The 57,671-nt window shown below is 57.9% G+C and carries 47 protein-coding genes (1 of these 47 running past the window's edge); 35 read left to right on the forward strand and 12 right to left on the reverse strand.

What is annotated here, in order from left to right; all coding sequences use genetic code 11:
- Positions 1–370: 370 nt before the first annotated feature.
- The 4 genes from HBR94_RS18960 to HBR94_RS18975 form a co-directional block, all read right to left on the reverse strand.
- Positions 371–1,111 carry a YciK family oxidoreductase gene (locus tag HBR94_RS18960; protein WP_169961298.1) on the reverse strand — a complete coding sequence of 247 codons (741 nt, stop codon included), beginning with the start codon at positions 1,109–1,111 and terminating at the stop codon, positions 371–373.
- Between the two features lie 137 nt (positions 1,112–1,248).
- Positions 1,249–1,920, reverse strand: a complete 672-nt coding sequence (gene mupP, locus HBR94_RS18965; protein WP_057439225.1) for an N-acetylmuramic acid 6-phosphate phosphatase MupP — start codon at positions 1,918–1,920, stop codon at positions 1,249–1,251.
- A 4-nt stretch (positions 1,921–1,924) separates the two neighbouring features.
- The gene (ubiG, locus tag HBR94_RS18970) at positions 1,925–2,623 is read right to left on the reverse strand and encodes a bifunctional 2-polyprenyl-6-hydroxyphenol methylase/3-demethylubiquinol 3-O-methyltransferase UbiG (RefSeq protein WP_003172645.1); all 699 of its coding nucleotides are present in this window, start codon (positions 2,621–2,623) and stop codon (positions 1,925–1,927) included.
- A gap of 63 nt (positions 2,624–2,686) precedes the next feature.
- Positions 2,687–4,018, reverse strand: coding sequence for a TRZ/ATZ family hydrolase (locus tag HBR94_RS18975; protein ID WP_057958895.1), 1,332 nt, complete (start codon positions 4,016–4,018; stop codon positions 2,687–2,689).
- 109 nt (positions 4,019–4,127) lie between these two features.
- Here HBR94_RS18975 and mtnA point away from each other — a divergent pair, with 109 nt between their 5' ends.
- From mtnA to HBR94_RS19100, 25 genes are all read left to right on the forward strand, one after another.
- Positions 4,128–5,204, forward strand: a complete 1,077-nt coding sequence (mtnA, locus tag HBR94_RS18980) for an S-methyl-5-thioribose-1-phosphate isomerase (protein WP_057439224.1) — start codon at positions 4,128–4,130, stop codon at positions 5,202–5,204.
- A gap of 149 nt (positions 5,205–5,353) precedes the next feature.
- Positions 5,354–10,285 carry a membrane-targeted effector domain-containing toxin gene (locus HBR94_RS18985; RefSeq protein WP_170045379.1) on the forward strand — a complete coding sequence of 1,644 codons (4,932 nt, stop codon included), beginning with the start codon at positions 5,354–5,356 and terminating at the stop codon, positions 10,283–10,285.
- Between the two features lie 332 nt (positions 10,286–10,617).
- Entirely contained in the window at positions 10,618–13,272 is a 2,655-nt protein-coding gene (gene gyrA / locus HBR94_RS18990; RefSeq protein ID WP_057439222.1) for a DNA gyrase subunit A, read from the forward strand.
- Between the two features lie 227 nt (positions 13,273–13,499).
- Positions 13,500–14,585, forward strand: coding sequence for a 3-phosphoserine/phosphohydroxythreonine transaminase (gene serC, locus HBR94_RS18995; RefSeq protein WP_057439234.1), 1,086 nt, complete (start codon positions 13,500–13,502; stop codon positions 14,583–14,585).
- Positions 14,585–15,679, forward strand: coding sequence for a prephenate dehydratase (pheA, locus tag HBR94_RS19000; protein ID WP_025113086.1), 1,095 nt, complete (start codon positions 14,585–14,587; stop codon positions 15,677–15,679). The genes serC and pheA overlap by 1 nt, the downstream gene beginning before the upstream one ends.
- Positions 15,680–15,688: 9 nt before the next feature.
- Positions 15,689–16,801 carry a histidinol-phosphate transaminase gene (gene hisC / locus HBR94_RS19005; protein ID WP_057439221.1) on the forward strand — a complete coding sequence of 371 codons (1,113 nt, stop codon included), beginning with the start codon at positions 15,689–15,691 and terminating at the stop codon, positions 16,799–16,801.
- 28 nt (positions 16,802–16,829) lie between these two features.
- The gene (locus tag HBR94_RS19010; RefSeq protein WP_170045411.1) at positions 16,830–19,040 is read left to right on the forward strand and encodes a bifunctional prephenate dehydrogenase/3-phosphoshikimate 1-carboxyvinyltransferase; all 2,211 of its coding nucleotides are present in this window, start codon (positions 16,830–16,832) and stop codon (positions 19,038–19,040) included.
- Positions 19,037–19,726 (forward strand): (d)CMP kinase, encoded by a 690-nt coding sequence (cmk, locus tag HBR94_RS19015; protein WP_057439220.1) that lies wholly within the window; start codon positions 19,037–19,039, stop codon positions 19,724–19,726. The genes HBR94_RS19010 and cmk overlap by 4 nt, the downstream gene beginning before the upstream one ends.
- 121 nt (positions 19,727–19,847) lie before the next feature.
- Positions 19,848–21,542, forward strand: coding sequence for a 30S ribosomal protein S1 (gene rpsA, locus HBR94_RS19020; protein ID WP_029298694.1), 1,695 nt, complete (start codon positions 19,848–19,850; stop codon positions 21,540–21,542).
- Between the two features lie 329 nt (positions 21,543–21,871).
- Positions 21,872–22,168, forward strand: coding sequence for an integration host factor subunit beta (gene ihfB, locus HBR94_RS19025; RefSeq protein ID WP_032888918.1), 297 nt, complete (start codon positions 21,872–21,874; stop codon positions 22,166–22,168).
- 25 nt (positions 22,169–22,193) lie between these two features.
- The gene (locus HBR94_RS19030; protein WP_057439219.1) at positions 22,194–22,427 is read left to right on the forward strand and encodes a lipopolysaccharide assembly protein LapA domain-containing protein; all 234 of its coding nucleotides are present in this window, start codon (positions 22,194–22,196) and stop codon (positions 22,425–22,427) included.
- 345 nt (positions 22,428–22,772) lie between these two features.
- Positions 22,773–24,125, forward strand: a complete 1,353-nt coding sequence (locus HBR94_RS19035; protein ID WP_170045380.1) for a Wzz/FepE/Etk N-terminal domain-containing protein — start codon at positions 22,773–22,775, stop codon at positions 24,123–24,125.
- A 478-nt stretch (positions 24,126–24,603) separates the two neighbouring features.
- A complete protein-coding gene (rfbA, locus tag HBR94_RS19040) occupies positions 24,604–25,497 on the forward strand; it encodes a glucose-1-phosphate thymidylyltransferase RfbA (protein ID WP_057439218.1) in 894 nt (297 codons plus the stop codon).
- On the forward strand, positions 25,494–26,060 hold the full coding sequence (gene rfbC, locus HBR94_RS19045; RefSeq protein ID WP_057439217.1) for a dTDP-4-dehydrorhamnose 3,5-epimerase: 567 nt from the start codon (positions 25,494–25,496) through the stop codon (positions 26,058–26,060). Before rfbA ends, rfbC begins: the two co-directional genes overlap by 4 nt.
- On the forward strand, positions 26,057–26,461 hold the full coding sequence (locus HBR94_RS19050; RefSeq protein WP_057439216.1) for an FdtA/QdtA family cupin domain-containing protein: 405 nt from the start codon (positions 26,057–26,059) through the stop codon (positions 26,459–26,461). The genes rfbC and HBR94_RS19050 overlap by 4 nt, the downstream gene beginning before the upstream one ends.
- A gap of 101 nt (positions 26,462–26,562) precedes the next feature.
- Positions 26,563–27,690, forward strand: a complete 1,128-nt coding sequence (locus HBR94_RS19055; RefSeq protein ID WP_057439215.1) for a DegT/DnrJ/EryC1/StrS family aminotransferase — start codon at positions 26,563–26,565, stop codon at positions 27,688–27,690.
- Positions 27,687–28,964: an O-antigen translocase gene (locus tag HBR94_RS19060; RefSeq protein ID WP_057958903.1), complete on the forward strand. Its 1,278-nt coding sequence runs from the start codon at positions 27,687–27,689 to the stop codon at positions 28,962–28,964. The genes HBR94_RS19055 and HBR94_RS19060 overlap by 4 nt, the downstream gene beginning before the upstream one ends.
- On the forward strand, positions 28,961–30,388 hold the full coding sequence (locus HBR94_RS19065) for a group 1 glycosyl transferase (RefSeq protein WP_170045381.1): 1,428 nt from the start codon (positions 28,961–28,963) through the stop codon (positions 30,386–30,388). Before HBR94_RS19060 ends, HBR94_RS19065 begins: the two co-directional genes overlap by 4 nt.
- A gap of 33 nt (positions 30,389–30,421) precedes the next feature.
- Positions 30,422–31,576 (forward strand): hypothetical protein, encoded by a 1,155-nt coding sequence (locus tag HBR94_RS19070; RefSeq protein ID WP_057958905.1) that lies wholly within the window; start codon positions 30,422–30,424, stop codon positions 31,574–31,576.
- Position 31,577: 1 nt separating this feature from the next.
- Entirely contained in the window at positions 31,578–32,483 is a 906-nt protein-coding gene (locus tag HBR94_RS19075; protein WP_057439213.1) for a glycosyltransferase family 2 protein, read from the forward strand.
- A 65-nt stretch (positions 32,484–32,548) separates the two neighbouring features.
- Positions 32,549–33,460, forward strand: coding sequence for a glycosyltransferase (locus HBR94_RS19080; RefSeq protein WP_057439212.1), 912 nt, complete (start codon positions 32,549–32,551; stop codon positions 33,458–33,460).
- Positions 33,457–34,425, forward strand: coding sequence for an SDR family oxidoreductase (locus HBR94_RS19085; RefSeq protein ID WP_170045382.1), 969 nt, complete (start codon positions 33,457–33,459; stop codon positions 34,423–34,425). Before HBR94_RS19080 ends, HBR94_RS19085 begins: the two co-directional genes overlap by 4 nt.
- The gene (locus HBR94_RS19090) at positions 34,422–35,432 is read left to right on the forward strand and encodes a glycosyltransferase family 4 protein (RefSeq protein ID WP_057439211.1); all 1,011 of its coding nucleotides are present in this window, start codon (positions 34,422–34,424) and stop codon (positions 35,430–35,432) included. The genes HBR94_RS19085 and HBR94_RS19090 overlap by 4 nt, the downstream gene beginning before the upstream one ends.
- Positions 35,433–35,519: 87 nt before the next feature.
- On the forward strand, positions 35,520–37,577 hold the full coding sequence (locus HBR94_RS19095) for an acyltransferase family protein (RefSeq protein ID WP_170045383.1): 2,058 nt from the start codon (positions 35,520–35,522) through the stop codon (positions 37,575–37,577).
- 183 nt (positions 37,578–37,760) lie between these two features.
- The gene (locus HBR94_RS19100; RefSeq protein ID WP_057439209.1) at positions 37,761–39,755 is read left to right on the forward strand and encodes a nucleoside-diphosphate sugar epimerase/dehydratase; all 1,995 of its coding nucleotides are present in this window, start codon (positions 37,761–37,763) and stop codon (positions 39,753–39,755) included.
- Between the two features lie 65 nt (positions 39,756–39,820).
- Here the strand turns inward: HBR94_RS19100 and HBR94_RS19105 are convergent, their stop codons facing one another.
- Together HBR94_RS19105 and HBR94_RS19110 are read right to left on the reverse strand one after the other, a co-directional pair.
- Positions 39,821–40,561 (reverse strand): N-acetyltransferase, encoded by a 741-nt coding sequence (locus tag HBR94_RS19105; RefSeq protein WP_057439208.1) that lies wholly within the window; start codon positions 40,559–40,561, stop codon positions 39,821–39,823.
- A gap of 47 nt (positions 40,562–40,608) precedes the next feature.
- The gene (locus HBR94_RS19110) at positions 40,609–41,469 is read right to left on the reverse strand and encodes a 3-hydroxyacyl-CoA dehydrogenase NAD-binding domain-containing protein (protein WP_115129375.1); all 861 of its coding nucleotides are present in this window, start codon (positions 41,467–41,469) and stop codon (positions 40,609–40,611) included.
- 304 nt (positions 41,470–41,773) lie between these two features.
- On the opposite strand from HBR94_RS19110, the gene HBR94_RS19115 reads away from it, so the two are divergent.
- Positions 41,774–42,109 carry a helix-hairpin-helix domain-containing protein gene (locus HBR94_RS19115; RefSeq protein ID WP_169961266.1) on the forward strand — a complete coding sequence of 112 codons (336 nt, stop codon included), beginning with the start codon at positions 41,774–41,776 and terminating at the stop codon, positions 42,107–42,109.
- A gap of 17 nt (positions 42,110–42,126) precedes the next feature.
- On the opposite strand, the gene HBR94_RS19120 is transcribed toward HBR94_RS19115, so the two are convergent.
- From HBR94_RS19120 to eat, 3 genes are all read right to left on the reverse strand, one after another.
- Positions 42,127–42,717: a TetR/AcrR family transcriptional regulator gene (locus tag HBR94_RS19120; protein ID WP_057439206.1), complete on the reverse strand. Its 591-nt coding sequence runs from the start codon at positions 42,715–42,717 to the stop codon at positions 42,127–42,129.
- 134 nt (positions 42,718–42,851) lie between these two features.
- Complete coding sequence (locus tag HBR94_RS19125; RefSeq protein ID WP_081044204.1) at positions 42,852–43,019, reverse strand: DUF2897 family protein; 168 nt, start codon at positions 43,017–43,019, stop codon at positions 42,852–42,854.
- Positions 43,020–43,130: 111 nt separating this feature from the next.
- Positions 43,131–44,495, reverse strand: a complete 1,365-nt coding sequence (eat, locus tag HBR94_RS19130; RefSeq protein ID WP_057439205.1) for an ethanolamine permease — start codon at positions 44,493–44,495, stop codon at positions 43,131–43,133.
- A 400-nt stretch (positions 44,496–44,895) separates the two neighbouring features.
- Between eat and kdpF the strand changes: the two genes are divergently transcribed.
- The 6 genes from kdpF (at position 44,896) to HBR94_RS19160 (ending at position 52,884) form a co-directional block, all read left to right on the forward strand.
- Positions 44,896–44,985, forward strand: a complete 90-nt coding sequence (gene kdpF / locus HBR94_RS19135; RefSeq protein ID WP_032863112.1) for a K(+)-transporting ATPase subunit F — start codon at positions 44,896–44,898, stop codon at positions 44,983–44,985.
- Positions 44,986–44,993: 8 nt separating this feature from the next.
- Entirely contained in the window at positions 44,994–46,688 is a 1,695-nt protein-coding gene (gene kdpA / locus HBR94_RS19140; RefSeq protein WP_170045384.1) for a potassium-transporting ATPase subunit KdpA, read from the forward strand.
- 5 nt (positions 46,689–46,693) lie between these two features.
- Positions 46,694–48,757, forward strand: coding sequence for a potassium-transporting ATPase subunit KdpB (kdpB, locus tag HBR94_RS19145; protein ID WP_170045385.1), 2,064 nt, complete (start codon positions 46,694–46,696; stop codon positions 48,755–48,757).
- Positions 48,758–48,812: 55 nt separating this feature from the next.
- Positions 48,813–49,358, forward strand: a complete 546-nt coding sequence (kdpC, locus tag HBR94_RS19150) for a potassium-transporting ATPase subunit KdpC (protein WP_057439203.1) — start codon at positions 48,813–48,815, stop codon at positions 49,356–49,358.
- Positions 49,359–49,484: 126 nt separating this feature from the next.
- Positions 49,485–52,136 (forward strand): sensor histidine kinase KdpD, encoded by a 2,652-nt coding sequence (locus tag HBR94_RS19155; protein WP_057439202.1) that lies wholly within the window; start codon positions 49,485–49,487, stop codon positions 52,134–52,136.
- A 49-nt stretch (positions 52,137–52,185) separates the two neighbouring features.
- Complete coding sequence (locus HBR94_RS19160) at positions 52,186–52,884, forward strand: response regulator (protein WP_057439201.1); 699 nt, start codon at positions 52,186–52,188, stop codon at positions 52,882–52,884.
- A gap of 849 nt (positions 52,885–53,733) precedes the next feature.
- Here the strand turns inward: HBR94_RS19160 and HBR94_RS19165 are convergent.
- On the reverse strand, positions 53,734–54,771 hold the full coding sequence (locus tag HBR94_RS19165) for a patatin-like phospholipase family protein (protein ID WP_057439200.1): 1,038 nt from the start codon (positions 54,769–54,771) through the stop codon (positions 53,734–53,736).
- A 216-nt stretch (positions 54,772–54,987) separates the two neighbouring features.
- Between HBR94_RS19165 and HBR94_RS19170 the strand changes: the two genes are divergently transcribed.
- The 3 genes from HBR94_RS19170 to HBR94_RS19180 all read left to right on the forward strand — a co-directional run bounded on the left by HBR94_RS19170 (position 54,988) and on the right by HBR94_RS19180 (position 57,022).
- Complete coding sequence (locus tag HBR94_RS19170; RefSeq protein WP_029300795.1) at positions 54,988–55,266, forward strand: hypothetical protein; 279 nt, start codon at positions 54,988–54,990, stop codon at positions 55,264–55,266.
- A 95-nt stretch (positions 55,267–55,361) separates the two neighbouring features.
- Positions 55,362–56,123, forward strand: coding sequence for a CHAD domain-containing protein (locus tag HBR94_RS19175; RefSeq protein WP_057958917.1), 762 nt, complete (start codon positions 55,362–55,364; stop codon positions 56,121–56,123).
- A 101-nt stretch (positions 56,124–56,224) separates the two neighbouring features.
- Positions 56,225–57,022: a thioesterase family protein gene (locus HBR94_RS19180; RefSeq protein WP_170045386.1), complete on the forward strand. Its 798-nt coding sequence runs from the start codon at positions 56,225–56,227 to the stop codon at positions 57,020–57,022.
- A 7-nt stretch (positions 57,023–57,029) separates the two neighbouring features.
- Here HBR94_RS19180 and HBR94_RS19185 read toward each other — a convergent pair whose 3' ends face one another.
- Positions 57,030–57,392 carry an Mpo1-like protein gene (locus tag HBR94_RS19185; protein ID WP_104911974.1) on the reverse strand — a complete coding sequence of 121 codons (363 nt, stop codon included), beginning with the start codon at positions 57,390–57,392 and terminating at the stop codon, positions 57,030–57,032.
- 144 nt (positions 57,393–57,536) lie between these two features.
- On the reverse strand, positions 57,537–57,671 hold the 3' end of the coding sequence (locus tag HBR94_RS19190; RefSeq protein ID WP_169960734.1) for a methyl-accepting chemotaxis protein. Its footprint extends 1,347 nt past the window's final position; only the last 135 of its 1,482 coding nucleotides appear in the window; the start codon falls outside the window, past its right edge; it ends in the stop codon at positions 57,537–57,539.

Genomic DNA, 57,671 nt, shown 5'->3' on the forward strand with positions numbered 1-57,671 from the left:
AGGCGCCCCGTTAAACCACGCTGGCCGTCATCCGATATTGATTTGGGGGGTAACCCGGCAGGACGCCGGGTTAGCCGCGCTGGGCCATGGATGGCCCATCGCGGCGGCCCCCCAAATCAATGTCGGATGACGGGCACACCGAGCCTAGGCGAGGTGCCGAGTGGTGGGGCAGGAGCCCTTTTGGTTACTTTTGGGGCTCTTTTCCAAAAGTGACCCGCCGTAAGGGCGGAACCAATAGCCGCCATGACCGCAGCAACGGATATGTACACAACCCCAAGAACCACGAAAGAGTTGTATAGATGCCTAAGGCCATCGCGGGCAAGCCCACTCCCACACAAGCCCCACAATGGCGTAATGTCATGTCCGAAGATTATTGCGCGTCGAACGCCTGCCCATTGATCCCCGAGCTATCCGGGCCCATCAGGTACAGGTACACCGGCATGATCTCTTCCGGCAGCGGGTTGTTGGTCGGGTTTTCCCCTGGGTAAGCCTGGGCACGCATGCTGGTCCGGGTAGCGCCGGGGTTGATGCTGTTGGCGCGCACTGCCGCCACGGTGTCGAGTTCGTCGGCCAGGGTCTGCATCAGGCCTTCGGTGGCGAACTTCGACACGCCATAGGCGCCCCAGTAGGCCCGGCCCTTGCGCCCGACGCTGCTGGAGGTGAACACCACCGAAGCATCCTGGGACAGCTTGAGCAGGGGCAGCAGGGTGGCGGTCAGCATAAACATGGCGTTGACGTTGATATGCATGACGCGCATGAAGTTCTCGCCCGACAGCTGTTCGATCGGCGTGCGCGGACCAATGATCGAGGCGTTGTGCAGCAGCCCGTCGAGATGGCCGAATTCTTTTTCGATCATCGCCGCCAGCTCGTCGTATTGATGGGGCAGGGCGGTTTCCAGGTTGAACGGGATCACCACCGGCTGCGGGTGGCCGGCGGCTTCGATTTCATCGTAGACCTGGGCCAGGTTGGCCTCGGTCTTGCCCAGCAACAGCACGGTGGCACCGTGGGCGGCGTAGGTCTTGGCCGCCGCTGCACCAATCCCGCGGCCGGCGCCGGTGACCAGGATGACCCGATCCTTGAGCAATTCTGGGCGTGCGGAGTAATCAAACATAATCGACCTCAACAAAAATTCAGTCTGAATGTGGGGCGGGCTTGCTCGCGATAGCGCAGTGTCAGTCAATAAAGCGGCAGCTGATTCACCGCTATCGCTGGCAAGCCAGCTCCCACATTGATCTCAGTGTTTCAGTGTCAGCAGCTGCAGAGTGCGCTATCGAGCACCTTGCGCAGCTCCAGCGGGTGATCGACCACAACGTCGGCGCCCCAGTTGCGGGCGTTGTCGTCGGGGTGGATATAACCATAGGTGACGGCGGCGGTGCGGGTCCCGGCGTCGCGGCCCGATTCGATATCCCGCAGGTCGTCACCCACGAACAGCACGCTGGCCGGGTCCAGGTCGAGCATCTTGCAGGCCAGGATCAGCGGCTCCGGGTCGGGTTTGCTGTTTTTTACGTGGTCCGGGCAGATCAGCAGCGCCGAGCGCTGGGCCAGGCCCAGTTGCTCCATGATCGGCTCGGCAAAGCGCAGGGGCTTGTTGGTCACCACGCCCCAGATCAGCTTGGAGCGCTCGATGTCTTCCAGCAGTTCGGCCATGCCATCAAACAGCTTGCTATGGATCGCGCAGCCCTTGACGTAGCGTTCGAGGAACTCCAGGCGCAGCTCTTCAAAGCCTGGGGACTCCGGGTCCATGGAAAACGTCACGGCGACCATGGCCCGGGCGCCGCCGGAAATTTCATCGCGGATATGCTGGTCGTTGATCGGTGCAAGCCCGCGCTCGGTGCGCATGGCCTGGCAGATGGCGATAAAGTCCGGCGCGGTATCGAGCAGCGTACCGTCCATGTCGAAAAGAACCGCTTTCAACTTCACAGGCTTATTCCTCTCGCAGGGTCTGGATCATGTAGTTGACGTCGACGTCGCTGGCCAGCTTGTAGTGCTTGGTCAGGGGGTTGTAGGTCAGGCCGATGATGTCCTTGACGGTCAGCCCGGCCTGGCGGCTCCAGGCGCCCAGCTCGGAAGGACGGATAAACTTCTTGAAGTCATGGGTGCCGCGCGGCAGCAGCTTCATGATGTATTCGGCGCCGATGATCGCGAACAGGTAGGCCTTCGGGTTGCGGTTGATGGTGGAGAAAAACACCTGGCCGCCGGGCTTGACCATACGGAAGCAGGCACGGATCACCGACGATGGGTCGGGCACGTGCTCCAGCATCTCCAGGCAGGTCACCACGTCGAACTGCTCGGGCATTTCTTCGGCCAGGGCTTCGGCGGTGATCTGCCGGTATTCGACGCTCACGCCCGACTCCAGTTGATGCAGTTGGGCCACGGCCAGGGGCGCTTCGCCCATGTCGATACCCATCACCGTGGCACCGCGCTGGGCCATGGCTTCGCTGAGAATGCCGCCACCGCAGCCCACGTCGAGGACTTTCTTGCCGGCCAGGTTGACCCGCTCGTCGATCCAGTTGACCCGCAGCGGGTTGATGTCGTGCAGGGGCTTGAACTCGCTTTCGCGGTCCCACCAGCGATGGGCCAGGGCTTCGAATTTGGCGATTTCGGCGTGGTCGACGTTACTCATGGGTAGTCCTCTAAATCCGATAAAACGTTTTGCCTGGCCAGGAATTTCGATCCGGGGCCGGCGTTATTCGTGGTGTCCGCTGATGCGCCGGCCCCAGGCAATGGCCGTGGCGCTCAGCTGTTGTTCATCCATGCGCGTCAGTTGCCGGTCGTCGAGCAGTTGCTTGCCGCCGACCCAAAGGTGTTTCACACAATCGCGCCCAGTGGCATATATAAGCTGTGACACCGGATCGTAGATCGGTTGCTGGGCCAGGCCCGAGAGGTCGAAGGCCACGATATCTGCAGCCTTGCCCACTTCCAGCGAGCCGATTTCCGTTTCCAGGCCCATGGCCCGTGCGCCGTTGAGGGTGGCCATGCGCAGCGCGCGATGGGCATCCAGGGCGCTGGCCGAGCCGGCGACGGCCTTGGCCAGTAGCGCGGCGGTGCGGGTTTCGCCCAGCAGGTCGAGGTCATTGTTGCTTGCCGCGCCGTCGGTGCCTACTGCCACATTGACGCCGGCCTGCCACAGGCGTTCCACCGGGCAGAAGCCACTGGCCAGTTTCAGGTTGGATTCCGGGCAATGGATCACACTGCTGTTGCTTTCTACCAGCAACGCCAGGTCTTCTTCGCTGATTTGGGTCATATGAACGGCCTGCAAGCGCGGGCCGAGCAAGCCCAGGCGTGCAAGGCGGGCCAGGGGCCGCTCGCCGTACTGTTCGACGGACTGCTGCACTTCACCGGCGGTTTCGTGGACGTGCATATGAATCGCGGCGTCCAGTTCCTCGGCGATGACCCGGACTTTTTCCAGGTTTGCATCGCTGACGGTGTAGGGCGCATGGGGGCCAAAGGCGATTTTGATCCGCGGGTGATGCTTGAGGTCGCCAAACAACTCCACGCCCTGGCGGATTGCCTCGTCGGCAGTGGCCGCGCCGGGGATCGGGAAGTCGAGGATCGGAATCGCAATCTGCGCACGCATGCCGCTGTTATGCACGCGCTCGCTGGCGACCTTGGGGAAGAAGTACATGTCCGAGAAGCAACTGATGCCGCCTTTGATTTGCTCGGCAATTGCCAGGTCGGTGCCGTCGCGCACGAAGGCCTCGTCGACCCACTTGGCTTCGGCCGGCCAGATATGCTGTTGCAGCCAGGTCATCAGCGGCAGGTCGTCGGCCAGGCCGCGAAACAGGCTCATGGCCGCGTGGCCGTGGGCATTCACCAGGCCCGGGCTCAGTAGCACCCCCGGCAGCTCGCGCACTTCATGGGCCGCCAGCTTCAGCGCCTGGTCGCGCGGGCCGATAAACGCGATGCGCCCATCGCGAATGCCCAGGCCATGTGCCTTGAGCACCACGCCCGCAGGTTCGACCGGTACCAGCCAGCTTGGCAGCAGCAATAAGTCGAGCGGGGCGGCGGGTGGTGTCATAGCGAGCATCGTCCGGGGCGGTCATATAAAGAGGGCGAAGTATACCTGAGCGCCCTGGCGGGCGGATCGCTATAATCGGCGGCTTTTGTTGATGAGTACGGGGTGATGGATGCGCGATCGACTGTTGGCAGCAGAGAAAGTGAAGGCCATAGAGTGGCGTGATGGCGCACTGCACCTGCTCGATCAGCGTGCGCTGCCATCCCGGGAAAGCTGGGTGACATGCGCGACGGTCGACGAGGTGGCTGCAGCCATTCGCGCGATGGTGGTGCGCGGCGCGCCGGCGATCGGCATCAGTGCCGCCTACGGCCTGGTGCTCGCCGCCCGTGAGCGCATCGCCGAGGGCGGTGACTGGCAGGCGTCGTGGGAAGAAGACTACGCGCTGCTGGCCGACTCCCGGCCCACCGCCTCGAACCTGTTCTGGGCTCTCAAGCGCATGCGCGACCGCCTCGACCGCCTCAAGAACCACGCCGACCCATTGGCGGTGCTGGAGGCCGAAGCCATCGCGATCCATGAAAGTGACCGCGAAGCCAACCTGACCATGGCGCAACTGGGCGTCGAGTTGATCCGCAAGCACCAGGGCAATGCCCAGGCCATCCTGACCCATGGCAACGCGGGGGCATTGGCCACCGGCGGTGTTGGTACTGCGCTCGGGGTGATCCGTGCGGCGTTTCTGGAAGGCATGGTCGAGCAGGTCTATGCCAACGAAACTCGCCCCTGGCTGCAAGGCTCGCGGCTGACCGCCTGGGAATTGGCGGGCGAGGGTATCCCGGTCACGGTGAATGCCGACTCGGCCGGCGCACATATCCTCAAGACCAAGGGCGTGACCTGGGTGATTGTCGGCGCCGACTGCATCGCGGCCAATGGCGACGTGATCAGCAAGATCGGCACCTACCAGTTGGCGGTGTGTGCCATGCACCACGGCGTGCGCTTTATGGTGGTGGCATCCAGCTCTACCCTGGACTTGATGATGGCTACTGGCGATGACGTCGCCCTCGAAGAGCGGGATGCCGGCGAGTTGCTGGAAGTCGCCGGGCAGCGCTTTGCCGCCGATGTAGCGGCTTTTAACCCGGTATTTGACGTGACCCCGGCCGACTTGATTGACGTGATCGTGACTGAAAAAGGCATCGTCGAGCGCCCGGATACGGCCAAATTGGCAAAGTTGATGTGCCGCAAGCGTCTGCATTGAGGCGGTCAGTAGTACAAGTGTAAGGCCGTCTGGGCGAGGGGTTCTCGCAGGATGGTGATCAATGTCACGGCATTTCTGAGTGTGGGCGTCAGCGCCCGCGAGCATGACGATGTGGCCGTGGCCTATGATCACCTTCGGGGCACCTATTCATGTCTACCGTTACATCTGCTTCCATGCCTGACCCGCTCATTGACGACCGTGAGTTGATGGGCGTCCTTCCAGTGCCCAGCCGGGCCTGGCATCTGCAACAGCTGCAAGCCGAGAGTGCATTTTGCGAACGCCTGGTGCGGCACCAGCCGTCGCTGGCGCGCATCAGTGGCGAAGCGTTCCAACAGGCGCTTGATCGCCAATTTCCCGAGCTGGAAATCGACCCTGATACGGTGTGGCTGCTGGAGGAGCTGCCATCCGGTGTCACGCCGCGTTCAATGACCCAGGCGATGCAGGAGGCCCTGGTGTCAGGCGCGGCCCCGCTCGACTCATCCATAAACGGTTTTTCTGCGATTAACCCTGCAACGGGCCACCAGAGCCTGCTCGATATTGATCCTGAAACGTTCGTCGAGGTGCTCAATCAGAACCTTCAGGGGCTGTTCGAGCATTTCCGCCAGCACCTGGACCGGTTCTGGTACAACCCTGTTCGCCAAGGCAATGAGTTGACCTCGCGTGACACCTGGCTGCGTTATCGCCAGGGTGAACTGGCGGCAGAAGCGGCGTTACGCAGGGCCGATAACCTGGCGGATCCGACGGTTGGGCTCACGGCCGATGGCTGGGCCCTGGCGCGCAGCCTGCTTGCCGAGCAGTCCCAACCCGCGAGCGACCCGCCCAAGGTGGCAATGTTTCGCCTGGTGCTCAGAGGCGCGGGCCAGGATATCAATCTGTCGACTGCGTTTGTGTTGGCGTGGCGGGGAGGGCTGACCAAAAGTCGGCCGGTGCTGCTTTATACCCCGCAGCGCGGCCTGGAGGAGTTTGCCAGCGACTCTGCAATATTGGCCGCTCTCAGCTTGCGGCAGGCAATCGCTGGGGAGCGCGATGAAATCCTCGTAAACGTTGCGCAGCCTGAGCGCGAGCAAGTGCTTGCCTTGCGCCGGGAGCGGCGCGCGTATTGGGGGCTGGTGGGGATGCTCCCGGATGCCCGGGGTTCTCTGTTGGGGCAGGTCCTGGACGAGCAACTGGCCCAGCAACGGGTCAATGCGCGCGCCGCTTTTTTGCCCGTCCGGTCGGGGATTGATACCCGGGTTGCGCAGGTGCTGGCGCTGCCCACAGGCTTGCCGGGGGACCTGCTCCGGCGCCCGCTTCGCCCTGATACGTTGCCGGTGGTGCCCTCTGCTGGCATTGCCGTGGGCGACCAGCAACAGAACCTGATACGGCAGATAAACAAGCTAAACCGTTTGACGGGGCAATTGCTTGCGGGCGCGCCCGGGTTTGATGGGTTTTTCCAACAGCAGTTGAAAACACTGTTCCCCAGCTTCAGCGGGAAGATCAGCCCCTTGCAGATCTATTTCACCCGTTCTCGAACCGATGGGCGGCCATATGCGTCCCAGACGCTGGAATCGCTGCTCGATACGCTATGGGAGGGCGGTGGTACTGACGACTATGCGGACGGCGCGTTTTACGTAGAACCCAATACCCTGGATGAAGGTTACAGGCTGCAGCAGGTCGGCACGCCGAGCAGCCTGGTGATGACGCTGAAACAACAATTTGCCGGGCTGCTGGGCGAATTTTGGAGTACGGCTCAGCGCGACCAGGGCGCGCCCGTCGATTTGCTGACGCGGGTGCGCAAGCAAATACTGGCGACCGAATCGGCCTTGCGCACGATGGATGGCACTTTGACCTCGTCCCATCGGCAACTGATCGACGAGGTATTGAAATACCCCACTGCTGTCGCCCGCGAGCTGGCGTTTCCCCTTGCGCAACGCCCCCGGATCTACAGTCTGACTTTGACCGGCGGGGAGCGATTTGCCACGGCGTTTATGCTTAGCCCGGACAGTGTCAGCCCGCCCAGCGGGCCGCTGGTGTTGTGGACGGTTGCCCAGGGATTTGAGGCGTTTTCGAGCCTGGCCTGCCTTAATGCCGAGGTGGGGCGGCGCCTTGACGAGGGTGCGCCCGAAGGTCTCCTGTTGGCCGGCGGCCTGCCAGCCGATGTGCGTGGCCAGCAAACCGGCCGTTGGACGGGGCGGCTTGCGCTCGTCCCGGAGGTAATAGAAGGCGATTTTGTCGCCCACGGGGTTGAAGCCTTGCTGAGCAAACAGCAGCGAGATCTGCGCCTGGTGCTTGAGGCTGATAATCGCCTGCGCCCTGGAACGGTGGACAGAGTCATTGACCTGGCACCCCAGTTGGATACGGCGCCAGCTTTTGTAGTGCGTAACCAGTTGTTGGAAGAACAGGCCGCGCCGGGTTGGCAAAAGGCGTTGGCGGCAACGGATCGGGAGCGCTTGCAGGAGGCGGCGCTGGCCGCGCAGGAAAAAAACCAGGCTCTGGCAGCGTTGCTTGAGGGCCTTGAGTCGTTGCACGGATATGCCAGGCAGAAGCTCAGAGGCAGGCTGCGAGATTTTTTGGAGGCGCGTGGTTTGCCCGGTTCTGCAGTGGAGCAGATCGATCCGGACAAGATCATCGTCGTGCGCACCGAGGCTGTTCGGGTTACCTATGTATCCCAGCCGGGCGTGACGCCGCCTGTTGAAAGCGTGTACGTCGAACGTATGGGCTTGACTGAGCTGACCCTCAAGAACCTCAAACCGTGGGAAGGGAGCATCGCCTGGACGTCGAGGGTCAATATCGAGGCGTCCCTGACGTATGCCGACGGGCGACGTGTGTTCGACGTGCGTGGCGAGGCGCTTAAGCTGTCGCGCGAGACGATTGAGCGCTGGGTAAAAGAAATCGATGCCGGTCATCATTATTGCGAGGATGTTCTAAAGAAAACATTCGCGCCGCCTGCCACCTCGGCGGCGGCCGAGCGGCTGGCACAGGCATGGATGGCGGGCCAGGCTGCCACGTTGGAGTATGCAGCCCAGTCGGCGCGGCTCAATCCAGCCATCTATAAAACGGTATTAACGGCTGACCCTGCGAAAAAACGTGCGCAGCAATGGGTGGAGGCGGTGCTGGCGGCATGGGCACCCGCTGCTCGGCCTCGGGTGGAGGGGCGGGCGGTCGTGGCAAATATCCTGATGTTAGGGGTGCCTGATGCCGAGCCTGAGCGCGGGGGGAGCCAGTGGGTGCAGGGGTTGGTCGTGATCTCGACCGCAGAAGATGCCGAGCGGGTGCTTTATGCACCCAATGCGCCCGACGGCTTGGACTTGCGGGAGTTGGCCGGAGATAGCGAGCTGATAGCATTGCTCGGCAGGCCTCAGTGGCGGGCCTATCTCCTGGAGCGACTGTGCGTAAAGTCCCAGCAAGTGATTGAAAGCCTGGTCTCGTCGGGTTTGAAATATCAGCTTTTCGCCGAGGGCCTGGCGACTTTTTTCCTCAGTGGCGTGAAGCCACTGGAGCGTCTGCCGCCCTTGAATGTGCAGTTGGTGCCTTGTCGATCGTCCCTGCTGCAAGCCCTGTACTACTTGCAGGTTTTTCGCTTGGTAGAGCTTGCGCAGCGCGGTGCCAATACGAATGCGCAAGTCAGTCGTCAATCGACCTTCAATAAGTTGATGTTTGGAGTCGAGGTGGCAGGGATGCTGCTGGATATGCTGCCCTGGGGGCTTCATTGGGGCTCTTCGATCCCGCGGCTCTGGAGCCGGTTGGCGCACTCTGCGGTGGGTAATTTTCGGGCGCGCGGTCAGGCTATTCCGGGGTTGGTCCTGCGTGATGGGCCTGGTGGATGGCGTCTGAGTATGGATGCTGTAATTGAGGGGGGCGAGGTGCTCGGTGTCAGGCCCCTGGCGATCCGCAGTCCGTTTTTCAGCCCGCCGGCAGTGCCTGCGCGGTCCCTTCTACAGGCGTCGCGCCCGCCAACGCCAGCCTCGCTCATCCCCGAGGCGTGGAAGGCCAGTGCCGTGCCTCGCGACGAAGCGGTCGTGTTGCTCCGAGGTCTGGAACCTAATGCCAAGGGTATTTACCGCACCCAGGCGGGTGAGTATTTGATTCGCCCGGTGGATAGGCAGGGCAATGCAGTGGTATTGCGCATAAAAAGCGATTTCAAGCTCTACGGCGAAGGCGGTTTGACCGTACAGGTCATTGATGCCCAGCGGCGCACCGAGGTGGGTTTTCTGCGCTCCGGCAGGTCTGGGCACTGGCACTCGATCGGGGTCAGGGGCGCGGGGAAATCCGGCTCGAAACTCTCGATGGAATTGCCTGTGGAGGAGTATCTGACAACAGATCAATACAGATTCAACAGCCACGGTTTCCACGGTTTACCTGCTTCAACGGTCGATTACTATGACGCCTGGTTTGTTCGGGATCGTCGGCGATTCTTCGAGACGGTGCAGATACCTCCTCGGCCCGAGGCGCTTTCTCTGGGGGCGTCGGCCACGGTGGATGATCTGATTCGCGGGTGGCCGGAATCGGTGCAAGGTTTGGTGCTGGGGGAAAACCATGCGGAAAAAGCCAGTGTCACGTTTCTGACCGATAAGATGCAGGCGCTTTATGATCGCGGCTTTCGCACGCTGTACATCGAGGGTAGCCATGCCACCGGGTCGCCCATGCTATTGGTTTCGCCCGGTTCGGTGAGTGCGCGCAGCGTGGTGTCAAGGAGGGCCCAGGCCTGTGGCCTGAGGGTCCGTGGGCTGGATGATGACTATTTGACGCTGCGCAGGGATCGCTACACCGGCAGGCCTTCGATTGATATGTCGAGCCGGATTGAAGACATGAATTACTTCGCTGTTCGTCAGATTCAGGCTTATCACCCAGAAGACGGCGGCAGATGGATCGCGTGGGTGGGAGCCGCCCACATGAATACCACCGACGGCGTGCCGGGAATTGCCGAGCTTACCGGGGGGGTTGGCGTGCGCATCAGCGACGCCAGGGCCGGGCAGCCCACGGTTCTCAGGGCGCCGGGCAGGCGCGGATGGTTTTCAGGGGCGGCTGCGCCGGATGTGGAAATTGAGTTGGATGTCACCCATTCTCCTGCGCGTCGGCCTGAAGGGCCTGACAATTTATAGGCCTATTGGCGTTTGCGCGGCGAAATACAGCCAATTGCGGGCTCAATTGCGAGGCCGTTGGGTCTCTGAGCGCCTCTCGGCTCCATTCAGCCTGTCACTGGTCAACTAACTACACTCCATGCGCATCAGGGGGATAGGTGCGTGGCGGCGATTGTGATAACATTCGGCGGTTTCCAGGGTCGCCCCGAGGGGCTACCTATAACGTGCAGATCCGTGTCATAACTCGTTGATTTGTCGTAAGTCGTTGTCAGGCACTTTGCCGGCAGCGGCGAGCTTCGTTCGTCTCATATGGACGCGACGAGGTTTCACCCGAAAAAGGAATCAGGCTTCTCATGGGCGAACTGGCCAAAGAAATCCTCCCGGTCAATATCGAAGACGAGCTGAAACAGTCCTACCTCGACTACGCAATGAGCGTAATTGTCGGGCGGGCACTGCCTGATGCGCGCGATGGCTTGAAGCCCGTGCACCGGCGTGTGCTGTTCGCGATGAGCGAGCTGGGTAACGACTGGAACAAGCCGTACAAGAAATCTGCCCGTGTTGTCGGTGACGTGATCGGTAAGTATCACCCTCACGGCGACACTGCGGTGTACGACACCATCGTACGGATGGCCCAGCCATTCTCCCTGCGCTACCTGCTGGTAGACGGCCAGGGCAACTTCGGTTCGGTGGACGGCGACAACGCCGCAGCCATGCGATACACCGAAGTACGCATGACCAAGCTGGCGCACGAGCTGCTGGCCGACCTGCATAAAGAAACCGTGGACTGGGTGCCGAACTACGACGGCACCGAAATGATCCCGGCGGTCATGCCGACCCGTATTCCCAACCTGTTGGTCAACGGCTCCAGCGGTATCGCCGTGGGCATGGCCACCAACATCCCGCCACACAACCTCGGTGAAGTCATCGACGGTTGCCTGGCGCTTATCGACAACCCTGAGCTGACCGTCGATGAGCTGATGCAGTACATCCCCGGCCCGGACTTCCCGACCGCCGCAATTATCAACGGTCGCGCCGGCATCATCGAAGCCTATCGTACCGGTCGTGGCCGCATCTATATGCGCGCCCGTTCGATGATCGAAGACATCGACAAGGTCGGTGGCCGCCAGCAGATCGTCATCACCGAGCTGCCTTACCAGTTGAACAAGGCGCGTCTGATCGAGAAGATCGCCGAGCTGGTTAAAGAGAAGAAACTCGAAGGCATCACTGAACTGCGCGACGAGTCTGACAAAGACGGTATGCGCGTGGTGATCGAGCTGCGTCGTGGCGAAGTGCCTGAGGTGATCCTCAACAACCTCTACGCCCAGACCCAGCTGCAAAGCGTGTTTGGTATCAACGTCGTGGCCCTGATCGACGGTCGCCCGCGCATCCTGAACCTCAAGGATCTGCTGGAAGCCTTCGTCCGTCACCGTCGCGAAGTGGTTACTCGCCGTACCGTGTTCGAACTGCGCAAGGCCCGTGAGCGTGGTCACATCCTGGAAGGCCAGGCGGTTGCGCTGTCGAACATCGACCCGGTCATCGCCCTGATCAAGGCTTCGCCGACGCCGTCGGAAGCCAAGGAAGCACTGATCAAGATGCCTTGGGAATCCAGCGCGGTAGTAGCGATGGTTGAACGTGCCGGTGCCGACTCGTGCCGTCCGGAGACCCTGGACCCGCAATACGGCCTGCGCGATGGCAAGTACTTCCTGTCGCCGGAACAGGCCCAGGCTATCCTGGAACTGCGCCTGCACCGCCTGACCGGCCTCGAGCACGAAAAGCTGCTGGCCGAGTACCAGGAAATCCTCAACCAGATCGGCGAGCTGATCCGCATCCTCAACAGCGCCGTGCGCCTGATGGAAGTGATCCGCGAAGAGCTGGAAGTGATCCGCGCCGAATACGGCGACGTGCGCCGCACTGAAATCCTTGATGCGCGCCTCGACCTGACCCTGGGTGACATGATCCCGGAAGAAGAGCGCGTGGTGACCATTTCCCACGGTGGCTACGCCAAGACCCAGCCGTTGGCTGCATACCAGGCCCAGCGTCGTGGTGGTAAAGGCAAGTCGGCGACGGGCGTCAAGGATGAGGACTACATCGCTCACCTGCTGGTAGCCAACAGCCACACCACGCTGCTGCTGTTCTCCAGCAAGGGCAAGGTGTACTGGCTCAAGACCTACGAGATCCCGGAAGCGTCCCGCGCCGCCCGTGGTCGTCCGCTGGTCAACCTGTTGCCGCTGGACACTGATGAATACATCACCACCATGCTGCCGGTCGAGGAATACACCGAAGGTCACTTCATCTTCATGGCCACCGCCAAGGGCACTGTGAAGAAGACCCCGCTGGAATCCTTCAGCCGCCAGCGCAGCGTGGGCCTGATCGCCCTGGAGCTGGACGAAGGCGACGTACTGATTTCCGCAGCCATTACCGATGGCGAGCGTGAAGTCATGCTGTTCTCCGACGGCGGCAAGGTGACACGCTTCAAGGAATCCGACGTGCGTGCCATGGGCCGTACCGCCCGTGGTGTGCGCGGCATGCGTCTGCCGGAAGGGCAGAAGCTGATTTCCATGCTGATCCCGGAAGAAGGCAGCCAGATCCTCACCGCTTCGGCCCGTGGTTATGGCAAGCGTACCGCCATCGGCGAGTTCCCCGAGTACAAGCGTGGCGGCCAGGGTGTTATCGCCATGGTCAGCAACGATCGCAACGGCCGCCTGGTCGGCGCGGTCCAGGTGCTCGATGGCGAGGAAATCATGCTGATTTCCGACCAGGGCACCCTGGTACGTACCCGTGTTGATGAAGTGTCGAGCCTGGGCCGTAACACCCAGGGCGTGACCTTGATCAAGCTGGCCAGCGACGAGACCCTGGTGGGTCTGGAGCGTGTCCAGGAGCCATCGGAAGTCGAAGGCGAGGAGCTGGAAGGCGAGGAATTCGATGGCGAGGTGATCGCAGCCGGCGATGACAGCGTCGACGAGCCAACCCTCGATGCTGCCGCAGACGAAGAAGAACCGCAGGAATAAGCGGGCAACCAAGGGGGCGGATGAAGATTCGCCCCCTTGTTATTTGTCCCCTTTGAAAATTTGCAATACTGCGCATTCCCTTGTGGGAGCGGGCTTGCTCGCGAAGGCGGTGTATCAGTCAGCGCATGTGTGGCCTGACACGCCGCCTTCGCTAGCACGCCCGCTCCCACATGGGGTTATGTGTCGAACACGAATTATGTGACCACCAGATCAGAGCGAGATTGGATGTGAGCAAGAGAGCCTATAACTTCTGTGCTGGTCCCGCGGCACTTCCTGAAGCAGTCCTGCAGCGTGCGCAGGGTGAACTCCTCGACTGGCATGGCAAAGGCCTCTCGGTCATGGAAATGAGCCATCGCAGCGATGAGTTCGTGTCCATTGCCACCAAGGCCGAGCAGGATCTGCGTGACCTGCTGGACATTCCGTCGGACTACAAGGTGCTGTTCCTGCAGGGCGGCGCCAGCCAGCAATTTGCCCAATTGCCGCTGAACCTGTTGCCCGAAGACGGGACTGCCGACTATATCGACACCGGTATCTGGTCGCAGAAGGCCATTGAAGAAGCCTCGCGCTACGGCAATATCAACGTGGCCGGTACGGCCAAGCCTTACGATTATTTCGCTATTCCAGGCCAGAACGAGTGGAAGCTGTCCAAGGACGCGTCCTACGTTCACTACGTGCAGAACGAAACCATCGGCGGCCTGGAATTCGACTGGGTGCCTGAAGTGGGTGATGTCCCGTTGGTGTGCGACATGTCCTCGGACATTCTCTCGCGCCCGATGGATGTGTCGCGCTACGGCATGATCTACGCCGGCGCACAGAAGAACATCGGTCCAAGCGGCATCCTGGTCAACATCATCCGTGAAGACCTGCTCGGGCGTGCTCGCTCGGTGTGCCCGACCATGCTCAACTACAAGGTCGCGGCCGACAACGGCTCGATGTACAACACCCCGCCGGCCTTTGCCTGGTACCTCTCGGGCCTGGTGTTCGAGTGGCTCAAGGAGCAGGGCGGTGTGGCTGCCATGGGCAAGCTCAACGAAGAGAAGAAGCGCACCCTGTACGACTTCATCGACGCCAGCGGCCTGTACAGCAACCCGATCAACCTGAGCGCCCGCTCGTGGATGAACGTGCCGTTCCGCCTGGCCGACGACCGCCTGGACAAGCCATTTTTGGCCGGTGCCGACGAGCGTGGCCTGCTGAACCTCAAGGGCCATCGCTCGGTAGGCGGCATGCGCGCCTCGATCTACAACGCCGTCGACATCAATGCCATCAAGGCGCTGGTGGCCTACATGGCAGAGTTCGAAAAGGAACACGGCTAATGTCTGAGCAAGAACTCAAGGCCCTGCGTGTGCGCATTGACGCCCTGGACACCAAAGTCCTGGAGCTGATCAGTGAGCGGGCGCGGTGTGCCCAGGAAGTGGCGCGGGTCAAGATGGCCTCCCTGGCTGAAGGCGAAGTGCCGGTATTTTACCGTCCGGAGCGCGAAGCCCAGGTGCTCAAGCGCGTGATGGAGCGTAACCAGGGGCCGCTGGGCAATGAAGAAATGGCGCGCTTGTTTCGCGAGATCATGTCTTCGTGCCTGGCCCTTGAACAGCCCTTGAAAGTGGCTTACCTCGGCCCCGAGGGGACCTTCACCCAGGCGGCGGCCATGAAGCACTTCGGTCACGCAGTGATCAGCAAGCCGATGGCAGCCATCGACGAAGTGTTCCGTGAAGTGGCCGCTGGCGCAGTGAATTTTGGTGTGGTGCCGGTGGAAAACTCCACCGAGGGCGCAGTCAACCACACCCTCGACAGCTTCCTTGAACACGACATGGTGATCTGTGGCGAAGTCGAGCTGCGTATTCACCACCATTTGCTGGTGGGTGAAAACACCAAGACCGACAGCATCAGCCGCATTTACTCCCACGCCCAGTCCCTGGCCCAGTGCCGCAAGTGGCTGGATGCCCATTACCCGAATGTCGAGCGCGTGGCGGTGTCCAGCAACGCCGAGGCGGCCAAGCGGGTCAAGGGTGAGTGGAACTCGGCGGCGATTGCCGGGGATATGGCGGCTGGCCTGTACGGCCTGACGCGCCTGGCCGAGAAAATCGAGGATCGCCCGGATAACTCCACACGCTTTTTGATGATCGGCAACCAGGAAGTGCCTCCAACCGGCGACGACAAGACCTCGATCATTGTCTCCATGAGCAACAAGCCTGGCGCGCTGCATGAACTGCTGGTGCCGTTCCACGACAACGGGATAGACCTGACACGCATCGAGACGCGTCCTTCGCGCAGCGGTAAATGGACTTATGTGTTCTTTATCGACTTCGTCGGCCACCACCGTGATCCGCTGGTCAAGAGTGTGCTGGAGAAAATCAGTCAGGAAGCCGTGGCACTCAAGGTGCTGGGCTCTTACCCGAAAGCGGTTTTGTGAGGCTTTGACATGAGTGGCAACTTCCTCGCCCTGGCGCAGCCGGGCGTGCAACAACTCTCGCCTTACGTTCCGGGCAAGCCTGTGGACGAGTTGGCGCGCGAGTTGAATCTGGATCCGGCGAAGATCGTCAAGCTGGCGAGTAATGAAAACCCGTTGGGCCCAAGCCCCAAGGTGCTGGCGGCGATCCGTGAAGAACTGGCGGAGCTGACCCGTTACCCCGACGGTAACGGCTTTGCGCTCAAGTCCCTGTTGGCCGAGCGCTGCCGGGTCGAGTTGAGCCAGGTCACCCTGGGTAACGGTTCCAACGACATCCTGGAGCTGGTGGCGCGTGCCTATCTGGCCCCTGGCCTGAACGCGGTATTCAGTGAGCACGCGTTTGCGGTGTATCCGATTGTCACCCAGGCGGTCGGTGCCGAGGCGCGGGTGATTGCGGCCAAGGACTGGGGGCATGACCTGCCGGCCATGCTGGCGGCCATTGATGCCCAGACCCGCGTGGTGTTTATCGCCAACCCGAACAATCCGACCGGTACCTGGTTCGGTGCCGACGCGCTGAACGAGTTCCTGCAGGATGTGCCTGAGCATGTGCTGGTGGTGTTGGACGAGGCTTACATCGAGTATGCCGAGGGCGGCGATCTGCCCGACGGCCTGGACTTCCTTGCGGCCTACCCGAACCTGCTGGTATCGCGCACCTTCTCCAAGGCCTACGGCCTGGCGTCGCTGCGGGTCGGCTACGGGTTATCCACAGCCGTCGTCGCGGATGTGCTGAATCGCGTGCGCCAGCCGTTCAACGTCAACAGCCTGGCATTGGCGGCGGCTTGTGCCGCGCTCAAGGATGCCGAGTACCTGGAAGAGGGGCGACGGATCAACGAAAGCGGCATGCAGCAGCTGCAGCAAGGCTTCCGTGAGTTGGGCCTGGGCTGGATTGCGTCCAAGGGCAACTTTGTCTGCGTGGATCTCGCCCGGGAGGCCGCTCCGGTATTCCAGGGCCTGTTGCGCGAAGGCGTGATCGTGCGTCCGGTGGCCAATTACGGCATGCCGAACCACTTGCGCATCACCATCGGTTTGCCGGCTGAAAACAGTCGCTTCCTTGAGGCGTTGGCCAAGGTCCTGGCCCGTGGTTGATGTGATTGCAATGCAACCTGTTGTGCCTGTGATCGGTCGCCTGGTGGTGGTCGGTCTGGGATTGATTGGCGGCTCCTTTGCCAAGGGCCTGCGCGAAAGCGGCCTGTGTGGCGAAGTGGTCGGTGTGGACCTTGACCCGCAATCGCGCCAGTTGGCGGTAGAGCTGGGGGTGGTGGACCGCTGTGAGGCGGACTTGGCCGTTGCCTGCCAGGGCGCTGATGTCATTCAGTTGGCGGTGCCGATCCTGGCCATGGAAAAACTGTTGGCGTTGTTGGCCGGCATGGATCTGGGGCAGGCGATCCTCACGGATGTCGGCAGCGCCAAGGGCAATGTAGTGCGCGCGGCGCGCCTGGCGTTTGGCGGCATGCCGGCGCGGTTCGTGCCGGGGCATCCGATTGCCGGTTCCGAGCAGAGTGGGGTGGAAGCGTCTAACTCCCAGCTGTTCCGGCGGCACAAGGTGATCCTCACGCCGCTGGCAGAAACCGACCCGGCGGCCCTGGCCGTGGTGGATCGGCTGTGGCGCGAACTGGGCGCGGATGTCGAGCATATGCAGGTCGAGCGCCATGATGAAGTGCTGGCGGCGACCAGCCATCTGCCGCATCTGCTGGCTTTTGGCCTGGTGGATTCTCTGGCCAAGCGCAACGAGAACCTGGAGATTTTCCGTTACGCCGCCGGCGGTTTTCGCGATTTCACGCGAATTGCCGGGAGCGATCCGGTGATGTGGCACGACATCTTTCTCGCCAACCGCGAGGCCGTGTTGCGCACCCTGGACACCTTTCGCAGTGACCTCGACGCCTTGCGCGACGCGGTCGATGCGGGAGATGGGCACCAGTTGCTGGGCGTCTTTACCCGGGCGCGAGTGGCGCGGGAGCACTTCAGCAAGATTCTCGCGCGCCGCGCGTATATGGATGCTGCTGCCAATGCGGATGATGTGGTGTTTGTCGCCAATCCGGGCGGGCAGTTGAGCGGCAAGATCCGGGTGCCGGGGGATAAATCCATTTCCCATCGCTCGATCATGCTCGGGTCGCTGGCGGAGGGTATTACCGAGGTCGAAGGGTTTCTCGAGGGTGAAGATGCCCTGGCGACCCTGCAGGCGTTCCGCGACATGGGCGTGGTGATCGAGGGTCCGCAGCATGGGCGGGTGACTATCCATGGCGTTGGCCTGCACGGCTTGAAGCCTGCGCCGGGTCCGATTTATCTCGGTAACTCGGGTACGTCCATGCGTCTGTTGTCCGGTTTATTGGCGGCGCAGCGTTTTGACAGTGTCCTGACCGGTGATGCCTCGCTGTCCACGCGCCCGATGAATCGTGTGGCCAAGCCGTTGCGAGAAATGGGTGCGGTGATCGAGACCGGGCCCCAGGGGCAGCCGCCGCTGACTATTCGTGGCGGGCAGGTGCTCAAGGGCATGAATTACACGCTGCCGATGGCCAGTGCCCAGGTCAAATCCAGCCTGTTGCTGGCGGGGCTATACGCCGAAGGCCGGACGGCGGTGACCGAGCCTGCGCCCACCCGCGATCATACTGAGCGCATGTTGCGCGGTTTTGGTTGCCCGGTGGAGGTTAAGGGGGCGACGGCAGCGGTTGAGTCAGGTCATGGGTTGGTGGCAACCCGCATTGAGGTGCCGGGCGACATTTCCTCTTCGGCGTTTTTCCTTGTGGCGGCTTCGATTGCCGAGGGTTCCGAGTTGTTGTTGGAGCATGTGGGGATCAATCCGACCCGCACCGGGGTGATCGATATCCTGCGCCTGATGGGCGCTGACATTACCCTGGAAAACCCCCGTGAAGTGGGCGGCGAGCCGGTTGCAGACCTGCGTGTGCGCGCCGCACGGCTCAAGGGTATCGAGATTCCCCTGGCCCTGGTGCCCCTGGCTATCGATGAGTTCCCGGTGTTGTTTGTCGCCGCTGCCTGCGCCGAGGGGCGCACGGTATTGCGTGGCGCCGAAGAGTTGCGGGTCAAGGAGTCCGATCGCATCCAGGTGATGGCCGACGGTCTGCTGGCGCTGGGTGTGAAGTGTGTGCCGACCCCTGATGGGATTATCATTGATGGCGGCGGCATGACCGGTGGTGAGGTGCATGCCCACGGCGATCATCGGATCGCCATGGCGTTCAGCGTGGCATCCCTGCGCGCCACTGCGCCGATTCGTATCCATGACTGTGCCAACGTAGCTACATCTTTTCCGAATTTTCTTACACTGTCTGCCCAAGTCGGCATGCGTGTTGCCCAAGAGGCTCAATTGTGAATATCAAAGCACCGGTGATTACCATCGACGGGCCAAGCGGCTCTGGCAAAGGCACTGTCGCGGGCCTGTTGGCCAAGCGCCTGGGTTGGTGCCTGCTGGATTCCGGGGCGTTGTATCGCCTGCTGGCTTTCGCGGCGCGCAATCACGGCGTCGACCTGACCAACGAAGCCTCGTTGGTGCTGCTGGCGGCGCATCTGGATGTGCAGTTCGTCGGTGCGACCGAAGGTCATGCGCTGCGCATTATCCTGGAAGGGGATGATGTGACGGATGATCTGCGCAACGAGCAGGTCGGCTCCTGGGCGTCCCAGGTTGCTGCGTTGCCTGCCGTGCGTGATGCATTGCTCCAGCGCCAGCGGGCTTTCCAGGAGCCGCCGGGCCTGGTGGCCGATGGTCGCGACATGGGCACCGTGGTGTTTCCCGAGGCGCCGCTGAAGATTTTCCTGACGGCCAGCGCCGAGGAGCGGGCGCGCCGCCGTTACTTGCAGTTGAAGGGCAAGGTGGATGGTGTTAGTCTGTCGAGTCTGCTAGATGAGATTCGTGCGCGCGATGAGCGCGACACCCAGCGTGCGGTAGCCCCGCTCAAACCGGCGGCTGACGCCATACAGCTGGATTCCACGGAATTGTCCATCGAGCAGGTGCTGGAACGCATCTTGAGTGAAATCGCCCTGCGCGATATCGCCGGATGACTTAGAGGAAGTGCAGGGGACCAGTCCTAGACCTGCGTTTCTTCTCTTATATGAACGTAACCCACACCGTCTGGGGTGTGGCAGATGGGCGTATTCTTCGCCCTTATCAACAGGAATTAAAATGAGCGAAAGCTTTGCGGAACTCTTTGAAGAAAGCCTAAAAACCCTGAATCTTCAGGCTGGCTCCATCATCACCGGTGTTATCGTTGATATCGATTACCAAGCTCGCTGGGTAACCGTTCACGCTGGTCTGAAGTCTGAAGCACTCATCCCGCTTGAGCAGTTCTACAACGACGCTGGCGACCTGACTATCAATGTCGGTGACGAAGTTCACGTTGCTCTGGACTCGGTTGAAGACGGCTTCGGTGAAACCAAGCTCTCCCGTGAAAAAGCCAAGCGCGCTGAATGCTGGATTGTTCTGGAAGCAGCCTTCGCAGCTGAAGAAGTGGTCAAGGGCGTTATCAACGGTAAGGTTAAAGGCGGCTTCACAGTCGACGTTAACGGCATCCGTGCGTTCCTGCCAGGTTCTTTGGTCGACGTTCGTCCAGTGCGCGACACCACGCACCTGGAAGGCAAAGAGCTCGAATTCAAGGTCATCAAGCTCGACCAGAAGCGCAACAACGTTGTCGTTTCCCGTCGCAGCGTCCTGGAAGCAGAGAATTCCGCCGAGCGTGAAGCTCTGCTGGAATCCCTGCAGGAAGGCCAACAAGTCAAAGGTATCGTCAAGAACCTCACCGATTACGGCGCATTCGTCGATCTGGGTGGCGTCGATGGCCTGCTGCACATTACCGACATGGCTTGGAAGCGCATCAAGCATCCTTCCGAAATCGTCAACGTTGGCGACGAGATCGATGTCAAGGTTCTGAAATACGATCGCGAGCGCAACCGTGTTTCCCTGGGCCTGAAGCAACTGGGTGAAGATCCATGGGTTGCTATCAAAGCCCGTTACCCAGAAAGCACTCGCGTCACCGCGCGTGTTACCAACCTGACCGACTACGGCTGCTTCGCAGAGCTGGAAGAAGGCGTGGAAGGTCTGGTACACGTTTCCGAAATGGACTGGACCAACAAGAACATCCACCCTTCGAAAGTCGTACAAGTCGGCGACGAAGTGGAAGTTATGGTTCTGGACATCGACGAAGAGCGTCGTCGTATCTCCCTGGGCATCAAGCAGTGCAAATCTAACCCATGGGAAGATTTCTCTGGCCAGTTCAACAAGGGCGATAAAATCTCCGGCACCATCAAGTCGATCACCGATTTCGGTATCTTCATTGGTCTGGACGGCGGCATCGACGGCCTGGTTCACCTGTCCGACATCTCCTGGAACGAAGTTGGCGAAGAAGCTGTTCGTCGTTTCAAGAAGGGCGACGAGCTGGACACCGTTATCCTGTCGGTTGACCCAGAGCGCGAGCGCATCTCCCTGGGTATCAAGCAACTGGAAAGCGATCCGTTCTCCGAGTACGTTCAAGAGAACGACAAGGGTGCAATCGTTAAAGGCATCGTGAAGGAAGTTGACGCTAAAGGCGCCATCATCACTTTGGGTGACGATATCGAAGCGACTCTGAAAGCCTCCGAAATCAGCCGTGATCGCGTTGAAGACGCGCGTAACGTTCTGAAAGAAGGCCAGGAAGTAGAAGCCAAGATCATCAGCGTTGACCGCAAGAGCCGCGTAATCCAACTCTCCATCAAGTCGAAAGACGAGATCGAAGAGAAAGAAGCAATCCAGAGCCTGCGCGACAAGCCAGCTACCTCTGACATTGCTTCGGGTCCGACCACTCTGGGCGACCTGTTGCGTGCACAAATGGAAAAACAGAACTAAGTTCTGTCAGACCATAGAAAAAGGGCGACTTCGGTCGCCCTTTTTTGTGTCTGGAATTTGGATTTTGCCCTTGGGTGCGATTGGTCTGCGCAATGGGGGCGGCCTGAGGCTGCGTACGGGCTGAGGGTTGCTGATTCCGGCACTGACAGCAGTTTGTCGGTAAGACGTCTGCTGTGGCTTCCTGGGGGCTATCTGCTGTTATCGCGGATTCTGTGAGGGCTGCCATAGTTTGCGCAAGATAAGTCAAGCCACAGGCTGTTCAAATTCATCTGGTCATGCTAAAACCTTCGGAGCGCTTTTCCTAGCTGCTTGAAAAAGAAGGGAAAAATATGACGAAGTCGGAGTTGATCGAACGAATTGTCACCCATCAAGGGCTGCTCTCATCCAAGGATGTGGAGTTGGCCATCAAGACCATGCTTGAACAAATGTCCCAGTGCCTGGCCACGGGTGACCGAATAGAGATCCGCGGCTTTGGCAGCTTTTCGCTGCACTACCGCGCACCACGCGTGGGCCGCAACCCAAAAACCGGCCAGTCGGTCAGCCTTGACGGCAAATTCGTGCCCCATTTCAAGCCGGGCAAGGAATTGCGTGATCGAGTGAACGAAGACGAAGAAGACGGCGTCTGAGCTTTTTTGGGGATAGGAGAAGTTTATGCGCGGTGTTAAGCGCGTCGCCCTGGTACTGATAGTGCTGATCGTCGCCTTGGCGATCCTGGCATTCGTACTGGAAAACCAGCAAGACGTCGCCCTGGCGTTCTTGGGGTGGTCTACGCCGGAGCTGCCGGTGTCGGTGTTTGTGACGTTGGCGTTGATTGTTGGGATGTTGGTGGGGCCGGTCCTGAGCCTGCTGATCCAGTCCAAAAAGCGTCATAAGCCAGCGTTGTAGGTTGATTAGTGGTGGAGACCGTCTGTCGCCTGTAGCGCACGCTGGTTCCCCGGACTGCGATGCGTTGAGCGCTGCTCTGTCGTCAGGAAGTAGCGGCTTTAGGGCTCCCTACAATCATCTATCCTGCAATTTGGTCGCGAAATAGGAATTGCCTTACAGGCATGTCAAGCCTTGCAATGTTACGGCGAGATGGCAAAATGCAACCTGTTCTCGATTCCAGTCATTTTGTGTGTCCAGAGCCTGGCAGCGACGCTGGGTTTATTGGCCGCCCTTATAAATATAAAAAAAACACAAGATCGTCTGCATAACGAGCCCGCAGTTTCTCTTTGAAGGCAGGTTTTTGTTGTGAGTAGTAGCTTCCGCGCGCCCCCGATTCCTTCGTCCGACGAGATTGATCTCGTTGTGCTTTTTCAGGCTATCTGGAAGCAGAAAAAGTTAGTCATGGCCGCTACAGCAGGCGCTGGGCTGATCGCTGCGATCTATGCGTTCCTCACGCCTCCTCAGTACGAAGTCAGCAGTGTGTTGCGCCCGGCCGCAATCAACGAGCTTGATGCTTTGAATCGCTCCGAGATATATACACTTCCTCCTGGTGATGCTCTTGTCAGAGTGGGCGCATCATTGGAGTCCTACGATACCCGCTTGGGTTTTTTTCGTTCAAACCAGAAGCTGTTCAAGGCCTTTGAACAGCCTGGCAGGACCTTGGAGCAGAGTTTCGAAGAGTTCAACCGTAACTCTATCGAGCTCAGTCTGCCCGATCCGAAAAAAGCCAACTCCCTCAGTGCTTATATCAAGCTTGAGATGAGTTATCCGAAAGGTGTTGATGGCGTCGCCATTCTCAACGGCTTCATCGATTACGCGATTGCCACGGAGCGTGAGCAGATTGCGGCGGATCTGGACGTCATCGTAAAAAACCGGTTGAACGAGCTCAAGGGCAAGATTGATGCTGCCCGTTCCAGCTACGAGGTTGATAAAGAGGCGCGGATAGCATCGCTGCGAGAAACGGACAGCTTGCGACGTGCGCAGTTGCAGGATGAACTCAAAGCATTGCGAGCACAGTTGAAGACTGGGCGCACTGACCGAGTGGCGCAGTTGAACGAGGCCATTGGAATCGCCAAGTCCCTGGGAATCAGAAAACCCAGCACGCCTTCCGCTCTGGGTGAGTCAGACCGTAATGGCTCATCAAGTGTGATGCGTACCGAAATAAACAATCAGCAAATCCCTCTGTACTTCATGGGCGTCGAGGCGCTCGAGGCTGAACGCACTGCGTTGATGCAGCGTAAGTCCGATGATTTTACTGAGGGTCGTATCGCGCAGATTGCTAAAGAGCTGCAATTGCTCCAATCCAATCGTGAGATTGAGGTGCTGAATCGTCGTGAAAACGAGGACCTGTTCCTGGCCGGTGTGCAGCCGGTTCGTGCCGAAGTAGCCCGTTTGCGTAACCTGAGCATTGATATGAGCCGGCTGAAACTGGTGACTATCGACAAGCAGGCGCTGGAGCCTTTGCGCCCGGTGAAGCCCCAGAAAGCGTTGATTATCCTGCTTGGCTTGGTTCTGGGTGGCTTTATTGGCGCCTTTATTGCCGTGATTCGTCATCTCGTCAAAAACCGTCAGCCTCAACCGCAGTCGGTAGTATTGTCCGTGCAGCCTGGCTCGCCAACCATGGTGGGTAGCGATGCGGGTATGAACAAGTCGCAATAGATAGCCGCTCGATCCGCATTGTGCTCCCCAGGCAATGCGGGATTTGATTTTAAAAGGAAACTAGCCTGCAACTTGTTGTCTATAGCCCAACGGGATAAGCATTTTTCGTCTTCACCTCTCGCCTGATACCTGAGTTCAGGTGGTGTTGCTGGCATCTGTGGGGCGGTCTTGCTGCTTGGCCGCTTATTCATATAAAAAACGGCAGCGACGCGCAGTGGATGGATCATAATTGCGCGAGTCGGTCAGCCCGGCCTGTGCGGTCATTTCTTAGAACTGAGGGTTGTCTGTGTCGTGCAGGAGGCACTTGCAGGTGGGGGCTATACCCCGAAAAGATTAAGTTTTTATGTTGGCGACTTCGAATTGCCGGCCGCAGGCATTGAAATTGCGGCTCAATACCGAGAAGCTACGCGCTATTTTTCACCTGTCCACCCATGTGTTGGCCTGGTGTAATGCAGATATTTAAGGAAGTCTTACAGATATGACGGACATCAAACGTAAAGGCATCATCCTCGCTGGCGGCTCCGGGACGCGTTTGCACCCGCTGACACTGGGTGTATCCAAGCAAATGTTGCCTATTTTCGACAAGCCGATGATTTTCTATCCGTTGTCGGTGTTGATGCTGGCTGGCATGCGCGAAATCTTGATCATCTCTACCCCTGAAGATCTGCCTTGCTTTAAAAAGCTCCTGGGAGACGGCAGCCAGTACGGCATCCAGCTTAGCTATGCCGAGCAACCCAGTCCGGACGGTTTGGCCCAGGCCTTCCTGATTGGCGAGGAGTTTATTGGTGACGATCCTTGCTGCCTGATCCTTGGCGACAATATTTTCTACGGCCAGCACTTTTCCGATAACTTGCGCTCCGCCATGTCCCAGACATCTGGTGCGACAGTCTTTGGGTATCACGTATCAGATCCTGAGCGTTTTGGTGTTGTTGAGTTCGATGCCACTGGTCGGGCATTGAGCATCGAAGAAAAACCGACGAAACCGAAGTCCAACTATGCAGTGACAGGCTTGTACTTCTACGACAATCGAGTGGTTGACATTGCCAAGAGCATCAAGCCGTCGCCGCGTGGCGAGCTTGAAATCACTGACGTCAACCGCGCCTATCTGGATGACAAGTCATTAACCGTGGAAATGCTGGGCCGTGGTTTTGCCTGGCTGGACACGGGTACTCATGAGTCGCTCCTGGAGGCGAGTCATTTCGTTCATACCATTGAGCACCGCCAGGGGTTGAAAGTCGCCTGCCTTGAAGAAATTGCATTCCATAAAGGCTGGATCACCCCAGAGCAACTGGGTGCTCAGGCGGAAAAACTGAAAAAGACAGGCTATGGCCAGTACTTGCAGAAACTTCTGGAAGAGGCCTCAAAGGCATGAAACTGATTCAGACTGCTATTCCTGACGTTGTAATCATTGAGCCAAAAGTTTTTGGCGATGATCGCGGCTGGTTTATGGAAAGCTTTAACGAAGAGCGGTTTCATACAGCACTTAAAGAGTTAGGGCTGTCCGTTCCGCGAGCGTTTGTTCAAGACAATCACTCCTGCTCGGCAAAGGGCGTGCTGAGGGGGCTGCACTTCCAGCGCGCTCCCCATGCCCAGGGCAAGCTCGTGCGTGTGGTGCGGGGGGCTGCATTTGATGTGGCGGTGGATATTCGGCCTGAGTCCAGCACGTACCTGCAATGGGTCGGTGTAGAACTAAGCTCCCAAAATAACTTGATGCTGTGGATCCCCGAGGGTTTTGCTCACGGGTTTGTTGCGTTGGAAGATGACACGCACTTTTTGTATAAAACCACGGATTATTACGATAAAGACTCTGAAGGGGCGCTGCATTGGAGTGATGCAAGGCTTGGGATAAATTGGCCTGCAACCGGCGGCTTTAACGTTAGCGAAAAAGATGAAAAGGCTCCGACATCCGATAGCCTCTCGGAGAAGCAAGCATGAGTTTGATCAAGTTTCTGGATATCACCTCCAAAGGTGATGAGCGGGGCCAGTTGGTCGCGCTGGAATATGAAAATCATGTTCCGTTTGAAATTAAACGAGTTTACTACCTCACTGAAACAAAAGAAGGTGTTCCACGAGGATTTCACGCGCACAAGGAATTGATGCAGGTGGCTGTATGCGTGTCTGGGCGCTGCCTGATGAAGCTTGATGATGGCGTGAACAAGGAGGAGGTGTGGCTGGACGCTCCTGACAAGGCTATCATTATCGATCGTATGATCTGGCGAGAAATGCATGATTTCAGTCCGGATTGCGTATTGCTGGTGTTGGCAAGTGCCGTTTATGACGAGCGTGATTATATAAGGGATTATTCGGTATTCAAAAGCCTGGTTAATCAGTCTTAGAATATAGAAAGTACACTGATTTTCTGCTGAGAACTGCCGGCTAATTGGGGCGATAGTTGAAGCGGGCTCTGGCTCTGTCAAAGTAAACGAGTGCTTGGTAAATGATAAAATTTCTTGACTTGAAGTCTATAAATGATCTGTGCCGCGATGAGCTGGTAGCTGCTTGTACACGCGTTGTTGATTCCGGTTGGTATATCGGTGGGAAAGAGCTCCAGGCATTCGAGCATGAGTTTGCCCAATATTGTGGTACCGAGCACTGCATTGGCGTTGCCAATGGACTGGATGCCCTTGTATTGGTCATTCGTGCCTGGAAAGAGCTGGGCCGCCTCAGTGAAGGTGATGAGGTTCTCGTTCCCTCCAATACCTACATCGCCAGTATCCTTGCCATTTCGGAAAACGGATTGGTTCCTGTATTGGTCGAACCTGATCCGAAGACATTCAATATTTGCCCGGTTAATGCAAAAGCCGCGATCACATCAAAAACCAGGATGATTTTACCGGTTCACCTCTACGGTCGCCTGGCCGATATGCCTAAAATTATGGAGCTTGCCCGTTCCCATGACTTGCTGGTGCTTGAAGATGCGGCGCAAGCACATGGCGCGAAGGTCGACGGAAAAAAGGCCGGCAGTTGGGGGCATGCATCTGGATTTAGCTTCTATCCTGGAAAAAATCTCGGTGCATTGGGTGATGCGGGGGCCGTTACGACCAATGACGAAGCCTTGGCCAAAACGGTTCGTGCGCTGGGGAACTACGGTTCCTATGAAAAATATAAAAACGTCTATCGCGGCGTAAACAGCCGACTTGATGAAATGCAGGCAGCGTGTTTGTCCGTGAAGTTAAAGCACCTGGACAAACAAACCGCATATCGTCGTGAACTCGCTGAGCTGTACAGTAAGTCGATCATCAACCCGGCGATTACCTTGCCAGCTGATGCCGCATTCAACGCCTCGGTTAACGAATGCCATGTATGGCATGTCTATACGGTGCTCTGTGCTCAGAGAGATAAGCTTCAAGCTCACCTTGCGGCTCAAGGTATACAGACGCTCATCCATTATCCGATCCCACCTCACCTCCAGCAGGCATATGCTGAGCTGAAGGATCAGGAACTCCCGGTATCGACACAAATACACGAACAAATTCTCAGCTTGCCAATAGGACCCACGCTATCTATCGATGAGGCTCGGGTTGTAGTCGAAGCCTGCAATAGTTTTAAACCGGACGCCGTATGAATCTTGTTCGGACCAGCTTGTTAAATGGTATTGCTGTTGCCATTAAAATGCTTACCTTGCTGGGTCTTAATAAGGTCTTGGCTATCTATGTGGGGCCAGCTGGGTATGCTGCAATAGGGCAGTTTCAGAATGCTTTGCAGGTCATCACGATATTTACAGGCGGCGCCATTACCAATGGCGTCGTCAAGTACACTGCTGAATATCATGAGGAGCCTGAGCAACAGATCAAACTGTGGAGAACAGCAGGGTTTGTAGCTATTCTGGGTAGTCTTGTAGTCGCATTAATTGTCGCTTTATATAATAAAGAACTTGCATCTCTATTCCTGAAAGATGCCGCCTTGGGCGGTGTTTTTCTTTGGTTTGCCGGTGTCGTGGTTTTTTTCTCGTTGAACATATTGCTGCTGGCGATATTGAACGGGCGAAAGGAAATCGTACTGTACATCGTCGCGAATATCGCTGGTAGCTTCTTATCCTTTGGCGTGACGTTTTACCTGGCAACCAGTTTTGGTTTGTATGGTGCGCTTGTAGCGCTGGTAGTTTATCAATCCATCAGTTTTGTCGTGACATTATTATTATGCTTGCGAACGCACTGGTTTAAACTTTCGTTTTTGTTTGGACGCCCAGACAAGCAAATTGCGAAAAAATTATTTGCCTTTTTTTTGATGGCAGTTGTTTCTGCTGCTTGTGCGCCATTGGCGCAGATGTTGGTCAGGAATCATATCGGTACGGTGTACGGCTGGGAGATGGCTGGCTACTGGGAGGCTATGTGGCGCCTGAGTGCCGCTTATCTTTTGTTGGTAACGACCACGTTGAGTGTCTATTACCTGCCCAAGCTTTCTGAGTTGAAAACAGCGGCAGAAGTAAAAACAGAAATAATACAAGGTTATAAACTGATTTTTCCGGTTGCCCTGTTAGCTGCCGCCGCAATGTATGTGCTTCGGGACTTCGTCGTGGCCGTGCTGTTTACCTCTGACTTCTACCCTGTAAGGATGTTTTTTGCTGGTCAAGTAGTGGGCGATTGCCTGAAGATATTCAGCTGGATTATGGCGTATGTCATGCTCAGTCGGGCTATGGTCAAGGTCTTTATTACTACTGAAATTATATTTTGTGTTTCCTTGTATTTATTGACCATTGCATTCACGCAATGGTGGGGGGTCGAAGCTGCTACTTGGGCTTATGCGGTAAATTATGCGGTTTACAGTCTGGTTATGTATGTTTTTGTATATCTAAGGCTTGATGATTATTTTCATAAGAAGCTGGAACATCACGCTTGAAAAAACTATTTAAGGACTTTGAAACTGCCATTAATGGGACGGCTGATCTGAATCAGGCGCTCGCGTTAGCGAGTGCTTATGGCAACCTGCTTTGGTTTGCGGATGTAGGGATTCATGATGCGCCGCTTGTTGAAGCGAACCTGATTGAACGCTGTCTCTCAATGGCGGGCTCAACCTTCGGGGCTACGCCCAATGAGCGTGGAGGGGTTTTGCATGTCGTGACCGAGCCCTACATGACAGGTGGGCATACGAGATTGATGGAAAAACTTGCCTCTATGCACCCTGAACGTACCGATCTTTTGATCTCACGCCAGGCCGCACCAGATGCGAAAGCCCAGGTTTGCAGATTTTTTGATAAGACCAGCGTCGTCATTGCTACATGTCCTGTTGATGCGCTGACGCAGATAGTGTGTTTGTTGCTGAGCTATGAAAAGGCCGTACTGCATATTCATCCTGACGATATTCTGGTGGTCGTAGCGTGTGGCGTAGCAAAACGCATTTCTGGGCTTGAAGTGTATTTTGTCAATCATGCCGACCACGTTTTCTCCTATGGGAGCTCGATTGCAGACTATTACTTCGAACTCAGTGGCCATGGTTGCCGCTTTGATTTGACCAAGCATATTCAGGGGCGAAAGAGCTTCCTGGGAATCCCGGTGAACATCCCTCACGGCGTTATGGCCAATAATTTTAAACCAGCAATGCAGGCCCCGTTGCTTTTCATTTCTGCGGGCTCAGACATAAAGTACAAACCCCGCAAAGGCTTCAGTATTTTTAAGTTGGTAGCACGTATTCTTGATGACTATCCTGCCTCAACATTCCTGGTTATCGGCAGTGATGTTAAAAAAGCGTTTTGGTGGTGGCCGTTAAAACTCCGATATCGCTCCAGACTGAGTATCAGGGCACACCTTGATTTTCAGGAGTACAGTGAATTGGTCAGTAAGGCGGATTTTTACGTTGATAGCCACCCGTTGCCAGGTGGGACTGCGTTCGCAGAGCAGTTCGTCAAAGGGCAGCGGTGTGTGGGGCTGCTCTCTCCGGTTCAAGGCTACTCACCAGCGGACAGGCTTAAGCGAACTGATATTGATGCTGTGATGGGTTCTATAGCGGACTATAGGTACGACGAAGAGGTGCTTTGTGCTATTGAGAAGGTTAATGCCTTTGACTCGGTAAAAGAGCGCTATCTGAAATGTTTGTACGACGGGCAGGTTTACGCTAACCCGCTGGTTTCAAGTGGTGACGGGCTGGGAGATACAGCTTTTTTTGAGGAGCCAAAAGGTTCCTTGAAAGTGGATATTTCCTTGGATACGTTTTTGCTACTGTCCCGGCTTCAGGGGGGGCTCGCTATCCGTTTATTCGTCGCGATGTCTATTGGGAAGAAAATAAAGCTGCTGGCGAAAATGATCTTGGCGAGGAAGTTTCGATGAATGCTATTTTTGTAAGTCGCTCGCGAGTTTTTCATGACTAGTCGGATTGTAAAGTGGATCCTGTTTTTTTATTGCCTGTCGACGGTTTTGTTGCCGGTATTTGTATTAAACAAGCTGTTTTTTGTGCCTCTGTTTTTAATGGCGGTGTACGTCTTTATTAGTCGACCTATTAAAACAATTGCGCCAGTTGTTGTCTTTTTGATTTTTTTATATGGTTTTTTACTAGGTTTGTTAGGCGGCGCCGATGCTGATTTTTCCCGGCAAATGATATTGGGGGCTGTCTCGCTATTTCTTATCTATTCGATTGTCGAATTTAAAGTTGATATGGCGCTGATTGTGAAGGCGGTAGGCGCTATATTTGCACTTATCATGTGCGTATTTTCTTTTATGCTGATGGTTGAGCCAGGGTCGTCTTTGAGTGTTATGCTGCTCGATTTTTACAATGCCAATGAGCTTGGATACTACGGTCTGCGCAGCTTTGGCGGGTTAGATATGTTTATGCTTCATCACCGTTCTTCCCCGTTTCTATTGCTTCCGCTGTCACTGTTTTTTCTTGATTTTCTACAAGTGAAACGTTTTTGGTCACTCTTCTTTGTGGTTGTTATTTTAATGGCTATTATCTGGTCCGCCTCTAGGGGGTTGATCGTAATGGCCGCTGTTTCCATGTTGGTGCTGTATTTTTACAACAAAAATTGGTCTGCGCGACTGTTGATGTTGTGTGCTCTGGTGCCGGTAATCATTCTGGGTGTGGGCTACCTGTTAACAGAAACCAGTATGTTCAGCTCCGATGAACAGTCAAATAACATAAAAATTGGCCACATTATATCTTTTCTGAATGTGGCGGATTGGAAAATGCTGGTGTTCGGTAACGGTCTTGGAACATATTACTATACCGAAGGTTATGGTGAGCTGGCTGCTCAAACTGAAATTACCTGGATGGACTCTGTTAGATATGTAGGGCTTCCGTTGTCACTGCTGCTGTTCAGTGTGTTGCTCTTTCCTAATCGAAAGTATTTAGCGAGTGTGCAAGGCTCATCCAGCCGTCTGATAATGTTTATGTACCTGCTAATGTCATTGAGTAATCCCGTTCTCTTTAACTCCTTCGGGTTTCTGGTGATATTGTGGTACTGGTCTGTTGTGATAAAAAATCATGAACCTTCGGCGTTGCACGCTGAAGTCAGGAGGTAAGTTGGATACTGTTGCAGCAATAGTCGTCGGTTATAATCCCGATATTGAGGTTCTTGATGAGTTGCTGACTTCCCTGGCAGCGCAGGTTGAGTTTCTGGTGTTGGTCGATAACGGCGGGAGCGAATCATTTCTGGCTCAGGCACCTGAAGTGCGCGCGCGGGTCAATTATGTCTCGCTCAATGGCAACCAGGGGTTGGGCGCCGCACTCAATACTGGCTTCGCAATGGCGATTGAAGCGGGTATGCAATACGTCGTGACGTTCGATCAGGACAGTCATGCGGAACCCGATCTGATTGCAAGGCTGTATCAGGCGATGATGAGCGCCAAGGCAAAGGATGCCAGTTGTATTGCGGTCAGCCCGGCGTTTTTTGATCGTCGTGATGGAAAGAAAATTAACTTTCCTTTTTACAGTTCCGTCGACGGGGTCATCAAGCCGGTTTTCAGTTCTGATGATGAGCATGGCCTGGTGAAGGCGGATGCGCTCATTACCTCGGGTATGTTCATCAGTACTCGGGCGTGGATCGAAGGTATTCGCTATGACGAGGGCATGTTCGTCGATTTTACGGATACAGAGTGGTGCTTTCGGGTCCGTGACCAGGGCTATACCTTGTACGGTTGTCTGAATGTGGAAATGGGACATGCATTGTCTGATGCTCCCCCCGTAAAGATTTTTGGCTTGAGCTTTTTTAGATACTCCCCCGTGCGTCGTTATTTTTTCTTCCGTAATACTGTCGCTGTTTGCCGTATGCGCCATACGCCGGCATGTTGGAGAAAACGTATGTTCTCTGCGCTGATACTACGCTTTTTCGTTAATCTGCTGATTGACGACAGTAAGCTCAAATCACTCAGAATGATGATTCGCGGTGCAAGCCATGGCTGGCAGAAAAAGTTGGGCGGGGTACGTTGAATGTCGTTTTTAGGACGTGATATTCCAAGGATTGTTTTTGGGTTAAGTACTAAGGGTGGATTCTGATGCAGCCACGTATTCTGGTTCTGCTTGCTGCTTATAACGGCATGCGTTGGATGGCCGAGCAGGTCGATTCGATCCTGGGACAAGTTGGCGTATCCGTTTCGATTCTGATCAGCGTGGACAGCTCCAACGACGGTACCGAAGAATGGGTCGATCAACTGTGCCAGAGAGACTCAAGAGTCAAATGTCTGGCCCACGGTGAAAAATTTGGCGGTGCGGCACGAAATTTTTTCCGCCTGGTCAATGAAGCACCCACTGATGGCTTTGATTATTTTTCATTCGCTGACCAGGACGATATATGGCTGGCAGACAAACTTGCCAGCGCCACGCAGCACATGAACGATACTGGGGCTGACGGCTACTCCGGCAATGTAACGGCATTCTGGCCGGATGGTCGTGAGTCGATCATTGTCAAATCGCAACCTCAGGTTGCGTTCGATCATTTGTTTGAAGCGGCCGGGCCTGGGTGCACTTACGTCTTTTCCCGGCGTCTGTTTGTTGAGCTTCAACAGCATATCAACGGTCGTTTTGTACAAGTACAGGGTGTAACGTTGCATGATTGGTATTGTTATGCGTATAGCCGTTCACACGGATTCAAGTGGGTGATCGATAGCCGGCCTTATATGCGCTATCGCCAGCACGGTGGTAACCAGGTCGGGGTGAATAGCGGCTCAAAGGCGTTCAAGAAACGCCTTTCCCAAGTGTTAGATGGTTGGTGGCTGAATCAAGCAGCACTGATCGCCGGTATGGTCGGTATGGCTAACGAACCTTTTGTCCGGCGCTGGATCGGGCTGGGGCGCCTGGACCTGCTGCGCTTGGCGACCAGTGCCGCGAAGTGCCGCAGACGCCCACGGGATAAGTTGGTATTCGCTGGTTTGTGTCTGGTGTTGGCGGTTTTGAGGCAAAAGAAATGAAAACCCAGTTATTGGTCACCGGCGCCAGCGGTTTTGTCGGCCGTCATCTGATTCAACAATTGCAGGGGAGCACTGATTATCAGGTGCGTGCCCTTGTCCGTCGTCTGCCGGATGCTTTGGCGTCAGATGTTGAATACGTGGTGCTTCCCGATTTCTCGGCTGTGTCACCAGAGCACCCAGCCTTGCAGGGCGTAGATGTTGTTGTTCATCTCGCCTCGCGTGTTCACGTCATGAACGACACCGAAGCGGATCCACTTGCGGCGTTTCGGCGGGTTAATGTCGGGCACACCCTTGCGTTGGCCCGGAGTGCCGCGTCCGCGGGAGCCAGGCGTTTTGTGTTCGTCAGTTCAGTGAAGGTCAACGGCGAGCAAACCGCTCCAGGTCGACCTTTTCGCGAAACCGATCTGTCGGCGCCCGTTGATCCTTACGGTGTATCCAAGATGGAGGCGGAGGAGGCGCTGAAGGCCCTTGCGCTGGAGACTGGGCTTGAGGTGGTGATTATCCGACCGGTTCTTGTGTATGGGCCGGGAGTCAAAGCGAACTTTGAAAGCATGATGAAATGGCTCGTGAAGCGTGTTCCTCTGCCATTTGGTGCCATACGCAACCAAAGAAGCCTGGTTGCGCTGGATAATCTCGTGAGCCTGATCTTGACCTGTACGACTCACCCGGCTGCTTCCAATGAGACCTTTTTGGCGAGTGACGGGGAGGACGTGTCGACTACTGAACTGCTACGCGAACTTGCACAATCCCTCGGCGCACCTGCCAGGCTTATACCGGTTCCACAATGGGTGCTGGTCTGGGGGGCGACGTTGTTAGGCAAAAAAGCGCTGTCCCAACGTCTTTGCGGCTCGCTGCAAGTCGATATTACCAAGGCGCGCGAGGTGTTGGGTTGGCAGCCGCCAATGACACTCAAGCAAGGTCTTGATGTTACTGCGCAGCACTATTTCAGCGAGCGTACTGAATGAACTACTGGTACATCTTTCCCGTTGCTGCCTTGGTTTCCCTGGCCTTGACGGCGCTCTTGCGTCAATACGCGTTGCGCCGCAGCATCATTGATATTCCTAATGCCCGTAGTTCGCACACGGTCCCGACCCCACGCGGTGGTGGAGTGGCTATTGTACTGACGTTTGCGCTTGCACTCGTGTGGCTGGCGTTTGTCCAGTTGATAACGGTTGCTGAGAGTGCCGCGCTGCTGGGGGCTGGGTTGTTGGTCGCTGTCATCGGTTTTATGGACGATCATGGTCATATTGCTGCCCGTTGGCGCCTGTTGGGGCATTTTTCCGCCGCGATCTGGACTTTGTCCTGGATGCAAGGGCTACCGGCAATTACCGCTTTTGGTGTTACGTTCGATCTTGGTTGGGCAGGTCATGTCCTAGCCGTGTTTTATTTGGTCTGGATGCTGAATCTATACAACTTCATGGACGGTATTGATGGTCTTGCCAGTCTGCAGGCCATCTGTGCCTGTCTCGGCTTGACGCTGATTTACTTTTTGAGTGGGCAGCCGGCAATGATGTGGGCGCCCTTGTTGTTGAGCGTGTCTGTGGCTGGCTTCTTGTATTGGAATTTCCCGCCAGCCCGTATTTTCATGGGCGACGCAGGCAGTGGGTTTCTGGGGATCATTCTGGGAGGTCTTTCTATTCAGGCTGCCTGGGCCGGCAGTGAGTTTTTCTTCGCCTGGCTGATCATGCTGGGGGTCTTTATCGTGGATGCGACCTTTACCCTCATTCGGCGCCTTGCCCGGGGCGATAAGGTCTATGAAGCCCATCGCAGTCATGCTTACCAATTTGCAAGCCGTCAATATGGACGCCATTTGCCCGTCAGCCTCACGGTAGCTGTCATCAATCTGGTGTGGTTGCTGCCGTTGGCATTGGCGGTGGCGCTTTTTGGGCTGGACGCAGGGCTGGGTACTGTTATTGCGTATCTTCCACTGGTGTTCCTGGCAGTCAAATACAGGGCTGGGCAGAGAGAGTAGCGCCGCCGGTGTGCAATTGGAGCAAGTGAATCAATGCGGCATTTAGAGTGTTTATCTCGGGAGTTCGGTTAGATGGGTGGCAGGGCAATGATCCAAGGACACAATGAGGAAGTGAAAAAAAACCACTCATTGGCATCCCATTTGAGCTACCGGCCTGATATCGATGGGTTACGTGCATTCGCGATCATTTCAGTTGTTTTGTATCACGCCTTTCCGGCTTATATGCGTGGCGGATTTATTGGTGTTGATATTTTTTTTGTCATCTCTGGTTATTTGATCTCAAGCATTATTTTTAAAGGCCTTGAGGCCGGTAATTTTAGTTTTTTTGATTTCTACAAACGCCGGGTTAACCGCATTTTTCCTGCGTTGATCATCGTTCTGCTCGCCTGTTACGCGGTAGGTTGGTTTGCGCTGATGGCGGCGGAGTTCAAGTTTCTGGGCAAGCATATCCTAGGTGGTATCGGGTTTATCCAAAACCTGGTGCTGTACAAGGAGTCAGGCTATTTCGATACATCTTCAGAACTAAAAATCCTGCTTCACCTATGGTCATTGGGTGTCGAAGAGCAGTTTTATATTTTGTTTCCTCTGGCAGCTTGGGTTTTTTGGCGGCGGCGGGTCCTGGTACTGCCACTCCTGATCGGCATGGCGTTGATTTCCTTCGGCGCAGGCCTTTATAAACTGTCGGTGAACCCTTCCGCAGCCTTCTACATGCCGCAATATAGGTTCTGGGAAATACTGTCCGGTAGCCTGCTCGCGTACTTCTCTGTGTTCGGTAAGTCAGTGCCGGGAGTCGCAATAGGTTCATTGCGCGCCAGCAATATTCTCTCCGTACTGGGGCTGTTCTTTTTGTTCGCCTCGGTTGTCCTGATCGATAAATACAAGGCTTTTCCAGGTTTTTGGGCGTTGATGCCGGTCAGCGGTGCCGTGATGATGATCCTTGCAGGTCCACGGGCGTGGCTGAATAGCCAGCTCCTGGCCAGCAAGCCTTTGGTATGGATTGGCCTAATCAGCTACCCCCTTTACCTGTGGCATTGGCCTGTCATTACCTTCATTCGGATCATAGGGGGGGATGAGTTAAATCTTCTTTCCGGCATGTTCGCAGTAGGCGTCAGTGTTTTGCTGGCTTATGTGACTTACAGGTTCCTCGAGTTACCGCTACGCAAGATCAGCCCGAAATTCCCCAAGGCCCCAGTGCTACTTGTCATCGGCGGTACACTTGCCGTAGTCGGAGGCATGACCTTTGTAAAAAGCGGCTTTGTTGACCGTTTTGGATTGCCGTCTTCGCTCAAGGAACGAGAGGGGTTTGCTCAATATTTTGAGAACTCCTTGCCCGGCTGGGCATATTCCAGCAAACACGGACTGTTTGAAAAGTATAGGTTCGAGTGCGACTTCTTTGATGTCGACAGCTATCGGGCGGGCAATGCGACGATGACACCACGTCAACAGATTGATGCGAGCTGCTACACCCCGGTCAGCAATACCAAGGTAATGGTCTGGGGCGACTCCCATGCCCAGCAGTTTTCGTACGGTTTAAGGGAAACGTTACCCCACGATGTCTCTCTCCTTCAGGTAGCCAGTTCAGGTTGCGAGGCAAACCTGCCAGGGCGCGCTACAGGGGGGCGCCAGTATTGCGACCGATCAAACGAGTTTGCGCTGGAGGTGATGCGCAAGGAAAAACCGGACGTGTTGGTTATCGCGCAACTTGAAGGCCATGACTCGGTCAACAGTTTTAAGGAACTCGCACGCGAAGCCACAGGGGCCGGAGTGAAGAGAGTTATTGTCGTAGGGCCGGTTCCCCGTTTTGATCAAAACTTGTATCAATTGGTCATAAGGAAATACTGGTCGCAAACCCCGCGCCGGATATCCAGTAACCTTCTGCCTGTGCCGCTTGAGACTGATAAACTCTTGGCGCAGCAATACACGCAGGGTGCCGGAGGTTTTGAGTATCTGTCGGCGATCAGCGTATTTTGTGATCAGGACGGCTGCCTTACGTATCTGGGAGATGACCGAAAAACCGGCCTGGTAACGTTCGACTATGGTCATTTGACGCCCCTGGCATCGGTGTATTTTTCCGAAAAGGCGTTGGGCCCGTTGATTATCAGAAAGCTGGTTGAAACAGGATACACATCCAGCCCCGTCAACTAGGCAGACGGCTGGGGGCATTTTTTTGGCTTGGATACTTAAGTCTGTATGATTTGTTGGGCGTGGGACTCTGATGATGCCGTGAAAACCACGACATTAGGCGTGTTAATTCATCAGAGCGACGGGTGGACGGCGCCCGTCAAGCGTTTTTTCAATTGTTTGTAGTAAGGGGTAGTCGGTAACAACATGGATAAATTACGGGCATATTTGCTGAGTCTTCCTCGCAGACGCAAACGGATCCTCCAGGTCATCGCCGATATCGTGCTGGTCTGGATCGCCCTGTGGATGGCGTTTGTTGTTCGTCTCGGGATAGACGAGTTGGTCAACCCCATCGTCTTGCATTCATGGCTGTTCATCAGCGCACCCATCGTTTCGATCCCGCTGTTTATCCGTTTTGGCATGTATCGCGCCGTAATGCGGTACTTCGGTAATGATGCGCTCATCGCTATCATCAAGGCGGTCAGCCTGTCGGCGCTAATTCTCGGGGTTGTCGTCTATTGGTACAGCAACCACGAAAATGTCGTGCCACGCTCTATTGTGTTCAACTACTGGTGGCTCAGTCTGATCATGATTGGTGGTTTGCGCCTGGCCATGCGCCAGTACTTTTTGGGTGACTGGTTTGCGGCAGCCCAGCATGTACCGTTTACCAGTCGTGATGATGGCCTGACCAAGGTCGCGATCTACGGCGCAGGTGCTGCCGGTAATCAACTGGTTGCCGCACTTCGCATGGGACGGGTCATGCGCCCGGTGGCTTTTATTGATGACGACAGCAGCATTTCGGATCGCGTCATTTCCGGCCTCCAAGTGTTCAAGCCTAAGCACATTCAACAGATGATCGACACCACGGGGGCCCAGGAAATTCTGTTGGCCATTCCGTCGTCCAATCGTGCGCGGCGTCGTGAGATTCTCGGCCTATTGGAAGGGTTTCCGCTGCACGTACGCAGCGTGCCGGGTTTCATGGATCTCGCCAGTGGCCGGGTGAAGGTCGATGACATTCAGGAAGTAGACATTGCCGACTTGCTCGGGCGTGATGCCGTGCCGGCCCAGGGCGACCTGCTGGAGCATTGCATCAAGGGACAGAGCGTCCTGGTGACGGGGGCGGGAGGTTCTATTGGTTCAGAGCTGTGCCGGCAGATCCTGGCGTTGCGTCCGACTACTTTGTTGCTGTTCGAACACAGTGAGTTCAACCTTTACAGCATCTTGTCCGAGCTTGAGCAGCGTATTACCCGTGAGTCGCTGCCAGTTCGCTTGCTGCCGATCCTAGGTTCGGTACGCAACCAGGCAAAATTGCTCGACATGATGAAAACCTGGCATGTCGATACTGTCTACCATGCGGCAGCTTACAAGCATGTACCGATGGTTGAGCACAACATTGCAGAGGGTGTTCTGAACAATGTCATTGGTACATTGAACACCGCCCAGGCAGCGCTGCAGGCGGGGGTCTCCAACTTTGTGCTGATCTCCACGGACAAGGCTGTGCGCCCGACCAATGTAATGGGCAGTACCAAGCGTTTGGCCGAATTGACGTTGCAGGCGTTGAGCCGTGAGTTGGCACCGGTATTGTTTGGCGACAAGACCAATGTTTCCCGTGTCAATAAGACCCGTTTCACCATGGTTCGCTTTGGCAATGTACTGGGTTCGTCCGGCTCGGTTATTCCGTTGTTTCACAAGCAGATCAAATCAGGTGGACCGCTCACGGTCACTCACCCGAAGATCACGCGTTACTTCATGACTATCCCTGAAGCGGCCCAGTTGGTGATCCAGGCGGGCTCAATGGGGCAGGGCGGGGATGTGTTCGTGCTCGATATGGGCGAGCCGGTGAGAATCGTCGAGTTGGCAGAGAAGATGATTCATCTGTCTGGCTTGAGTGTTCGCTCGGATAGAAACCCTCATGGTGATATTGCCATTGAGTTCACCGGGTTGCGTCCCGGTGAAAAACTCTACGAAGAGCTGCTGATTGGCGACAACGTAGTAGCCACCCAGCATCCGATGATTATGAGTGCCAACGAGGATCATCTGGATTGGGAGATACTCAAAGGGAAGCTGACAGAACTACTGGCAGCGGTTGATGCGGACGACTACAGCCGGGTCCGTCAACTGCTACGCGATACGGTCAGTGGATATGCTCCGGATGGTGAGATCGTGGACTGGATCTACCAGCAGCGTCGCCTGGAGCCTTGAAGTACTATCTGGCTCATCGGTGAGACCTGTGAAAAGGTTTACCGATGAGCCGACGTCAGCGGGTCTTACGAAAATTCCTTGATCCATTCAGCGACGGCTTTCTCTGGATAGCCGCGGTGGAAATGGCGACGCCATGGATAGGCGTGATTCCCCGAACCATCCTTCAATTTGATCTTCTCCGTGCCGCAAATAAACTTTGCGGGCGAGCCGGCAACCACGGCATCTGGAGCGACGTCCTTATTCACGGAGCTGTGGGCACCTACCAAGGCACCCTTTTTGACGGTAACGCCGGGCAGTATGACCGACATGGTGGCGATGACCGCGAAATCTTCGATTGTTACGCCTGCCATCACTTCACTCGGCGGGTGAGGGTCGTTGGTCAGGACCACGTAGGGGAAGATCCAGACGTAGTTGCCTACTGTCGAGTGCTGTCCAATGTGAACATTACTATGGCATTTGACATAGTCGCCAATCTCGCAGTGGCCCTGGATATCGCCCAAAGTGCCAATCTGGAAACCGTCGCCCGCTGTTGTCAGCTCTCTTACTGTGACTCGATGGCCTGTAACCAGGTTTGTACCAAAAGTCGAGCCTTCATAAAATACGCTGTGAGAGCGGATGACGGCGTCTTTGCCAATGATCAACGGGCGTCCGTTTGCAAGCTTTGTCGGCAAGCCAATTTCGCAGTAAGCCCCGATCTCGGTGTTATCACCGATAACGACATTTTTATGAACAATACTGTAAGGGCCAATACTGACATTATTTCCAATTTTTGCACCATCATCTATAAGTGCGGTTGCATGTATCATTGATATCTCCCTTCTGCAACGCACTTTGAAAGCGCATTGTTTACGAATTAGTATTTATAAAAACCCTGGCCTGTTTTTCTACCGAGATGATTGGCTCTGACCATTTTTCTCAGCAGCGCATGGGCACGATATTTTGGGTCGCCTGTTTCATTGTGTAGTGTTTCCATGATCGAGAGATTCACATCGTTGCCAATCAAGTCCGCAAGTGCCAACGGGCCTATTGGGTGGTTGGCGCCGTAGCGCATCGCCTTATCAATTTCCTCGGCCGTGGCGACGCCCTCTGCAAGAATACCGATGGCTTCGTTGATCATTGGAATCAACATGCGGTTGACGATGAATCCGGGGGCTTCGTTAACAATGACAGGCTCTTTCCCCAAGCCCTTGGAAAAATTAACCGCCCAGTCAAGCGTGTCACTTGAAGTGGCTAGTCCAGCAATAACTTCAGTTAGTTTCATGACCGGCGCCGGATTGAAGAAGTGTAGGCCAACTACGTTTTGAGGGAAGGCACACAGCGAGGCTAGTCCGGTGATTGACAGCGAGGATGTATTTGAAGCCAGGACCATTTCGGATGAGGAAATAGTCGAAAGTTCTTTGAATATCGCTTGTTTGGCATCCATGTTCTCTGCAATAGCTTCAATGATTAGCTTTGAGTCAGACAGTGAAGTGTAATGCTCAACAGTAACTATTTTTTCGCGGTATTGACGGGCAAGTGATTCTTCCAGGCGGCCTTTTTTTACTTGGCGACTCCATTGGTTTTCCAACTCAACTAGAGAGTCATTAACAGAAGCAAGGCTGCGCCCTTTCCAGAATACGGTCGAGATTTGATTCGACTGCGCGAGGATCTGTACTATTCCTTTACCCATAGTGCCTGTTCCAATTACCGCTACAGAGTACAGGTCTGTCGACATTCGCATTTCGTCCCGGCTCGCTTCTTTTCGAAAAATTCCATGATATCCAATTCACCTGGCAAGATGAAGCAATCAGTGCCTGCTCCGACACAGGGCGTTTAGATAAGCGTTGATATTTCAGGCAGGTGTTGATTTTACTTTGTCTCTCCAGCCCCTGGCCACGTGGTTGCTGAGGAGGGCGGCGCTTATTTTCGGCTGCCATATGTTGTAACTCACCCATTTTTGACTATCCCCCCACATCACCTAAGTTTGAAAAGCAGCTTCGGAAAGCTGCTTTTCCCACTGATGTCATGGAGCGTCTCTAATGCGTAGAACCGTTTTTTCCTCCCTGCTTTTTGCCTTCCTCACCAGCCTGTCCGCCGTGTCGATTGCCGCCCCATCGGCCAAGCCTGAGGCGCCGCAGCCGCTCGCGGCTCAGTTGAGCGCAAGCGAACAACCCACCCCCAAGGTCAACCTCAACGCAGCGGACGCTGAAACCCTGCGCCGTGATCTGTTCGGCATTGGCGCGGCCAAGGCCAAGGCGATCATTGCTTATCGCGAGTCCAATGGATCGTTCACGGTGGTGGATGAGTTGCTGGAAGTGAAGGGGATTGGCAAGTCGCTGCTGGAGAAGAATCGCGACAGGCTGGAGGTTAAGTAATCAAGGCAGGAGGCCGGTCATTGACCGGCCTTTTTTATGTCGGCAGGGGCTGTATTGACCCCGGTTTTCAGGCTTTCTCGCACCACGTCGAGAATGCGTGTCGCCAGTTCCGGGTTTTCGACACTGCGCGCCAGGACCAATGCACCTACCAGTGTCGACATCATCACCAGGCTTTGTTCGTCGGCATTGGGGCTGCCCAATGCGGTTTCGATTTGCTTGAGCCGGGCGTCGAGGACTGTATCGGTGGTGGGGCTCTGTTGCCCGCGCTGTCCCAGTTCCGAGGACATGGTGGGCAACGGGCAACCTTGGTCGGGGGAGGTGTGATGCCACTCTGACAGGTAACTGTCGATAAAGGCTTCCAGCGGTCGTTCCTGGCTGAAGAGCATCGCGCAATGCGCGTCCAGTTCGGCGGAGGCGGCTTGCAGGGCCTTTTCCACCAGTTCGTCCTTGGATTTGAAGTGGGCGTAGAACCCGCCATGGGTCAGGTTCAAGGCTTTCATCAGGGGTTGCAGGCCGGTGGCGCCAATGCCGTCGCGGCGAAAGCGCACCGACGCCTCTTTAATGATGCGCTGGTGGGTTTGAGCTTTGTGATTGTGCGAGTAGCGCATGAGAGGGCCCTCTGAAACATGGGGCCATATTAACCAAGGTTTGGTGCTGTTTCGCGGAGCGATTACAAATTTGCCTTAATCTAGATTGACTCGCCTGGCGTGCTGCCGGTAACGGTCAGCACGGGGCGTTTGTTTCAGCGATCCTGCGCGTCCTTGGCGTCGGCCTGAGCATTGCGCTCGGCGACACGTTTGCGTTGTTCGTCGGTCAGTTCCACTTTGTTGGCGCTGTCACGCAGCATCAGCAAGCCACCAACGATCGAACCGATGGCGACCACCATGATCAACCAGGCATACCAGGGCATAGGGCTCTCCTTGAGGCCGACTGCCATGGGGAAGATTCCCCACGGCACTATCAGCTTTGAGTGACGGCTTTCGTCAGTCGTTCCATTGTAGGCCCGTTCTGCCTCGCTGGTTTAGAGCCCGGTCAACATCGCATCCGCTGGCGCATCGGCGCGGTCTTGGGCGGTCAGTTGGAAGTAGATGAAACCTGCGGCCATGAACCCGAGGAAGATCAGGCCGATCAGGGTATTGAACCACGCCATGGCCACCAGGCAGACCAGCGCCAGGATCAGCGCAATGGCCGGCACGATCGGGTAGCCCGGCGCGCGGAAGGTGCGTTCCAGCAACGGTTCGCTCTTACGCAGCTTGAACAGGCTGAGCATGCTCATGATGTACATGACGATGGCGCCGAACACGGCCATGGTGATCATCGCGGCGGTCAGGGTCATGCCGCCGAGGTTGATCAGGCCGTCGCTGTAGATGGCGGCGATGCCCACCACGCCGCCGGCGAGGATGGCCCGGTGGGGTGTCTGGAAGCGTGACAGCTTGGCCAGGGAGGAGGGCAGGTAGCCGGCGCGGGCCAGGGCGAAGAACTGGCGCGAGTAGCCGAGGATGATGCCGTGGAAGCTGGCCACCAGGCCAAACAGGCCGATCCACACCAGCATGTGCAGCCAGCCGGAGCTTTCACCTACCACGGTTTTCATTGCCTGGGGCAAGGGGTCGTTGATGTTCGACAGGGTGCGCCAGTCGCCCACGCCGCCGGCAAAGAACATTACACCCATGGCCAAAAACACCAGGGTCAGGATGCCGCTGATATAAGCCTTGGGAATCGTGCGCTTGGGGTCCTTGGCTTCTTCGGCGGCCATGGCGGCGCCTTCGATGGCGAGGAAGAACCAGATGGCGAAGGGGATCGCGGCAAAAATCCCGGCTATCGCCGGCGCGCCAAAGGTGTCGGCACCCGCCCAGCCGTTGAGGGCGAAGTTGCTGAAGCTGAATGCCGGTGCCACCACGCCCATAAAGACCAACAGTTCGGCCACGGCCAGCACGCACACCACCAGCTCGAAGGTCGCGGCCAGTTTCACCCCGAGAATATTCAAGCCCATGAACACAAAGTAGGCCCCGACCGCTGCGTGTTTCGGGTCGAGTGCGGGGAATTGCACATTCAGGTAGGCGCCGATGGCCAGGGCAATCGCCGGAGGCGCGAAGACGAACTCGATCAAGGTGGCCAGCCCGGCGATCAGCCCGCCTTTCTCGCCGAACGCCCGCCGGCTGTAGGCAAACGGCCCGCCGGCATGGGGAATTGCGGTGGTCAGTTCGGTGAAGCTGAAGATGAAACAGGTGTACATGGCAGCGACCATCAATGACGTCACCAAAAAGCCCAGCGTCCCGGCCACGCCCCAGCCATAGCTCCAGCCAAAGTATTCGCCGGAGATCACCAGCCCCACGGCGATGCCCCACAGATGCAAGGTGCCCAAGGTGGGCTTGAGTTGGGTGTTCATTGCGCTGCTCCCAGAACGGTTTGGAATGTTTCAGGACATTGCAGCGGCCATGCCAGCTTGGAAAAGGGCGTCGTAAAGGGCAGGAACTGTCGCCCGGGAGATAGTTTGTTGTTTGCGACCGTAATTCCGTGCACCAGGGTAGGGCGGCGGCGGATGGGCTGATGCTATTGCGGGCAAGCCCGGCTGCCGCATTTAGCCGTATTCCAAAGGATGCACCCGGTCAACTGTGGGAGCCGGGCTTGCCCGCGATAGCGGCCTCAACAGCCCCAAAAACCTCACGTCCAACCCACTCTTTACGCCATCTTTACGCCCCCTCCACCCCCTCGCCCTCGTTCCTTTACACCCCTCCTGCGGACAATACCTCCATACGCGGCAGTCGCCGTCTGACGGAGAAACTTCCATGAGTGTTCTGGATGGGGTGTCACTGCTACTGGCCGTGGCGCTATTCATTTATCTGCTGGTTGCGCTGTTGCGCGCGGATCGGGGCTAGGAGCGGCTATGCACAGTTATGACTATTGGCTGATCATCGCCTTCTTCGCCGTGGTGCTGGTTCCAGCGCCATTTCTGGGGCGGTTCTACTACAAGGTGATGGAAGGGCAGCGCACTTGGCTTACGCCAGTGTTCGGGCCGGTCGAGCGCGTGTGTTATCGCGTGGCCGGGGTCGATGCACAACAAGAACAAAGTTGGCAAAAGTACACCCTGGCCCTGCTGGCCTTCAACCTGGCGGGCTTTTTGTTGTTGTTTGCGATCCTATTGTTCCAGGACTACCTGCCGCTCAACCCGCAGCAGTTGCCTGGGCAGGAATGGACGCAGGCGTTCAATACCGCCGTCAGTTTCATGACCAACACCAACTGGCAGTCCTACAGCGGTGAAGCCAGCCTCAGCTACCTGAGCCAGATGGTCGGCCTGACCGTGCAGAACTTTGTCAGTGCGGCCACTGGCCTTGCGGTGCTTGTCGCCCTTTGCCGTGGGATTGGTCGCAAGTCCGCCAGCACCCTGGGCAATTTCTGGGTGGATATGACCCGCGCCACCCTCTATGGCTTGCTGCCATTGTGCCTGGTGCTGGCGCTGTTTCTGGTCTGGCAGGGCGTGCCGCAAACCTTCGCTCACTACGTCAGCGCGCTGACGATGCAGGGCGTCGATCAGGTGATCCCACTCGGCCCGGCGGCCAGCCAGATTGCGATCAAGCAACTGGGGACCAACGGCGGTGGCTTCTTCGGGGTCAACTCGGCGCATCCGTTCGAAGACCCGACCGCCTGGGCCAACCTGTTTGAAGTGGCGGCGATCATCCTGATTCCGGTGGCGCTGGTGTTCACCTTCGGCCACTACGTCAAGGACCTGCGCCAGAGCCGGGCGATTCTCGGCTGCATGCTCGCGCTGTTCCTGATTGGCGGTTCGGTGTCGCTGTGGTCCGAGTACCAGCCCAACCCGACCCTGAACAACCCGGCGGTCGAGCAGACTGCGCCCCTGGAAGGCAAGGAAATGCGTTTCGGCACCACCGGCACCGTGTTGTGGTCGGTGACCACCACGGCGGCGTCCAACGGTTCGGTCAACGGCATGCAAGACAGCCTCAACCCCCTGAGCGGGATGGTGGCGCTGGTCAATATGATGGTCGGCGAAGTGATCTTCGGCGGCGTCGGTGCCGGTATGTACGGCATGCTGCTCAACGTGCTGATCGCGGTGTTCCTCGCCGGCTTGATGATCGGCCGCACCCCGGAATACCTCGGCAAGAAACTCCAGGCCCGGGAAGTGCAACTGCTGGTGGTGACCCTGTTGGTGATGCCCGTAGGCGTACTGGTGCTCGGCGCGATTGCCGCCAGCGTGCCGGCCACTGCTGCAACCATCAGCAACCCCGGCCCCCACGGCTTCAGCCAGTTGCTCTATGGCTACACCTCGGCCAGTGCCAACAACGGTTCGGCCTTTGGTGGCCTGGGCGCCAATACCCCGTTTCATAACCTGATGCTGGGCTTGGGCATGTTGATCGGGCGCTTCGGCTACATCCTCCCGATCCTGGCCCTCGCCGGCAGCCTGGCGATGAAGAAAAGCGCACCGATTGGCCAGGACAGTTTCCCGACCCACGGCCCGTTGTTCGTGACGTTGTTGACCGTGACCATTTTGCTGGTGGGCGGCCTGACCTTCCTGCCGGCGCTGGCACTGGGCCCTATCGCTGAACACCTGAGCATGGGCTTCTAAGGGGTATGAACATGAATATGCCTGTAAACAATGCTGCTCCGGTCAAGACTCAGGAGTCGGCCAAGACCGCGATCTCGGCCCTGTGGCGCCCGGCGCTGATCCAGGCGTTCGTCAAGCTGGACCCGCGCCAGTTGAAGCGTTCGCCGGTGATGCTGGTGGTCGAGCTGACCGCGATCCTCACCACCGTGCTGTGCCTGGTGCCGGACAGCAGCGTGCCGACCTTTGTCGCGGTGCAGATTGCCCTGTGGCTGTGGTTCACCGTGCTGTTCGCCAACTTCGCCGAAGCCTTGGCCGAGGGCCGTGGCAAGGCCCGTGCCGACAGCCTCAAGGCTGGCAGTGAAGGCCTGAGTGCACGACGCCAGGAGGCAGACGGCAGCTTTACGGTAGTGCCCGCCACCAGCCTGCGCAAAGGCGATGTGGTGCGGGTTGCGGCCGGGGAAATGATCCCTGGCGACGGCGAAGTCATCGAGGGTATTGCGGCGGTCAATGAAGCGGCGATTACCGGTGAATCCGCACCAGTGATCCGCGAATCCGGCGGCGACCGCTCGGCCGTCACCGGCAATACCCGGCTGGTCTCGGACTGGCTGGTGATTCGCATCACCGCCAACCCTGGTGAATCGACACTGGACCGCATGATCGCTTTGGTGGAAGGCGCCAAACGCCAGAAAACCCCCAACGAAGTGGCGCTGGATATCCTGCTGATCGGCTTGACCATGATCTTCCTGCTGGTGGTCGTGACCTTGCAGCCCTTCGCCCACTTCGCCAATGGCAGCCTGCCCCTGGTGTTCCTGGTGGCGCTGCTGGTCACGCTGATTCCCACCACCATCGGTGGCCTGTTGTCGGCCATCGGCATCGCCGGCATGGACCGCCTGGTGCGCCTCAACGTGATCGCCAAGTCCGGGCGCGCCGTGGAAGCGGCGGGGGACGTGCATGTGCTGTTGCTGGACAAGACCGGCACCATCACCTTCGGTAACCGGCGCTGTGCAGGCATCTATGCCGCGCCCGGCGTCAATGGCAAGGAATTGGCCGAAGGCGCGCTGCTGGCCTCGCTGGCCGACGATACGGCAGAAGGCAAATCCATCGTCGAATACCTGCGCGCCTCGCATCCGTACACCGAGCCCTCTGTGCAAGAGCTGACCGGCGTGCCGTTCAGCGCCGAAACGCGTTTGTCCGGGGTGGATTACCAGGGCCGCGTCTACCGTAAAGGCGCTGTCGATTCGCTGCTGGCGTTTATCGGTCTGCAACGCCAAGACCTGTTGCCCGCGTTGTCCCGGGAAATCGACAAGATCGCCCAGAGCGGCGGCACTCCGTTGCTGGTGTGTGCCGACGGTAAATTGCTCGGCGCGATCCACCTCAAGGACGTGGTCAAGCCGGGTATTCGTGAGCGCTTTGCCGAGCTGCGCAAGCTGGGGATCCGCACGGTGATGGTGACCGGCGATAACCCATTGACCGCCGCCGCGATTGCCGCCGAAGCGGGTGTGGATGATGTGCTGGCGGAAGCCACGCCGGAGAAGAAACTGGCGCGCATCCGCCACGAGCAGAACGACGGGCGCCTGGTGGCCATGTGTGGCGACGGTGCCAACGACGCCCCGGCCCTGGCCCAGGCGGACGTGGGCATGGCCATGAATGACGGCACCCAGGCGGCGCGCGAAGCGGCGAACATGGTCGACCTCGACAGCGACCCGACCAAGCTGCTGGACGTGGTGCAGGTCGGCAAGGAATTGCTGGTGACCCGTGGTGCGCTGACCACCTTTTCGATTGCCAACGACGTGGCCAAGTACTTCGCCATCCTGCCGGCGCTGTTTGCCTCGATCTACCCGCAACTGGGGGTGCTTAACGTGATGCACCTGAACAGCCCGCAGAGCGCGATCCTTTCGGCGATTGTGTTCAACGCGCTGATCATCGTGGTGTTGATCCCCCTGGCCCTGCGCGGTGTGCGGGTGCAGGCGGCGAGTGCGGCGGCACTGCTGCGACGCAACCTGTTGATCTATGGCGTGGGCGGGCTTGTGGTGCCGTTCGCCGGGATCAAGGCGATCGACATGCTGCTGACAGCGCTGCACCTGGTCTGACCCAACCCTGTAGGAGCTGGCTCCTACAGGTCACGAATCAATTGAGGAAGATGAAATGTCCAGCATGATCCGTCCGGCCTTGAGCCTGTTGGTATTGATGACCCTGATCACGGGCGTGGCCTATCCGTTGGTAGTGACCGGCGTCGCCCAGGTGGCCTTTCCCGACCAGGCCAATGGCAGCCTGGTGCGTGACGCCGAAGGCAAGGTGCGCGGTTCCAGCCTGATTGCCCAGGAATTTACCGGCGAGCGCTGGTTCCACTCGCGGCCTTCGGCGGGTGCGTTTGCCACCGTGTCCAGCAGTGCCAGCAACCTCGGCCCGAGCAACCCGGCGCTGGCAACGCGGGTGTTTGACGACGCCGCGAAAATTCAGGGCCCCGGCCAGGGCCCGGTGCCCCTGGCACTCTTGACTACCTCCGGCAGCGGTCTTGATCCACACTTGCCACCGCAGGCAATTGCCTATCAACTGGCGCGGGTGGCGGCGGCACGTCAGTTGCCGGTGTCGACCCTGGAGCGCTTGATGGATGAGCATATCGAACAGCCGCTGGTGGGGCCGCCGGTGGTGAATGTACTGGCGCTGAATATGGCGCTGGAAAAGTTGTAGACCGTTGCGCCGCCATCGCGGGCAAGCCCGCTCCCACACTTGGAATGCATTCCGGATGTGGGAACTGACTTGCCGGCGATGGCGGCTGTATGTACCCAACATCCCTAACTGAAAGAAGACTGCCCCATGAGTGACTCCGGCCGCGCCGACGCCCTCCTAGCCGACCTACCCAAGCACGGCCGTGGCCGGCTCAAGGTATTCCTCGGTGCCGCACCGGGCGTGGGCAAGACCTACGCCATGCTCCAGGCCGCCCACACCCAGTTGCGCCAGGGCGTCAAAGTGGTGGCCGGGGTGGTCGAGACCCATGGCCGCGCCGAGACCGAGGCCTTGCTCAGTGGCTTGCCCCAGCAGCCGCTGCTGCGCTCGGAATACCGTGGGGTGATGCTCGAAGAAATGGACCTCGACGGCTTGCTCGCCACCAAGCCCAAGCTGGTGCTGGTGGACGAACTGGCCCACAGCAACGCCCCCGGCAGCCGCCACGAAAAGCGCTGGCAGGACATCCAGGAGCTGCTCTCCGCCGGCATCAACGTGTTCACCACGGTCAACGTCCAGCATCTGGAAAGCCTCAACGATCAGGTACGTGGCATCACCGGCGTGCAGGTACGCGAAACCCTGCCGGACTGGGTCTTGCAGGAAGCCGATGAGTTACTGCTGATCGACCTGCCGTCCCGCGAGCTGCTGGAGCGCCTGCGCGACGGCAAGGTCTATGTGCCGGAGCAGGCGCGCGCGGCCATCGATGCATTCTTTACCCAGACCAACCTCATGGCCCTGCGCGAGTTGGCGATGCAGACTGCCGCCGCGCACGTCGATGACGATCTGGCCCAGGGCTACCGGCAATTGGGCCAGGCCGCGCCCGCCGTGCGCGGGCGCTTGCTGGTGGGGGTGGATGGGGACGCCGAGGCCGAACGCCTGGTGCGTCACGCCAGCCGTGTGGCGCAGCGCCGGCATCTGCCCTGGAGCATGGTGCATGTGGACAACGGCCGAGTGCGTGACGAACAGTCTCGGTTGAGGCTGCAAAATGCCCAGCAACTGGCCGAGCGTCTGGGTGGCGAAGTGGTGTTGCTGCGTGCCGGCGAGGTGGCCAAGACCCTGATCCAGCATGCTGCCGAGCGCCGTGCCAGCCTGGTGCTGGTGGGGCAGTCGCGCCCGCGCTGGCGGCGCCGACTGTTCGGTGGCGGCCTGGCGGCGCGTTTGTTGCGCAATGCCCGGGGCCTGGAAATCAATATCCTCGACAGCGATGGAACACCCGCCGCGCCGCGTTTGCCCGATGTGCGTGGCCTGGTGTGGTTCGATTACGCCCTGGCGCTGCTGGCAACGGTGCTGGCCAGTGCGTTGGCGTGGGCGGTGTCGAGTATTCTGCCGCTGCCCAACATCTCTCTGGTGTTCCTCGCCGCAGTGCTGCTGGTGGCGGTGCGCAGCAGCCTGGGGCCGGCATTGGCCTGCGCTGCGCTGTCGTTCCTGACCTATGACTTTTTGTTTATTCCGCCGAATTTCTCCTTCGCTATCCAGCGTGAAGAAGATGTGCTGACCTTGCTGTTCTTCCTGCTGATGGCGGCACTGACCGGCAACCTCGCCGCCCGCCAGCGTCGGCAATTGCAGGCCCTGCGCGACACCCAGGAAGAAACCAGCGAACTGCTCGACCTGTCGCGCAAACTCACCGCTGCCACTGATCGCCAGGCGGTGATCAGCGCGGCGGCCCATCATCTGCAGGGCTGGAGCGATTTGCAGTTGTGCCTGGTCAATCGCGACGGGCCCGGTGACTGGACGGTCGAGACCGGCGGGCCGCTCACCTTTACCGAGGCCGAGCGCGCCGCCGCCGACTGGGCCTGGCAGCACGACCAGCCGGCGGGCATGGGCACCGGAACCTTACCGTTTGGGCGTTGGTGGTGGTGGCCGTTGTCTGCTGAAAACGGTCCGCTGGGCCTGCTCGGCGTCAGCCCCAAGGCTGGCCTGGAGCTCAGTGGCCAACGTCGGCGCCTGCTCACGGCCTTGAGCCAGCCATTGGCCCAGGCCCTGGCCCGCGCCCAGTTGGCGCAGAACCTGGAGGCCGCCCGTTTGCATGGCGAGACCGAGCAACTGCGCAGTGCCTTGCTGGCCTCGGTGTCCCATGACTTGCGCACGCCGCTGACCTCCATGCGCGGCAGCATCGACAGCCTGTTGGCCCTGGGCGAAGCCATTCCCCTGGAAGATCGCCGCGAGTTGCTGGAAGGCACCCGCGATGAAGCCGAGCGCCTGGACCGCTATATCCAGAACCTGCTGGACATGACCCGCCTCGGCCATGGTGCCTTGAAGCTGGCGCGGGACTGGGTGTCGCCCGGCGATATCGTCGGCAGCTCCCTCGGCCGTTTGCGTGCCGTGCTGGCGCCGTTGCAGGTGAGTACCGATGTTCCGCCGGAGTTGCCATTGCTGTATGTGCATGCTGCCTTGATCGAGCAGGCGTTGGTCAATGTGCTGGAAAACGCCGCGCGTTTTTCACCGCCCCATGGCCGCTTGCAACTGCGTGCTGGCGTCGCCGAACAGGCGGTGTTTTTTTCGGTCAGTGATGAAGGTCCGGGTATTCCCGAGGAAGAGCGGGCGAAGATTTTCGATATGTTCTACACCGCCGCACGGGGCGACCGGGGCGGGCAGGGCACCGGGCTCGGCCTGGCAATCTGCCAGGGCATGGTCGGCGCCCACGGCGGGCATATCAGCGTGACCGAGGGCATAGACGGGCGGGGCACGTGCATCACCCTGTTCCTGCCGTTGCAGACCCAGCCGAGCCCGGACAGTGAAGCGTGAGACGCAGTGCGCTACTCTTAACTTTTTTCAGTGATTGTGATGGAACACCATGAATCAGACTGCGACGATTTTGGTCATTGATGACGAGCCGCAGATCCGCAAGTTCTTGCGCATCAGCCTGGCCTCCCAGGGCTACAAAGTAATCGAGGCCGGGACCGGCGCCGAAGGGCTGGCCCAGGCGGCCTTGAGCAAGCCGGACCTGCTGGTGCTGGACCTGGGCCTGCCGGACATGGACGGCCAACAGGTGCTGCGCGAGTTGCGCGAATGGTCGACGGCCCCGGTGCTGGTGTTGTCGGTACGTGCCGGCGAAGGGCAGAAGGTCCAGGCGTTGGACGGTGGGGCCAACGACTACGTGACCAAGCCGTTTGGCATCCAGGAGTTTCTCGCCCGGGTGCGCGCGCTGTTGCGCCAGGCGCCCACCGGCGAGGCGCAGCAGGCCGCCCTGCAGTTTGGCCCGCTGATGGTCGACCTGGCTTATCGGCGGGTGCTGCTGGAGGGTGTCGACGTGGCCCTGACCCGCAAGGAATACGCGGTGCTGGCGCAACTGGCGCGCCACCCTGGGCGGGTGATTACCCAGCAGCAGTTGCTCAAGGATATCTGGGGCCCGACCCATACCGAAGACAGCCACTACCTGCGGATTGTGGTGGGGCACTTGCGCCAGAAGCTGGCGGATGACCCGACCCAGCCGCGTTTTATCGTGACCGAGGCGGGGGTGGGGTATCGGTTGTTGGGGGCTGCTGAGGGCTGAGGGATTGTGGTTGCTGGGCCGGCGGCATCGCGGCATAGGTATCTACACAACTCTTTCGTGGTTCTTGGGGTTGTGTCATATCCGTTTTTGCGGTTACGGCGGCTATTGGTTCCGCCCTTACGGCGGCTCACTTTTGTAGAGCGCAAAAGTAAGCAAAACACTCTTGCCCCACCACTCGGTGCCTCGCCTAGGCTCGGCATGCCCGCAGTCAGGCATTGCTCCGTGGGCCCGCCGCGATCGGCCATCCCTGGCCGTGTCGCGGCTACCCCGGCATCCATGCCGGGGTGCCCACTGCGCAATACCTGCCTGCGGCCATCGTGGTTTAACGGGGCGCCTGAGATCAAGATCAAAAGCCAGATCAAAAGCAGAGCAACAGCAATGCCAAAGCCGGGGCGCGAAGCTCCATTCCCCCTGTGGGAGCTGGCTTGCCTGCGATGACGGTGTATCAGTCGATAAATGTATTGGCTGAGACACCGTCATCGCAGGCAAGCCAGCTCCCACAAGGGTACGCGCACGCTTCGGCGATCAGGTCGGCTGTCAGGCCGCCTCGCTTTGCTTGTGATTTTGATCTTAGGCGTCCCGTTAAACCACGCTGCCCCCCAAATCAATGTCGGATGACGGGCACACCGAGCCTAGGCGAGGTGCCGAGTGGTGGGGTAAGAGCCCTTTTGGTTACTTTTGGCTGGGCCGGCACTCCGGGCTCTTTTCCAAAAGTGACCCGCCGTAAGGGCGGAACCAATAGCCGCCATGACCGCAGCAACGGATATGTACACAAACCCAACAAGCACCAGAGAAAAGAGCTGTGTAGATACCTATGCCGCGATAGGGCCTCAAGCCCCAGCGAAGATCTCAACTCTGCTCACTCTCATACCGATCCAGCGTATCACTGGCAATCTCCCGCCCCAGCGCGATCAATTCCGGCGCCTTGTAGAACTCGAAGAACCGGCACACGCGCTTGGGCACATTGATCAGCACATCCGGCGGGTAGCCGGCAATTTTGTACTGGGCCAACGACGTCTGCATCACCTCGAAACTCTGGTTGATCAAATCCAGCAGCGACGCCGGCCCGACGTTGTCGATGATGAACGAACCGGTTGCCGACTTGGGGGCGCCAGCGGTTTCCGGGGCTGCGGCCGGTTGCTGGGCTTCCGGCTCGGCGCCTTCGAGCCAGGGGTTGATATCGGCGGCCTGCGCCTGCAGCGCTTCCTGTTCCAGCAACAATAATTGTTCGGCCTGCTTGCGCCGAAACGGCAGATGGGAACCCAGTGAACGTACCAGGTTGTCGAAGCGGCTCTTGAACGCCGGCGGGCGCTGGATTACCGGCAGGGTGTAGTGTTTCTGGTTGGTGGCGTTGAGGTTGACCGCAATGATCAGGTCGCAATGACTCGACACCACCGGCACGATAGGCAGCGGGTTGAGCAGGCCGCCATCCACCAGCATGCGGTTGCCTTGCATCACCGGGGTGAACAGGCTGGGGATCGCTGCCGAGGCGCGCATCGCCTGGTGCAGGCAGCCTTCCTGGAACCAGATTTCCTGCTGGTTGGTCAGGTCGGTGGCGACCGCCGTGTAGGGAATGCGCAGGTCTTCGATATTGATCTCGCCGACGATCTTGCGGATCTGCCCGAAGACTTTTTCGCCGCGTATCGCCCCCAGGCGAAAGCTCACATCCACCAGGCGCAGCACGTCCAGATAGTCCAGGCTTTCGATCCAGTTCCGGTAGTCCTGCAGTTTACCCGCAGCATAGATCCCGCCCACCACTGCTCCCATGGAGCAGCCGGCGATACAGGCGATTTCATAGCCGCGTTTTTCGATCTCTTCGATCACCCCGATATGGGCGTAACCCCTTGCTCCGCCTGAGCCCAGGACCAATGCAACGCGTTTTTTCATGACTGGATCCTTCGTAAAACAGCTGTCCACAATGCACCCAAGCAGGGGGCTGCTTCAATCCTAGCGGAGCAGAACGATAATTTTCGTAAGCCGAGCTATTTGCTCGGGTATGCTTTGGCTATCAGCACTGGGCATTTCAGGCTGTGTGATAAGGCACTTTTCGATGTAGGCAACGTCTACATCCCACGACTGTTTTCTTTTCTTGAGGTGTCATTGATGAAAGCCTGGATGTGTTTGCCTGTGATTGTGTTGGCTCTGGCCGGTTGTGCCGGCAAAACGGCCTATCGTGATAGCTGCGGCAGCCAGCTGGATGCCGCCTGGCACGAGCTGGACCTGGCCAAGGCCGAAGGTTTTGCCGGTACGGTCAGCTATTCCAAGGCCCTGTCGTTGCTGACTGGCGCCAAGACCCAGCAGCAATTCGAAGCGTTCGAAGGCTGTGCCAGCAAAGCGGAAAAAGCCCGTTTCTATATTCGTGAGTCGCGCGCGGGCCGTTGATCCGCGTCAGCGTAACGCGTTGTTGGAGTGGTTAAGGTGGTCCCAGGCGCCTGTTTTGTGCGGGTGTATGGCGGTTGTTTGACAGGGGAAACAGCATGTCGGCGTTGGTGGATCAGTTAGTCGCCCAGGTCATCGGCCTGGAAGTCGGATTGTTGAGTTGTCAGGCGCGCCTGGCGGCGGTGACCGATGACGAGGCGCTGCACGACCTGCGCACCACCGTGCGCCGCCTGCGCAGCCTGTTGCGCCCTTTGCGCGGGCTGCCCGGCGTCGAGCAATTGGAGGCCGCCGCCAGCGCGGTCGGCCAATTGACCACGCCGCTGCGCGACCGCGAAGTGCTGGCGGCCTACCTGCAGCAACATGGCCATCACGAAGCGGCGGCCCGGCGTCTGCGCCAGCAGCCGCAGACTTATCGGCAGGTGGCCCAGAGCGCGGAATTGGCGCAGCTGTTGCAGATCATGGCCGCCTTTCCGCGATTTATCCGCGCCTCCCAGCATCAAAAACTACTCAAGCGCCTGCGCGCCCGTATCGAAAAACGCCTGGGCAAACAATGGCAGGCTCTCGAGGTGGCGTTGCACGATCCCGACCACGACCGCCATCGCCTGCGTTTGTTGATCAAGCGCGTGCGCTACGCGGCCGAGGCCTACCCGCAATTGGGCCAGGTACCGGCCAAGGCCATGTCCCGTCTCAAGTCCGCCCAAGGCGCCCTGGGAGATTGGCACGACTGCTGGCAATGGTTGGCGCAAGCCAGGCTCCAGGCAGACTTGCAACCTTGCGTTGCAGTCTGGCATCGGACCATGGCCGAAGCTGAAGGCAAAGCCGATCGGGTACTCGACAAGTTGGCGGCGGATTGTTTCTGAGCCTGCGGCTTATCTGTCTGGGTATTTGGCCGGAATAAGTGCTGTACCGGGCTGGCGCGCTGGTTAAGATCGCTCATCGGTTTTCTTGATGTGAGGTCGCCATGCGCTTTAGTGATTTGCTCGACGCTGCCCGTAACAACCCGTTGGACGTGTCTATTCCGGCCGAGTGGGCCCAGGGTCGCGCCACGTTTGGCGGGCTGGTTGCCGCCTTGCAATACGAAGCGTTGCGCGCCCAGGTGCCGGCTGATCGCCCATTGCGTTCGTTGGCCGTGACGTTTGTCGGGCCCGTGGCGCCCGACGTATCCGCCCGTTATCAAGTCGAAGTACTGCGCGAAGGCAAGGCCGTCAGCCAGTTGCTGGGGCGGGTGGTGCAGGACGGTGAAGTGATGACCCTGGCCCAGGCCAGCTTCGGCGCATCGCGGCCTTCAGAGATCGACGTGCCGGCCTTGCCCGCGCCGACTTTCAAACATTGGGACGAGTGCCAGGAACTGCCCTATATCAAAGGCGTGACGCCTGAGTTCATGCGCCACTTGGCGATGCGCTGGAGCGTCGGTGGCTTGCCGTTCACCGGCAATAAATCCCGGGAAATGGGCGGCTGGGTGCGCTTGCGGGGGGATGTGAAAGAAGAGCCTTTGACCGAAGCCCATATCCTCGCGCTGGTGGATGCCTGGCCGCCGGCGCTTTTACCGCACCTGAAGAAGCCGGCACCCGGCAGCACCCTGACCTGGACCATCGAATTCATCCAGCCCTTGGCACAGTTGACGACCCTGGACTGGTGCCAGTATCACGTCCAGATCGAGCATGCCCGCGACGGTTACGGCCATGCTGCCGCGATGTTGTGGGGGCCTGGCGGCCAGTTGATCGCTATCAGCCGCCAGACCGTGGTGGTCTTCGCCTGACCCGGCCTCAGTGGCGGTGGCGCTGACGCCAGGCCTGCCACCAGCCACCGCTGAGGACAAAACGCGGAAAGGTTACGAACTGCTCGACCACCAGGCGCTGCACTGCATCTTTACGATCACTGAACGGCTCGCTGGCCTGGGCTTCCAGGCTATGGCCGTGGCGTTGCAGCGCCAGGCCGGCGAGTACGCCGACCACACCGATGGCGAAACTGGCCAGGCTCAGGCTGAACACGCCGGACACAATCAGCAGAAACCCGACGATGAACAGCGGCACGGCAATCAGGTGCAACACCAGGTTGGTCGGGTGCTGATGATTCTGCGGGTAGGCGCGCCATTGCCAGGCCGGGAGATTGGGGTGACGTTTGCCCATGATGATAAATCCTCTGTCCATTGAAACTCGATGGACAGAGTTTAGGTCGGGCGGGCAGGGGCGGCGAATTGGGGTTGGCTATGGGGGTTATAGCGTTTTGATGGATCCGCCAGCGGCAGGCGCTGGCGGATCGGTGGGCAACCGTCACAGTTTGAGTTGGCCGATGGCCTTGCTCAACTCGCCGGCCAGGGTTGCCAGTTCATTGCTGGTGGTCGCCGAATCCACGGTCTGTTGCACGGTGTTTTCCGTGACATCGCGAATACTCACCACCGCGCGGTT

Source organism: Pseudomonas sp. WS 5412 (assembly GCF_012985615.1).
Taxonomy (GTDB): Bacteria; Pseudomonadota; Gammaproteobacteria; order Pseudomonadales; family Pseudomonadaceae; genus Aquipseudomonas; species Aquipseudomonas shahriarae.

Excerpts from the sequence above, each read along its gene's own strand:
- HBR94_RS18960 (WP_169961298.1), bottom strand. The coding sequence starts at position 1,111 with ATGTTTGATTACTCCGCACGCCCAGAATTGCTCAAGGATCGGGTCATC.
- ubiG (WP_003172645.1), bottom strand. The coding sequence starts at position 2,623 with ATGAGTAACGTCGACCACGCCGAAATCGCCAAATTCGAAGCCCTGGCC.
- HBR94_RS18975 (WP_057958895.1), bottom strand. The coding sequence starts at position 4,018 with ATGACACCACCCGCCGCCCCGCTCGACTTATTGCTGCTGCCAAGCTGG.
- mtnA (WP_057439224.1), top strand. The coding sequence starts at position 4,128 with ATGCGCGATCGACTGTTGGCAGCAGAGAAAGTGAAGGCCATAGAGTGG.
- HBR94_RS18985 (WP_170045379.1), top strand. The coding sequence starts at position 5,354 with ATGTCTACCGTTACATCTGCTTCCATGCCTGACCCGCTCATTGACGAC.
- gyrA (WP_057439222.1), top strand. The coding sequence starts at position 10,618 with ATGGGCGAACTGGCCAAAGAAATCCTCCCGGTCAATATCGAAGACGAG.
- pheA (WP_025113086.1), top strand. The coding sequence starts at position 14,585 with ATGTCTGAGCAAGAACTCAAGGCCCTGCGTGTGCGCATTGACGCCCTG.
- hisC (WP_057439221.1), top strand. The coding sequence starts at position 15,689 with ATGAGTGGCAACTTCCTCGCCCTGGCGCAGCCGGGCGTGCAACAACTC.
- rpsA (WP_029298694.1), top strand. The coding sequence starts at position 19,848 with ATGAGCGAAAGCTTTGCGGAACTCTTTGAAGAAAGCCTAAAAACCCTG.
- ihfB (WP_032888918.1), top strand. The coding sequence starts at position 21,872 with ATGACGAAGTCGGAGTTGATCGAACGAATTGTCACCCATCAAGGGCTG.
- HBR94_RS19030 (WP_057439219.1), top strand. The coding sequence starts at position 22,194 with ATGCGCGGTGTTAAGCGCGTCGCCCTGGTACTGATAGTGCTGATCGTC.
- rfbA (WP_057439218.1), top strand. The coding sequence starts at position 24,604 with ATGACGGACATCAAACGTAAAGGCATCATCCTCGCTGGCGGCTCCGGG.
- rfbC (WP_057439217.1), top strand. The coding sequence starts at position 25,494 with ATGAAACTGATTCAGACTGCTATTCCTGACGTTGTAATCATTGAGCCA.
- HBR94_RS19050 (WP_057439216.1), top strand. The coding sequence starts at position 26,057 with ATGAGTTTGATCAAGTTTCTGGATATCACCTCCAAAGGTGATGAGCGG.
- HBR94_RS19055 (WP_057439215.1), top strand. The coding sequence starts at position 26,563 with ATGATAAAATTTCTTGACTTGAAGTCTATAAATGATCTGTGCCGCGAT.
- HBR94_RS19060 (WP_057958903.1), top strand. The coding sequence starts at position 27,687 with ATGAATCTTGTTCGGACCAGCTTGTTAAATGGTATTGCTGTTGCCATT.
- HBR94_RS19070 (WP_057958905.1), top strand. The coding sequence starts at position 30,422 with ATGACTAGTCGGATTGTAAAGTGGATCCTGTTTTTTTATTGCCTGTCG.
- HBR94_RS19080 (WP_057439212.1), top strand. The coding sequence starts at position 32,549 with ATGCAGCCACGTATTCTGGTTCTGCTTGCTGCTTATAACGGCATGCGT.
- HBR94_RS19085 (WP_170045382.1), top strand. The coding sequence starts at position 33,457 with ATGAAAACCCAGTTATTGGTCACCGGCGCCAGCGGTTTTGTCGGCCGT.
- HBR94_RS19090 (WP_057439211.1), top strand. The coding sequence starts at position 34,422 with ATGAACTACTGGTACATCTTTCCCGTTGCTGCCTTGGTTTCCCTGGCC.
- HBR94_RS19095 (WP_170045383.1), top strand. The coding sequence starts at position 35,520 with ATGATCCAAGGACACAATGAGGAAGTGAAAAAAAACCACTCATTGGCA.
- HBR94_RS19100 (WP_057439209.1), top strand. The coding sequence starts at position 37,761 with ATGGATAAATTACGGGCATATTTGCTGAGTCTTCCTCGCAGACGCAAA.
- HBR94_RS19105 (WP_057439208.1), bottom strand. The coding sequence starts at position 40,561 with ATGATACATGCAACCGCACTTATAGATGATGGTGCAAAAATTGGAAAT.
- HBR94_RS19110 (WP_115129375.1), bottom strand. The coding sequence starts at position 41,469 with ATGTCGACAGACCTGTACTCTGTAGCGGTAATTGGAACAGGCACTATG.
- HBR94_RS19115 (WP_169961266.1), top strand. The coding sequence starts at position 41,774 with ATGCGTAGAACCGTTTTTTCCTCCCTGCTTTTTGCCTTCCTCACCAGC.
- HBR94_RS19120 (WP_057439206.1), bottom strand. The coding sequence starts at position 42,717 with ATGCGCTACTCGCACAATCACAAAGCTCAAACCCACCAGCGCATCATT.
- HBR94_RS19125 (WP_081044204.1), bottom strand. The coding sequence starts at position 43,019 with ATGCCCTGGTATGCCTGGTTGATCATGGTGGTCGCCATCGGTTCGATC.
- eat (WP_057439205.1), bottom strand. The coding sequence starts at position 44,495 with ATGAACACCCAACTCAAGCCCACCTTGGGCACCTTGCATCTGTGGGGC.
- kdpF (WP_032863112.1), top strand. The coding sequence starts at position 44,896 with ATGAGTGTTCTGGATGGGGTGTCACTGCTACTGGCCGTGGCGCTATTC.
- kdpA (WP_170045384.1), top strand. The coding sequence starts at position 44,994 with ATGCACAGTTATGACTATTGGCTGATCATCGCCTTCTTCGCCGTGGTG.
- kdpB (WP_170045385.1), top strand. The coding sequence starts at position 46,694 with ATGAACATGAATATGCCTGTAAACAATGCTGCTCCGGTCAAGACTCAG.
- kdpC (WP_057439203.1), top strand. The coding sequence starts at position 48,813 with ATGTCCAGCATGATCCGTCCGGCCTTGAGCCTGTTGGTATTGATGACC.
- HBR94_RS19155 (WP_057439202.1), top strand. The coding sequence starts at position 49,485 with ATGAGTGACTCCGGCCGCGCCGACGCCCTCCTAGCCGACCTACCCAAG.
- HBR94_RS19160 (WP_057439201.1), top strand. The coding sequence starts at position 52,186 with ATGAATCAGACTGCGACGATTTTGGTCATTGATGACGAGCCGCAGATC.
- HBR94_RS19165 (WP_057439200.1), bottom strand. The coding sequence starts at position 54,771 with ATGAAAAAACGCGTTGCATTGGTCCTGGGCTCAGGCGGAGCAAGGGGT.
- HBR94_RS19170 (WP_029300795.1), top strand. The coding sequence starts at position 54,988 with ATGAAAGCCTGGATGTGTTTGCCTGTGATTGTGTTGGCTCTGGCCGGT.
- HBR94_RS19175 (WP_057958917.1), top strand. The coding sequence starts at position 55,362 with ATGTCGGCGTTGGTGGATCAGTTAGTCGCCCAGGTCATCGGCCTGGAA.
- HBR94_RS19180 (WP_170045386.1), top strand. The coding sequence starts at position 56,225 with ATGCGCTTTAGTGATTTGCTCGACGCTGCCCGTAACAACCCGTTGGAC.
- HBR94_RS19185 (WP_104911974.1), bottom strand. The coding sequence starts at position 57,392 with ATGGGCAAACGTCACCCCAATCTCCCGGCCTGGCAATGGCGCGCCTAC.